At 63.0% G+C, this 57,671-nt stretch carries 47 protein-coding genes (2 of these 47 cut by a window edge); 34 read left to right on the forward strand and 13 right to left on the reverse strand.

Going from position 1 to position 57,671, the window contains the following annotated elements; genetic code table 11:
- On the forward strand, positions 1–1,990 hold the 3' portion of the coding sequence (locus tag DXT59_RS19340) for a molybdopterin-dependent oxidoreductase (RefSeq protein WP_116138475.1). The gene continues 836 nt to the left of window position 1, outside the view; 1,990 of the gene's 2,826 nt are visible here — the last part of the coding sequence; its start codon lies beyond the left edge, outside the window; the stop codon is at positions 1,988–1,990.
- 30 nt (positions 1,991–2,020) lie between these two features.
- Positions 2,021–3,298 carry an MFS transporter gene (locus tag DXT59_RS19345; protein ID WP_116138476.1) on the forward strand — a complete coding sequence of 426 codons (1,278 nt, stop codon included), beginning with the start codon at positions 2,021–2,023 and terminating at the stop codon, positions 3,296–3,298.
- 87 nt (positions 3,299–3,385) lie between these two features.
- Here the strand turns inward: DXT59_RS19345 and DXT59_RS19350 are convergent, their stop codons facing one another.
- A complete protein-coding gene (locus DXT59_RS19350) occupies positions 3,386–3,760 on the reverse strand; it encodes a BON domain-containing protein (protein ID WP_116138477.1) in 375 nt (124 codons plus the stop codon).
- Positions 3,761–3,946: 186 nt separating this feature from the next.
- Positions 3,947–4,363: an organic hydroperoxide resistance protein gene (locus tag DXT59_RS19355; RefSeq protein WP_116138478.1), complete on the reverse strand. Its 417-nt coding sequence runs from the start codon at positions 4,361–4,363 to the stop codon at positions 3,947–3,949.
- A gap of 248 nt (positions 4,364–4,611) precedes the next feature.
- Between DXT59_RS19355 and DXT59_RS19360 the strand changes: the two genes are divergently transcribed.
- The 3 genes from DXT59_RS19360 (at position 4,612) to DXT59_RS19370 (ending at position 7,170) form a co-directional block, all read left to right on the forward strand.
- On the forward strand, positions 4,612–4,986 hold the full coding sequence (locus DXT59_RS19360; protein ID WP_116138479.1) for a GFA family protein: 375 nt from the start codon (positions 4,612–4,614) through the stop codon (positions 4,984–4,986).
- A 124-nt stretch (positions 4,987–5,110) separates the two neighbouring features.
- Positions 5,111–5,854, forward strand: coding sequence for a response regulator (locus DXT59_RS19365; RefSeq protein WP_116138480.1), 744 nt, complete (start codon positions 5,111–5,113; stop codon positions 5,852–5,854).
- Entirely contained in the window at positions 5,851–7,170 is a 1,320-nt protein-coding gene (locus DXT59_RS19370) for an ATP-binding protein (protein WP_116138481.1), read from the forward strand. Before DXT59_RS19365 ends, DXT59_RS19370 begins: the two co-directional genes overlap by 4 nt.
- A gap of 104 nt (positions 7,171–7,274) precedes the next feature.
- Here DXT59_RS19370 and DXT59_RS19375 read toward each other — a convergent pair whose 3' ends face one another.
- Entirely contained in the window at positions 7,275–8,390 is a 1,116-nt protein-coding gene (locus DXT59_RS19375) for a succinylglutamate desuccinylase/aspartoacylase family protein (RefSeq protein WP_116138482.1), read from the reverse strand.
- Between the two features lie 476 nt (positions 8,391–8,866).
- On the opposite strand from DXT59_RS19375, the gene fliQ reads away from it, so the two are divergent.
- From fliQ to DXT59_RS19505, 26 genes are all read left to right on the forward strand, one after another.
- The gene (gene fliQ / locus DXT59_RS19380) at positions 8,867–9,133 is read left to right on the forward strand and encodes a flagellar biosynthesis protein FliQ (RefSeq protein ID WP_116138483.1); all 267 of its coding nucleotides are present in this window, start codon (positions 8,867–8,869) and stop codon (positions 9,131–9,133) included.
- A gap of 15 nt (positions 9,134–9,148) precedes the next feature.
- The gene (locus tag DXT59_RS19385) at positions 9,149–9,997 is read left to right on the forward strand and encodes a flagellar biosynthetic protein FliR (RefSeq protein WP_116138484.1); all 849 of its coding nucleotides are present in this window, start codon (positions 9,149–9,151) and stop codon (positions 9,995–9,997) included.
- Entirely contained in the window at positions 9,984–11,099 is a 1,116-nt protein-coding gene (locus tag DXT59_RS19390; protein WP_116138485.1) for an EscU/YscU/HrcU family type III secretion system export apparatus switch protein, read from the forward strand. The genes DXT59_RS19385 and DXT59_RS19390 overlap by 14 nt, the downstream gene beginning before the upstream one ends.
- Positions 11,096–13,174, forward strand: a complete 2,079-nt coding sequence (locus DXT59_RS19395; protein WP_116138486.1) for a flagellar biosynthesis protein FlhA — start codon at positions 11,096–11,098, stop codon at positions 13,172–13,174. Before DXT59_RS19390 ends, DXT59_RS19395 begins: the two co-directional genes overlap by 4 nt.
- Positions 13,175–13,246: 72 nt before the next feature.
- A complete protein-coding gene (locus DXT59_RS19400) occupies positions 13,247–14,026 on the forward strand; it encodes a flagellar hook-basal body protein (RefSeq protein ID WP_116138487.1) in 780 nt (259 codons plus the stop codon).
- Positions 14,027–14,056: 30 nt separating this feature from the next.
- Positions 14,057–14,869 carry a flagellar basal-body rod protein FlgG gene (flgG, locus tag DXT59_RS19405; RefSeq protein ID WP_116138488.1) on the forward strand — a complete coding sequence of 271 codons (813 nt, stop codon included), beginning with the start codon at positions 14,057–14,059 and terminating at the stop codon, positions 14,867–14,869.
- 13 nt (positions 14,870–14,882) lie between these two features.
- Positions 14,883–15,989, forward strand: a complete 1,107-nt coding sequence (locus tag DXT59_RS19410; RefSeq protein ID WP_116138489.1) for a flagella basal body P-ring formation protein FlgA — start codon at positions 14,883–14,885, stop codon at positions 15,987–15,989.
- Complete coding sequence (locus DXT59_RS19415) at positions 15,986–16,576, forward strand: flagellar basal body L-ring protein FlgH (RefSeq protein ID WP_116138490.1); 591 nt, start codon at positions 15,986–15,988, stop codon at positions 16,574–16,576. Before DXT59_RS19410 ends, DXT59_RS19415 begins: the two co-directional genes overlap by 4 nt.
- 44 nt (positions 16,577–16,620) lie before the next feature.
- The gene (locus DXT59_RS19420) at positions 16,621–17,748 is read left to right on the forward strand and encodes a flagellar basal body P-ring protein FlgI (protein WP_240324581.1); all 1,128 of its coding nucleotides are present in this window, start codon (positions 16,621–16,623) and stop codon (positions 17,746–17,748) included.
- Between the two features lie 23 nt (positions 17,749–17,771).
- On the forward strand, positions 17,772–18,152 hold the full coding sequence (locus tag DXT59_RS19425) for a flagellar basal body rod protein FlgB (protein WP_240324582.1): 381 nt from the start codon (positions 17,772–17,774) through the stop codon (positions 18,150–18,152).
- 26 nt (positions 18,153–18,178) lie between these two features.
- Positions 18,179–18,652 (forward strand): flagellar basal body rod protein FlgC, encoded by a 474-nt coding sequence (flgC, locus tag DXT59_RS19430; protein ID WP_116138491.1) that lies wholly within the window; start codon positions 18,179–18,181, stop codon positions 18,650–18,652.
- A complete protein-coding gene (fliE, locus tag DXT59_RS19435; protein WP_116138492.1) occupies positions 18,649–18,975 on the forward strand; it encodes a flagellar hook-basal body complex protein FliE in 327 nt (108 codons plus the stop codon). Before flgC ends, fliE begins: the two co-directional genes overlap by 4 nt.
- Positions 18,976–19,071: 96 nt before the next feature.
- Positions 19,072–20,643 carry a flagellar basal-body MS-ring/collar protein FliF gene (fliF, locus tag DXT59_RS19440; protein WP_116138493.1) on the forward strand — a complete coding sequence of 524 codons (1,572 nt, stop codon included), beginning with the start codon at positions 19,072–19,074 and terminating at the stop codon, positions 20,641–20,643.
- Complete coding sequence (locus DXT59_RS19445; protein ID WP_116138494.1) at positions 20,636–21,253, forward strand: hypothetical protein; 618 nt, start codon at positions 20,636–20,638, stop codon at positions 21,251–21,253. Before fliF ends, DXT59_RS19445 begins: the two co-directional genes overlap by 8 nt.
- Positions 21,250–22,095, forward strand: a complete 846-nt coding sequence (locus DXT59_RS19450) for a FliH/SctL family protein (protein WP_116138495.1) — start codon at positions 21,250–21,252, stop codon at positions 22,093–22,095. Before DXT59_RS19445 ends, DXT59_RS19450 begins: the two co-directional genes overlap by 4 nt.
- On the forward strand, positions 22,092–23,603 hold the full coding sequence (locus tag DXT59_RS19455) for a FliI/YscN family ATPase (protein WP_116138496.1): 1,512 nt from the start codon (positions 22,092–22,094) through the stop codon (positions 23,601–23,603). Before DXT59_RS19450 ends, DXT59_RS19455 begins: the two co-directional genes overlap by 4 nt.
- A complete protein-coding gene (locus DXT59_RS19460) occupies positions 23,600–24,088 on the forward strand; it encodes a hypothetical protein (RefSeq protein ID WP_162878154.1) in 489 nt (162 codons plus the stop codon). The genes DXT59_RS19455 and DXT59_RS19460 overlap by 4 nt, the downstream gene beginning before the upstream one ends.
- Entirely contained in the window at positions 24,078–25,028 is a 951-nt protein-coding gene (locus DXT59_RS19465; RefSeq protein ID WP_116138498.1) for a hypothetical protein, read from the forward strand. The genes DXT59_RS19460 and DXT59_RS19465 overlap by 11 nt, the downstream gene beginning before the upstream one ends.
- Positions 25,025–25,420 (forward strand): flagellar hook capping FlgD N-terminal domain-containing protein, encoded by a 396-nt coding sequence (locus DXT59_RS19470; RefSeq protein WP_116138499.1) that lies wholly within the window; start codon positions 25,025–25,027, stop codon positions 25,418–25,420. Before DXT59_RS19465 ends, DXT59_RS19470 begins: the two co-directional genes overlap by 4 nt.
- 10 nt (positions 25,421–25,430) lie before the next feature.
- Positions 25,431–26,615, forward strand: a complete 1,185-nt coding sequence (locus DXT59_RS19475) for a flagellar hook protein FlgE (RefSeq protein ID WP_116138500.1) — start codon at positions 25,431–25,433, stop codon at positions 26,613–26,615.
- Between the two features lie 37 nt (positions 26,616–26,652).
- On the forward strand, positions 26,653–27,567 hold the full coding sequence (locus tag DXT59_RS19480; protein WP_162878155.1) for a FliM/FliN family flagellar motor switch protein: 915 nt from the start codon (positions 26,653–26,655) through the stop codon (positions 27,565–27,567).
- Between the two features lie 50 nt (positions 27,568–27,617).
- A complete protein-coding gene (locus DXT59_RS19485) occupies positions 27,618–28,016 on the forward strand; it encodes a FliM/FliN family flagellar motor switch protein (protein ID WP_116138502.1) in 399 nt (132 codons plus the stop codon).
- A complete protein-coding gene (locus tag DXT59_RS19490) occupies positions 28,013–28,519 on the forward strand; it encodes a hypothetical protein (protein WP_116138503.1) in 507 nt (168 codons plus the stop codon). The genes DXT59_RS19485 and DXT59_RS19490 overlap by 4 nt, the downstream gene beginning before the upstream one ends.
- Positions 28,516–29,352 carry a flagellar type III secretion system pore protein FliP gene (gene fliP, locus DXT59_RS19495; RefSeq protein WP_240324583.1) on the forward strand — a complete coding sequence of 279 codons (837 nt, stop codon included), beginning with the start codon at positions 28,516–28,518 and terminating at the stop codon, positions 29,350–29,352. Before DXT59_RS19490 ends, fliP begins: the two co-directional genes overlap by 4 nt.
- Before the next feature lie 10 nt (positions 29,353–29,362).
- Entirely contained in the window at positions 29,363–30,220 is an 858-nt protein-coding gene (locus DXT59_RS19500; protein WP_116138504.1) for a sigma-70 family RNA polymerase sigma factor, read from the forward strand.
- On the forward strand, positions 30,114–31,394 hold the full coding sequence (locus DXT59_RS19505) for a tetratricopeptide repeat protein (protein ID WP_162878156.1): 1,281 nt from the start codon (positions 30,114–30,116) through the stop codon (positions 31,392–31,394). Before DXT59_RS19500 ends, DXT59_RS19505 begins: the two co-directional genes overlap by 107 nt.
- Positions 31,395–31,410: 16 nt before the next feature.
- Here the strand turns inward: DXT59_RS19505 and DXT59_RS19510 are convergent, their stop codons facing one another.
- The 7 genes from DXT59_RS19510 to DXT59_RS19540 all read right to left on the reverse strand — a co-directional run bounded on the left by DXT59_RS19510 (position 31,411) and on the right by DXT59_RS19540 (position 37,624).
- Positions 31,411–31,833, reverse strand: coding sequence for a hypothetical protein (locus DXT59_RS19510; RefSeq protein WP_116138506.1), 423 nt, complete (start codon positions 31,831–31,833; stop codon positions 31,411–31,413).
- Positions 31,834–32,421, reverse strand: coding sequence for a tetratricopeptide repeat protein (locus DXT59_RS19515; protein WP_116138507.1), 588 nt, complete (start codon positions 32,419–32,421; stop codon positions 31,834–31,836). It lies immediately after the preceding gene.
- Between the two features lie 46 nt (positions 32,422–32,467).
- A complete protein-coding gene (locus DXT59_RS19520; protein ID WP_116138508.1) occupies positions 32,468–33,616 on the reverse strand; it encodes a biotin/lipoyl attachment domain-containing protein in 1,149 nt (382 codons plus the stop codon).
- A 9-nt stretch (positions 33,617–33,625) separates the two neighbouring features.
- Positions 33,626–35,299: an outer membrane protein assembly factor BamB family protein gene (locus tag DXT59_RS19525; protein ID WP_116138509.1), complete on the reverse strand. Its 1,674-nt coding sequence runs from the start codon at positions 35,297–35,299 to the stop codon at positions 33,626–33,628.
- Between the two features lie 2 nt (positions 35,300–35,301).
- Positions 35,302–35,616 (reverse strand): hypothetical protein, encoded by a 315-nt coding sequence (locus DXT59_RS30720; RefSeq protein ID WP_162878157.1) that lies wholly within the window; start codon positions 35,614–35,616, stop codon positions 35,302–35,304.
- A gap of 10 nt (positions 35,617–35,626) precedes the next feature.
- Positions 35,627–36,670 (reverse strand): hypothetical protein, encoded by a 1,044-nt coding sequence (locus DXT59_RS19535; RefSeq protein WP_162878158.1) that lies wholly within the window; start codon positions 36,668–36,670, stop codon positions 35,627–35,629.
- A 213-nt stretch (positions 36,671–36,883) separates the two neighbouring features.
- The gene (locus tag DXT59_RS19540) at positions 36,884–37,624 is read right to left on the reverse strand and encodes a cupin-like domain-containing protein (protein WP_162878159.1); all 741 of its coding nucleotides are present in this window, start codon (positions 37,622–37,624) and stop codon (positions 36,884–36,886) included.
- Positions 37,625–37,893: 269 nt separating this feature from the next.
- Between DXT59_RS19540 and DXT59_RS19545 the strand changes: the two genes are divergently transcribed.
- The 3 genes from DXT59_RS19545 (at position 37,894) to DXT59_RS19555 (ending at position 55,891) form a co-directional block, all read left to right on the forward strand.
- Positions 37,894–55,023: an Ig-like domain repeat protein gene (locus DXT59_RS19545; protein WP_116138513.1), complete on the forward strand. Its 17,130-nt coding sequence runs from the start codon at positions 37,894–37,896 to the stop codon at positions 55,021–55,023.
- A 7-nt stretch (positions 55,024–55,030) separates the two neighbouring features.
- A complete protein-coding gene (locus DXT59_RS19550) occupies positions 55,031–55,342 on the forward strand; it encodes a trigger factor (protein WP_116138514.1) in 312 nt (103 codons plus the stop codon).
- A gap of 114 nt (positions 55,343–55,456) precedes the next feature.
- On the forward strand, positions 55,457–55,891 hold the full coding sequence (locus tag DXT59_RS19555; protein ID WP_116138515.1) for a hypothetical protein: 435 nt from the start codon (positions 55,457–55,459) through the stop codon (positions 55,889–55,891).
- A gap of 126 nt (positions 55,892–56,017) precedes the next feature.
- Here the strand turns inward: DXT59_RS19555 and DXT59_RS19560 are convergent, their stop codons facing one another.
- The 3 genes in view from DXT59_RS19560 to DXT59_RS19565 are tightly spaced (each overlapping or abutting the next) and all read right to left on the reverse strand, a layout consistent with a single transcriptional unit that may run on beyond the window.
- The gene (locus tag DXT59_RS19560) at positions 56,018–57,154 is read right to left on the reverse strand and encodes a type II toxin-antitoxin system HipA family toxin (RefSeq protein ID WP_240324584.1); all 1,137 of its coding nucleotides are present in this window, start codon (positions 57,152–57,154) and stop codon (positions 56,018–56,020) included.
- Positions 57,151–57,390: a hypothetical protein gene (locus DXT59_RS31230; RefSeq protein WP_240324585.1), complete on the reverse strand. Its 240-nt coding sequence runs from the start codon at positions 57,388–57,390 to the stop codon at positions 57,151–57,153. Before DXT59_RS31230 ends, DXT59_RS19560 begins: the two co-directional genes overlap by 4 nt.
- Positions 57,390–57,671: the 3' portion of a helix-turn-helix domain-containing protein gene (locus DXT59_RS19565; RefSeq protein WP_116138516.1), read on the reverse strand. It continues 60 nt past the right edge of the window; 282 of the gene's 342 nt are visible here — the last part of the coding sequence; its start codon lies beyond the right edge, outside the window; it ends in the stop codon at positions 57,390–57,392. Before DXT59_RS19565 ends, DXT59_RS31230 begins: the two co-directional genes overlap by 1 nt.

The following is a 57,671-nucleotide window of genomic DNA, read 5'->3' on the forward strand; positions in this document are numbered from 1 at the left end:
ATTGCCGGAACTCGAGGCGCGGCACTATCTGGAGGCCGTGGCCCTTGTCGTCGGCGAACGCGAGGCTGTGGCGGCGCTCGACATGACTCGCTTCCCCGTTACGTGGGAGCAGCGCGAAGCCGTATTCGCGGTTGACGAGGCGGCGCGGGCTGGGAGTCCACTGTTGCATGACCATCGTCCGGGCAATCTGTTGATCGAGGGTTTGGTGCGCAGAGGCGACACTGTGGACGCCATCGAGCGCGCGCGGTACGTCGTGCATTCCACCTTCGAATCGAGTTTCGTCGAACATGCCTATTTGGAGCCCGAAGCGGGATGGGCCCGGCGTGTGGGCGATACTGTCGAGATCCATTCTTCGACGCAGGCACCGCATCCGCACCGAGCCGACCTAGCTCGCATCCTCGGGCTCGCGCCGGAACAGGTTCGCGTCGTGGCGACGGCGGTCGGCGGCGGTTTCGGCGGCAAGCTCGATATGACGGTGCAGCCGTTGCTGGCTATCGCGGCTTGGCATCTCGACCAGCCTGTCGCGATGGCGCTGTCGCGGGAAGAGTCGATGGCGACGTCGACCAAGCGTCATCCCGGGCGCATGGTCTCGAGTATGGCCGCCGATGCGGGCGGACGGCTCTGCGCATTGACGTTCGAAGGTGACTTCAATACTGGGGCATACGCTTCCTGGGGTACGGCCGTCGCGAATCGGGTCCCTGTTCACGCCGGCGGACCTTATAGGATCGAACATTATTTCGCTCGTGCGCGCGCGATCCATACGCATATCACGCCGGCGGGGGCGTTTCGAGGGTTCGGCGTCCCGCAAACGACGATGTCGCAGGAGCAACTCGTCGATGAGTTAGCGCGCGAGGCCGGTTTCGATCCGCTCGAGTTTCGCGCGATGAATGCGTTGCGTCCAGGCGATACGCTGCCGACGGGGCAGATACTCGACGACAGCGTGGGCCTCGTCGCTTGCCTGGATGCGCTGCGTCCCAGATGGGGCGACATGCGCGAGCGCATTGCTGCGCTGAACGAAGCAGCGCCTAGGCACGTCCGCCATGGCGTAGGCCTGGCTGCATTCTTTTACGGCTGCGGCAACACGGCGCTGCCCAACCCTTCAACGGTGCGTTTCGGCATTTGCGCCGACGGGGCGATCGTCTTGCATCAAGGCGCGGTGGACGCCGGGCAAGGCGCGAACACGGTCATTCCGCAGATTGCAGCCGATGCGCTCGGCGTACCGGTGGACTGCCTCCGGTTCGAGGGACCGGATACGTTCGTAACACCCGATTGCGGGCGGACGTCGGCCTCGCGCCAGACATTCATTACGGGCCGTGCGGCGTTTTTGGCGGGCAGCACGCTGCGCCTTCGATTGCTCACGCATGCGGGCGCGGCGGCCGATGCGCGGATTGAGCCGAAGCCGGGCGGCATCGCCATTGACGGCCGTTTAGTCGATCTGCGATCGCTGCCGGTGGACGAACACGGTTATGTGCTTGCCGCGGAGGAAAGCTTCGATCCGCCTACCACCTCGCTCGATGCGGCGGGGCAGGGCAGCCCTTATGCCACCTATGCATTCGGCGCTCAGATCGCGCACGTCGTGGTCGATTGCGAGAGCGGGCGCGTCCGTGTGCTCGAGGTTGTTGCCGCACATGACGTCGGCAAAGCGGTGAATCCGACGCTGCTGGAGGGGCAAGTGCAAGGCGCCGTCGCGCAGGGCGTCGGTATGGCTTTGATGGAACAGTACCATCCCGGCCGGTATAACAATCTGCACGACTATTTGATTCCGACGGTGCATGACGTGCCGCGGGTGCAGTCGATTTTCGTGGAGGCCCCCACGTCGATCGGTCCATACGGGGCCAAAGGGATCGGCGAGCCGGCCCTCGTTCCGACGGCGGCCGCGATCTTAAACGCCATTTTCGACGCCGTGGGTGTCCGCATCCGGCAAGCACCGGCCACGCCCGATGTCGTTTTGCGGGCCATGGCCGAGCGCGGCGATGCTTGCCGCCGTTGACTGCTTCGCATTTTTTCAAAGCCCGAACCGATGACTTCAGCCAACCCTATCGAGCAAATCCCCTCGCGCACCATCTCCCGGCCGTCCTGGTACGCGCGGCTCGCGCCCGAGGGTAAGCGTGCTTTCAAGGCATCGTTCGCCGGATGGGCCACCGACGCGTTCGACTTCATGGTCTTCAGCTTCGTCCTTGCCTCGTTGATCGACCTGTGGGGGCTGGACCGCGGTAAAGCGGGGCTGCTTGGCACCGTGACGCTGATCTTCTCGTCGATCGGCGGATGGATCGCGGGCGTGCTAGCCGATCGATACGGCCGCGTACGCGTGTTGCAAGGAACGATTCTATGGTTTTCGTTCTGCACGCTAGCGATCGGATTCGCACAAAACTTCGAGCAGATTTTCTTTCTACGCGCGTTGCAAGGGCTCGGGTTCGGCGGCGAATGGGCCGTCGGGGCGGTGTTGATCGGAGAGGTTGTCGCACCCGAGCATCGCGGTAAAGCAGTGGGCCTCGTGCAAAGCGGCTGGGCGATCGGCTGGGGTGGCGCGGCGGTTCTTTACAGTGTTGCGTTTTCGTTTCTGCCTGAGTCGGTGGCATGGCGCAGTCTTTTCTGGGTCGGCGTCCTTCCCGCGTTGCTCGTGCTTTACATACGCCGGCATGTCCCGGAATCCGAAGTCTTCGCGCAAGGGAATGCGGCAAGGAAGCAAGACGCGAAGCGCATTTCCGTTTGGGCTATTTTCTCGCGGACGCTTTTGCGCAGGACGGTACTCGCCTCGCTGCTCTGTACCGGCATTCAAGGGGGCTTTTACGCGATGTCCACTTGGCTGCCTGCCTTCCTAAAGACCGAACGCCATCTTTCGGTACTCAATACGGGCGCGTATCTGTTGATGATCATCGTCGGCTCGTTTTGCGGCTATCTCGCGGGCGCCTACCTGTCCGACTACTGGGGGCGCCGGCGCAACTTCATGCTCTTTGCGGTGCTCTCGCTGGTATCGGTGTGGTTGTACTTGACGCTTCCGCTCTCCAACGCCCAGATGCTCTGGCTCGGGTTTCCGCTCGGCTTTTCGTCGTGCGGCATTTTTAGCGGCGTGGGGGCGTATTTGACCGAACTTTTTCCGTCCGAATTTCGCGCGAGCGGACAAAGCTTTACGTATAACTTCGGCCGCGGTATCGGTGCGTTGTTTCCGAGTTTAGTTGGTGTCTTGAGTCATTCGACGAGTCTTGCGATCGCGATCGCAATCTTCTCCGGGATGTCCTATGGCGTGGTGTTGCTGACAATGTTGATGCTGCCGGAGACCAAGGGCACGCAGCTTTGACCGAGCGACGCAGCCCTATGCGACGGTATCGGCAGCGACGAGCGCCGTCGCGAGTACCGAGCGCGACGCTCGTCGTCCCGCGGCGCTTCAGCTACCTTCCTCGCGAATCGTCAGTTTGCTGCTGACCGACGTGACGCCTTGGACTCTTCTCGCCGCATCGGAGGCCAACTGATCCTGCGATGCGTCGGAGATGACGCCCGAGAGAATGACCTCTCCGGTGTCGGCCATCGCAAAGACAGTAATGTCGCTATTTTGCAGCCCCTTCGTCAGTACGAGTTGTTTGTGGATTCGGCGAGCCAGTTCGTGATTGGCCGCGCGTGCCGCCTTTCTATTCCAGCTTGGCTGGTTGCTTTGCGCGCCGGAAGGGGCGCTGCCGTCCGCGGCCACGGCCGGCAGGGCGCCCGCGATAGCCGCGGCCATGACGGCCAGGGCGCCGATGAGGAATACAGACTTTGATTTCATGTCGGATACCTTTGAATGCGTTGCGTCGAATAGGTGAACGGCGATGCGCGCAGGTCGCTGTAATCGCACACCGCACTGCGAGGATAGGGGCCTTGCGCCACCGTCGCTATCCGGCGTTCGGCTCGCTGGACCATGCTGTCGTCGCATACGGACATACGTTCGTATGCGACGTGCGCATGGACCGCTTTAGATCAGATTGATTTGCACATCGATATTGCCGCGCGTAGCCTTCGAGTACGGACACGTTTCATGTGCCTTGTCGACGAGCGTGCGCGCCATTTTCGAATCGAGCCCCGGCAAATGAACGTTCAGGCGGGCCTGTAGCGCATATCCGCCGTCGATCATCCCTAGATCGACTTCGGCATCGACCGAGAGCGCGTCGGGCAGAGTGATATTCAATCCCTTCGCCGCGAGCCCCATGGCGCCGATGAAGCAGGCCGACCATCCCGCCGCGAATAGCTGCTCGGGGTTAGTCCCGTCGCCGGCCGCGCCCGGGGAGGACAAGCGAATGTCCAGCCGTCCGTCGGAACTGCGGGACGTGCCGTTGCGGCCGCCCGAGGAGGTATGCGTTTTTCCCGTGTAGATAATCTTGTCGAGTTTCATATTGTTGCTCCGTGGTAGGTGGCGATAAACCGCCGAGGGTTTATCGATGCGCCGGACACGTTTTCCGGCAAGCACGAGAGTAGCGATGGGATCGACGTAGAAACACCATACGTAAGGATGAGTCCGATGAGTGCCGGTGCGTATTGCAATGTTTCTTGTCCGTATCGCGAGCAGATACATTGGGATACATGACCGATGAGGCTTTGAGGTATAAACCCGTTATCGCCGATACTCGTGGAGGAGTCGAGATGAATGCCGATGTATGGAAAGGGTCTTGCCACTGCGGGACCGTGAGGTTCGAGGTTAGGACGCCGTTATCGCCCGCGAATCGGTGCAACTGCAGCTTGTGCCGCCGCAAGGGTGTCTTGATGACGCCGCCGCTGCCCGCGGCTGACTTGACCGTCGTTGCGGGCCGCGAGGCGTTGACGCTTTATCAGTTCAATAGCGGCGTGGCGAAGCACTATTTCTGCAAGCATTGCGGCATCCATCCGTTTCATCAGACGCTCAGGGACAGCAAGCTTTGGCGCGTGAACATCAATTGCCTGGAGGGCGTCGATCCGCATGCGCTCGAGTACTCGGTTTTAGATGGGGCGAGCCTGCCCGTGGCTCAGCCAAGCGTATGAAAAGGCTCGCCGCTATCCTCGCGTTCGCCTTCGGCGCGCTGGCCGCCGAACTCGCGCACCCGCTCGAGTGCTCCCTCATCGTGTCAAGCAAGACGACGCTTAGACGCCGAGAGGCAGGACGCTCATGAAGGACACGGTCGATCACATCCTCGTCGTCGACGACGATCGCGGGATCCGCGAATTGGTTGGCGCCTACCTCGAAAAGAATGGCATGCGCGTGTCGCTGGCCGCTAACGGCCGGGAGATGCGGGCGGCGTTGCAGTTCGCCGTACCCGATCTCATCGTGCTCGACTTGATGATGCCGGGGGACGACGGACTCGTGCTGTGCCGGGAACTGCGCGCAGGTAAGTTTCGCACCGTGCCTGTGGTCATGCTGACCGCGCGCGGCGACGAGACGGACCGAATCGTCGGGCTCGAGATGGGTGCGGACGATTACCTCGCGAAGCCGTTCGCCGTGCGCGAACTCTTCGCTCGCATTCGTTCGGTGTTGCGGCGCGCGCGGATGTTGCCGCCCGGCATGCAGGTTACCGAGGCGGCGCAGATGCTGGCCTTCGGCGACTGGCGGCTCGATACGACGGCGCGGCACTTGTTGGACGAGCAAGGCATGATGGTCGCGCTGAGCGGTGCGGAGTATCGGTTGCTGCGCGTGTTCGTCGATCATCCGCAACGCGTCCTGACGCGCGATCAACTGCTCAATTTGACCCAGGGGCGGCAGGCCGATTCGTTCGACCGGTCGATCGATCTGCTCGTGAGCCGGCTGCGTCAGCGCTTGCGCGACGGCGCGCGCGAGCCGCGTTACATCAAGACCTTGCGCAACGAAGGTTACGTGTTCTCAGCCGCGGTGACCGTGGTCGAGGCCTCGCCATGAGGCTCGGCTCGCGCTGGCATTGGCCGCGCAGTTTGTTCGCGCGGCTCGCGTTGATATTTTGCGTGGGGCTCGCGCTCGCGCAGGCCGTTTCGTTTTGGGTCACGATGACCGAGCGCGACGAGGCGACGGTGAACCTCATGACCGGCTACGTCGAACGCGAGGTCGCCAGCTCGGTGGCGCTGCTCGATCATTTGCCGCCCGATGAGCGCACGCGATGGCTGCCGCGGTTGGCCCGGCGCACCTACCAATTTATCCTAGGCCCCGGCGAGCCCGGTACGCCGATCGATGCACGCCTGTCCGAACGTTTCGCAAGGTCGATCACGGATGGCTTGGCGCGGAACTACACGGTCACGACCAACGCGATCGCCGGCAGCAGCGAACATTTTCAGGCCCATTTGACGCTCACGGACGGCACGCCGCTGACGATCGATTTCCGTCCGGTGTCGAGCATTCCGCTTTCGCGTTGGCTGCCACTCGTCCTCGTGCTCCAATTCTCGTTGTTGATCGCTTTTTGTTGGCTAGTGGTTCGACTCGCGACGCGGCCGCTCAAACAGTTGGCGCAAGCGGCCGATTTGCTCGGTCCCGATCTAAAGGGGGCGCGCGTGCCCGAAACCGGCCCTTCGGAGGTCGTGCGCGCGGCGCGTGCCTTCAACGCCATGCAAGATCGAATCGCGATGTATACCGCGGAGCGGGTGCAAATTCTTGCTGCGATTTCGCACGACCTGCAGACGCCGATTACGCGCATGCGGCTTCGTGTCGACGTCATGGACGACAGCGACGAAACCGAAAAACTGCGTCAGGATTTGTTCGAGATGGAAAACCTCGTGAAAGAAGGCGTCACGTATGCGCGCAGCTTACATGGCGCCAGCGAGGCCCCTTGCCGGGTGGATCTCGACGCGCTGCTCGATTCGCTCGTGTGCGATTACACCGATGCGGGCAAGGACGTGGCGCTCGCCGAACATGTTGCGATCGCAATCATGGCCCGCCCGCGCGCGTTGCGTCGTGTCATCGGCAACCTCGTCGATAACGCGCTGAAGTTCGGCGGAGCCGCGACCATCGAGGCGGCGCCGACGAGCGACGGCGGTGCAATCGTTTGGGTACGCGATGACGGCCCCGGCATTCCCGAGGCCTTGCTCGAAACCGTATTCGAGCCGTTCTACCGCATCGAAACCTCACGCAACCGCAGTACGGGCGGAACCGGCCTTGGGCTTGCGATCTGCCGGCAGCTCGCGCAGTCGATGAATGCCGTGCTGACGTTGCGCAATCGCAACGGCGGGGGATTGGAGGCGATGTTGATGCTTAAAGGAGCCGGCTGAGAATCGCTAGAACGCTTATGGCCGGAATCGTGATACACGTGCCGGCCCGCTCATCTGGCTTTGAATCGGCGAGCCGTTGCCCGGCGAAACACGCGCCGAGACGACTAGGCCGAGAGCAACGATCCGCTGCGATAGGGCGTCGCGCCGGCGATGCGCGCAACCTCCATCCCCGCCGTCGCGAAGCGGGTTCGATGGCGCGCGTATAAGACGCCGGACGTCCCGGCCCTGACCGTCTCGACGCGATCGGTCAAAGGATCGACGATATCGGCCACTTTTTGTCCTTTCTCTATCCAGATGCCGGCCGGCGTGCGAAATACCAGCACGCCGGAGATCGGAGCATGCAGCGGTTCGGTGCCGGCGAGCGGGGTGGCGGGGAACGCCAGTGGCGGCATATGCGCCGGCGTGCCTTCGATCAGGCCGCGGTGCGTCAAAAATTCGACGATGGCTTGCGAGTCGTGCTCGGCATGGGCGTAGGAGACGTCGGCCTGGCCTCTCAACTCGACCGTGACCGAGATCGAGCCGTTGGGGATCGGGAACCGCCCGCCGAAGCGCGCGCGCAACTCCGACCAGCAGAAGCTGTGGATTTCGTCGAAGGGATTGCCGATCGAGTTCAGCGCCAATAGCGAGGCCTTCGCGTCGAGGTAGCGGGCAAGCGGCTCGACGTCGGACCACAACTCCGGGTTCGTGTACAGGTGCATCGCGCCTTCGAAATCGCAGTGCAGATCGAGCACGATATCGGCGTCGTAGGCCAAGCGCTGCAAGGCGAGGCGCTGCGATTCGAGCTCCGTGCGTGGCGTTTGGCGATCCAGCGCCTCGCGCATCACTTGCCGCACCGCGCGCAGGTTCGCCTCGGCGTCGCCTGTCAGCCGTGCTTCGATGCTCGGCATGACGAGGGCCGCCAGATCATGGAAGTTGCGATTGAAGTTCGTGGCCGTATTCGTCTCGAAGCGGCCGATCATTTGTCCGAGTACGTGCTGGCTGAGGCCGATCGGGTTCGGCACCGGCACGACGACGATTTCGGCGCGCAGCTTGCCCGCCGCTTCGAGCGCGGCGAGCTTGCGGCGTAGTTCCCAAGCCACCAGCATCCCCGGCAGCTCGTCGGCATGTAGGGACGATTGCACATACACCTTGCGTCCCCCTTCGGGGCCGTAGTGAAAGCTCGTCAAAGCGCGCTCGGTGCCGAGCGAGGGGGATATGAGCGGATGAATCTTCTTTTGCATGGCGATTTTCTGCGCCGCTCCTCTGGGGAGCCGCGCGACGAGTCGGCGATGTTCGATTGTACGTCGGCGGGGGCGGGATGCGTTTTGCTTGCATGTGGCGATGGTGGGGGGAGGGATAGATTGAGAGATAGCAGCGAAAACGGACCGATACCCGTCCCTAATTACTGAAAATTACGTAAGGTTTCCATATATTTCCATAATCTAACTAGAGCCTTTCATGTATCTTTCTATTTAGAAAGAGAAATGTTAAATATTGTTAATTCAAAGGCAAGACATAGTGATTTCATTAGTCCTATGTTTAGATTCCTGGTCGTTGAGGCGTGGACGATGGGCCATGTCGAAGACGTACTGCTGGATCAAAAATGCAACGGATGAGATGACCGAGCGATTGCATGCGGTGTGGTCGAATCCAAAGCGCTTAGCAGTACTAACGAGCTAATAGAACAAAATTAGAGATTGACCGAACGGGGGCTGTAATGAATCCGGACATTGCCTTGCATATGCTCGGGGAGACGTTTTGGACCGCTTTGCTGGTGTGCGCGCCTGTGCTGGGTTGCGTCTTATTGGTGGGGCTGGTCGTCAGCATCTTTCAAGTCGTCACGCAAATTCAAGATACGTCGCTGACATTCATTCCGAAGCTCGTCACAGCATTGATCGTGCTTACGACGCTCGGCGCGTGGATGTTGCGCGAAATGGCACAATTTTCGTCCCGCCTGTGGACGAGCATTCCTCATCTGTTTTAAGCACGCGCGGAAATCATGCTCAACGCTTTGTCCGCAGGGGGACTGAGTGCCGATTGGCTCGTCACCGTGGCGTTGCTTTCTATCCGCATCGGCGCGGTATTGCTGTTTTCCCCTTTATTGGCAGCGGTGAATGTGCCGGGGCCTGTGCGCTTGTTGATCGTCTTCGGTTTGTCGATGGGATTGGCCCCTGCGGCGGTAGGTACGGGTGCCGTTGCCGCTGATGCATCGGTGCTGCGTGCGACCGATGCCGCGCACGGCAATCGCGTATTCGGCTTGATTCTGTCCGAAATGGCATTTGGAGCGGCGCTCGCGGTTGCCGTCCATCTGGCGTTCGCCGTGTTTTCACTCGCGGGCAGGATATTGGATATCCAAATCGGCTTCGGCCTCGCCCAAGTTTTCGATCCGAGCACCAACGCGGTCGTGCCGGTGTTAACGACGATCTTCAACCAAGCTGCCGTTATCGTGTTCTTCATGGTCGACGGGCATCACATGCTGCTGCGAGGCATCGCGTACAGCCTGCAGCGGTTTCCGCTTGGCGCGCCCTGGTCGGTGGATATCGCGGCGGGCCCCATCCTCGCTCAGGCGGCCCAGATGCTCGACCTTGCCTTCTCGCTGGTAGCGCCGATCGTCTTTTGCATTCTGATCGTCGAGTTCGCGCTCGCATTGCTTTCGCGCAGTGTCCCGCAGATGCATATGCTCACCATGGGGCTACCCGTGAAGATCTTGATCGGACTAGCCGTCTTGTCCTTCTGGATTGCCGGCAACGGTGCCGCGATGCTGCGAATTTACGGGACGCTCTATCACTCGTGGGACGAGTGGTTCGGTGCGGTCGGCGCGGAGGGGGGCCTGCATGGCCGACGCTGAGCAAAATCGTAGCGAAGCGGCTACGCCTCATAAGCTGAAGAAAGCGCGCGAGCAAGGTCAGGTGGCGAAAAGCCGTGACCTGTCGCTGTCTGTCGTGTTGATCGCGACGATGCTTTACGCGTCCTCGCAGGCGTGGTCGGTGTGGCGCACGGTATTCGGGTTCGCGCGCGCTTTGATGGTCGAGGCCGGCTCCGGTGCGCTGGATCCGGCATTGCTCGAAGCACTCGTGGGCCGGATGATCCACGTTTGCCTGGTTGCCGCAACCCCGTTCTTGGTCGTCGTCGTGATTGCCGCCGTGATCGGCAATGTGCTGCAAGTGGGACCGCTCTTTGCCCCCGCGACGCTCGAGCCGAAGTTCGAGCGATTGAATCCGGTCGAAGGGTTCAAACGCCTATTCACGATTCAGTCGATATACCAGGCGCTCAGGCTGCTCGTGAAGCTAGCGTTCCTTGGTATCGCGGTCTTCTTTGCCATCAAGTCGCTGCTGCCCCAGTTCTATTCGTTGGGGGGATTGGGTGCTGTACGCCAGGCGAAGATCCTGCTCGACGATCTATCGTCATTGGGACTGAAGATCGGCGCGGTATTCATGCTGCTCGCGATGTTCGATTGGTTGCTCGCGCGGCGACGGTTCGCGAAGCGCATGCGGATGAGCCGGCGGGAAGTCAAAGACGAGGTGAAGCAGCGCGAAGGCGATCCCCGCATTCGCGCTCGCTTGCGCGAACTCAGGCGCGATGTACTCAAGCGCAGTCTCGCCGTGAGCCGTACGCGTCACGCCGACGTGGTCATCACGAATCCCGTTCATTTAGCGGTCGCATTGCGCTATGTCGAAGGCGAAATGCAGGCACCGCAGATGGTCGCGAAAGGGCGCGGGCTCATGGCGGCCGTTATGCGGAGCATCGCCGCGCGCCATGGCATTCCCATCGTGCCCAATGCGCCGCTCGCACGAGCGCTTTACCGGGAGACGGAGCCGGGACGGCACATTCCCCCCGCGATGTACCCCACCGTAGCGAAGATCATCGTGTGGGTTTTTGCGCGGCGACGCTCGTCGCCCGTTAGGGGCGCGGCGGCTACCGCGGGTACGGCGCAAGGGAGCCGGCGATGAACGCGCTGAAGCGAATCCTCGGTGGACATACCGACATCGCGATGGTCGTCCTCGTCCTCGGCGTGCTGGTCGTCCTCTTCGCGCCGATTCCGTCGAGCGTACTCGACTTTCTGATTCTAACGAACGTCAGCTTTGCATTGCTGGTTCTGCTGTTGACGTTTTATATGGCGCGGCCCGTCGAGTTCTCGACGTTTCCGTCGCTACTACTCATCGCCACGCTGTTTCGGTTGTCGTTGAACGTGGCGGCGACTCGGCTCATTCTTTCCTCCGGAAGCGCGGGAAAGGTCATTTCGGCAATCGGCGCGTTCGTGGTAGGCGGAAACTACGTCATCGGGTTGATCGTCTTTTTGATCCTCATCGTCGTGCAATACGTGGTGGTGACCAACGGGGCCCAGCGGGTGTCGGAGGTCGCCGCGCGTTTTACGCTGGACAGCATGCCGGGTCAGCAGATGAGTATCGATGCGGACTTGAACATGGGGTTTATCGATCAGGCAGAAGCCCAGCGCCGGCGCAAGAACCTCGAGAAGGAAGCCGCGTTCTACGGTGCGATGGACGGGGCGAGCAAGTTCGTCAAAGGCGATGCGATCGCCGGCATCTTGATCATGCTCATCGATATCGTCGGCGGGCTCGTGATCGGGGTGATGCAGCAGGGGATGCCCTGGAGCGATGCGTTGCAGACGTATACCCTGCTGACGATCGGCGATGGCATCGTCACCCAGGTTCCCGCACTCGTGATTGCGGTGGGAACCGGCATTATCGTGACGCGCTCGGCCTCGGACGAAAACTTGAGCGCCGAGGTCGTTCGTCAGATCACGTCGTTTCCGAAGACGCTGGTGCTCGTTGCCGGCGCGTTAGGCGGGCTCATTCTGCTGCCGGGCATCCCGTCGTTGCCGGCGGCGCTGCTCGCGGCAATTGCGCTGAGCGCCGCGGTCATGCTCTATCGCTCGGCACGCAGACGCGAGCAGGCATCGTCGTCCGTGGATAAGGAGGAACTGCTCGGCGCGCGCGAGGGCGCGGCCAACGAAGCGGATCCCTATGCCCACCTCGCCGTGGAGCCGATCGAGGTTCATCTCGGCGCGTACTGGGCCCATCAGGCCGATCAACCGGATAGCTTCCTCAACGAGCGGATCACCGCATTCCGGAATCAACACGCGCTCGAACTGGGTCAAGTATTGCCGGCCGTGCGATTCAAGGCAAACGGCAAGCTCGCGCCCGATCGGTACGAGATCCTGCTCGACGGCGTGCCGCGAGCGCGGGGAGAGGCGCGGATCGAACGGCTCCTGGCGATCCATCCTTCGGGCGACGTGCGATCGATTCCGGGCGAGCCGACGCGCGACCCGACTTACGGTTTGCCCGCTATCTGGATCGAGGAAACGCAACGCGAGGCGGCGCTCGCGGCGAAGTTCACGCTCGTCGACGGCGGGACGGTCTTGATCACGCACCTGTGCGAAATATTGCGTCTCGAGTCCGCGACATTGCTTACGCGCATCGAGACCGAACGCTTGCTCGCGCGCGTGCGTAGCGCGCAACCCGGCCTCGTCGAAGAGCTCGTCCCGACGGTCTTGGCACTGAGTGACATTCAGAAGGTGCTGCAAAGCTTGCTGCGTGAAAAGGTGCCCATCCGAAACGTCGAGGCGATCGTCGAAACGCTCGTCGATGCCGCGCGTTACACGAAAGATGTCGGCCAACTGACGGAGCTGGTTCGGCGCAGGCTGAGCCATGCGATTTGCCATGGGCTCGTCGGCGACACCAACGCATTGCATGTGCTGACGCTCGATCCCTCGGTCGAAGGCGAGATCCTCAGCGGTCTGCTGGCCGCGAAAGATGCGGCGGACGGTGCGCCGCAGCCGTTCGTGCTCGATCCGCGCCTATCGGAGCAATTGATGACGCGTCTCGTGCAGCAAGCGGAGCGCATGATGAAAGGCAACCTTCAACCGGTGCTGCTGTGCGCGCCGGACTTAAGGCGTCACCTGCGGGCGTTGTCGGAGCGCGTGGTGCCGCATTTGCGCGTGCTGTCGATGGCGGAAATTCCGCGGAACGTGGAATTGAAATCCTGGGGCATCGTGAAGCTGTAGTGAGCGTGCCGCGCTGCGGCGATAGCGGGCGCGTGACGACGTACTTTTGTTTCGACAACAGGCAAGACGGACATGGACGACATATTTGCAATCGCATCGATCGGCATGCAGCAGGACCTGGCCAAGGTGGACCGCGTTGCCACGAATATGGCGAACGTATCGACGCCCGCCTACCGCCGCGAAGTCCTCGGCGCCGCCCCATTCGTCGAGCTCGCGCGGCTCTCAGCCCGCAGTGGGCAGGCGGGCGCGTCTTCGCCGGCAGAGGCCTCATTCGATCAGGCAAGCATGAGGGTCTTGCTCGATACGCGGCCCGGTACGCTGAAGGTGACCGGCGAACCGCTCGATGTCGCCCTTACGTCGGAGGGGTTCTTCGAAATCCAGACCGCGAACGGCACCGCCTATACGCGGCAGGGAAACTTTACCGTTGATAGTCGCGGGCGGCTCGTTACGGCACAGGGCGATCCGGTGATGGGTCGCGGGGGCGAGATCTATCTGAACACGACGACGCCCGTGATCGATGCGCAAGGCAACATCACCGAGCCGGCCGCGCCCGGCCAATCGAGCGGTGCGCAGCATGCGCCGGTCGCACAGTTGAAGGTCGTCACGTTCGACGATGAGCAGTCGCTCGCGCGGATCGGCGACGGCCTGTACGCCGCGGGAAGCGGCTTGAAAGTGGTTGCCGACGCCGCGGCGATTCATCAGGGTGCGCTCGAAAATTCGAACGTCAACGCGATGCGGGAAATGATGCAGCTCATGCAGTCGACGCGTCATTTCGAGTCGATGCAGAAAGTCGTCCAGAACTACGACGGATTGCTGGAAACCGCCATTCACAAGCTTGGCGATTTGTCGTGAAGCCATGACCAGAACGGGGATGAATAAACCATGTTAGACGCTCTTTACGTCGCCGCGACAGGCATGCAGGCGCAGCAGCTCGATGTCGATACGATTGCGAACAATCTCGCCAATCTCAACACGACGGCGTTCAAAAAATCTCGCATCAGCTTCACCGATCTCGTCAGGCTCGAGCGCGTGCGGCAAGCGCACGTGGTGGGGCTCGGCGGCGGCGATGGACCCGATGAGACGGGGCCCCTGGCAGCGGTGCCGAGAATGGGCGCGGGCGTCGGCATCGCCAGCGTCGCGAAGCTTTTCGATGCCGGGGCGATCACGCAGACGAACTCGCAATGGGACGTCGCGATCAACGGGGACGGCTTTCTATCGGTGGCCATGCCCGACGGGTCGACGGCCTATACGCGGGGCGGGACCTTGAAGGTCAATGCCGACGGGTTGCTCGCCGTCGAGAGCGGGCAACCGCTCAAGCCGGGCATCGCCATACCGGCGAATGCGACCGCGGTGAGCATCGGAAGCGACGGCAGTGTGTCGGCCGCGATCGCTGGTCAAAGCGCGCCGGCGAAGCTCGGCCAGTTGCAACTCGTGCGCTTCGCCAATCCGGCTGCGTTGCTTGCCCAAAGCGGTGGGCTATATAGCGAGAGCGACGGGTCGGGCGAGGCCATCTCCGGCGATGCGGGGCGGGACGGTATCGGGACGTTGCGGCAGGGGGCGCTGGAGGGATCGAACGTGCAGATGGTCGACGAGATGGTCAACCTGATGGTTGCGCAGCGTGCTTACGAGGCGAGCGTGAAGGTGGCTCAAGCTTCCGACGAACTGCTCGGCCTCGTGAACAATCTGCGCAAGTGAACCGTGAACCGACATGATGCTTGAGATCGTGCGGTCGGATCGGGGTGCTGCCACGCGCGTACGCGCGCGCTGCGGTGTGCTCGCGCTGTGGGCGCTGTTCTCGCTGCACGGCCCCGCGCAGGCGGAGCCTATCGATGTAGTTCGGATCGAATTGCGCGGCGACGTCGAAGTGTCTCATCGCCATGTGACGCTCGGCGATGTGGCGGGGATTCGCGACGGCAACGATGCAAGGGGCCGTCGCCTTGCCGCGTTGCCGATCGGCTCGGTTCCGCTTTCCGGCATCCCTGTGGCCGTGACGCGTGCGATGTTGGGCGCATGGATCGAACGGAACATCGGCCTTCGCAGTGAACAGATCGAATGGAACGGCGTTGCATCGGTTCGCGTGCATTTGGCCATGACGCGCGTTTCGGGGGAGTCGATCGCACAGCGCGCCCAGGCCGCGCTGCGCTCGGAGCTCGACGAACGCGGGATGCATTGCGCGATTTCCCTCACGCATGCGCCGGCCGACATCGATGTTCCGGCCGGTGCGCTGACGATGAACGTGCGTCAGATCGCGGCGCCCGCTAGCGAGGATGCGGCGGGCGAACGCTTCGTCTCGAAGCATCAATCCGCATGGGTAGATCTCGCTGTGGACGGTGTCTTCGTGCGCACGGTTCCGATCGATTTCGACGTAAGCGTCGTCGCTCCGGCCTACGTTGCCGTCCACGATCTTCGCGTCGGCCAGATTCTCGATCCGGCGGCGCCCGATCCCGCCGAGGTCAAAGTCGAGCCGCGCGAGTGGAGCGGACGGGCGACGCCGCCGCTGCGCGTCGTATCGACGGGGGACTTGGAGCACGGCAGCGAGGCCGTGACCGCGCAAAGCGATTCGCTGATGCGGTTGCGCCGTCCGGTGCCGGCGGGCCGCGTGCTGTCGAAGACCGATGTCGAGCCGCTGCCGAAGGTGGCCCGCGGCGACTATGCGACGTTGCGCGAAGTCGATGGGCCGATCGCGCTCGAAAGGCGTGTCGAAGTGATGGAGGACGGTCAAGTGGGCGATACCGTGCGCGTTAAGCCGACCGGTGCGTCAGACGCAGTCCTCGCACGCGTGACGGGTCCCCATATGGTGGAGGTGCGTCAATGATTCGTTGCCGGCCGTTATTTTTGTTCGCACTGGGCACGCTGGTCGCGCTCGTCTCGCTGCGCGCGTCGGCGGAAAGCCTTTATCGCGAGGATGCCTACAACGCGCTGATCAGCGATGCGAAGGCGCATCGAGTCGGCGATCTTTTGACGATTAACGTCTATGAGCAATCGTCGGCGTCGACGAGTACCGATACGTCGACACAACGAACGAATGGGCTCAACGGTGCGATTTCGGTTCTGTCGAGCGGCCGCCAACTGGGCGGCTCGCTTTCACAAGGCGGCACATTCGATGGCGGTGGCACGACGCAGCGTGCCAACAAGCTGCTTGCGACGCTCAGCGTCAACGTCAAGGAGGTGTTACCCAACGGCGATCTCCTCGTGGCCGGGGAGCAGATTCTCAAGGTGAACAACGAGCAGCACAAAGTCAATTTGACGGGCCGCGTGAGGCCGCAGGACATATCGAGCGACAACGTCGTTCTATCGCCGCGTCTTGCCGATGCGCATATCGATTACCTCGGCGAAGGCGATCTATCGGAGCGCCAGAAACGCGGCTGGTGGCGCTGGGTGCTGGATTGGCTGGGGCTATGATGAATCGAGTACTCGCACATTTGATTGCCGGCTCGGGGCGGAACTTGGCTCGTCGTGCCGGCGTAGCGTTAGCCGTTGCGTTCGGCCTTGCCCTGGCGACGGCGGCGCTCGCAGCCGAGGGCACGACGCGCGTGAAGGACCTCGGCAAGCTGCGCGGCTGGCGCGAAAACGCGCTGGTCGGCTACGGGATCGTTACCGGTCTCGCGGGCACAGGCGATTCGCCGACGAATGCGACGACGCGCCAGGCGCTTTCGAACGTATTCGAGAAGTTCAATCTGTCGATCCCGGCGTCGCAGGTTCAGAGCCGCAATGTGGCTGTCGTCATGGTATCGGCGCAGATGCCGCCATTTGCCCGTGCCGGTGACTCACTCGACGTAACCGTATCGTCGGCCGGCGACGCGCGTAGCTTGGTGGGCGGCACGCTGCTGGTCGCGCCGTTGCAAGCGGCTAACGGCCGCACGTATGCCCTTGCGCAAGGGCCGATCGACGTGGGCGGATATCGGTACGACGCCAACGGCAACGTCGTACAAAAAAATCATCCGACCGTCGGCTCGATTCCGAACGGCGCAACAGTGGAAGTGGGCGTGACGGCTCAAACGCTGTCGCCCGATCAAACCATCACGTTCGATTTGACCGACCCGGACTACACGACGGCTAGCCGGATCGCCACCGCGATCAACGCGAAGCTCGGCGCAAGTCTCGCGCGTGCGCGCGATGCGGAGGGCGTCGAGATCTCGGTGCCCAGCGATCAACGCGACCAACTGGTGTCGTTCGTGTCGCGCATCGAGGCGGTCGGCGTGGAGCCCGATCGGCGAGCGCGCGTCGTGATCGATGAGCGCACAGGCACAGTCGTGGCGGGCGGCGACGTGCGAATCGCTCCTGTGGCGATTTCGCAAGGCGACTTGAAGATCTCGATCTCCACCTATAACAGCGTCTCGCAGCCGATCGGCCTTTGGGGCGGTAATTCGGGCGTTCGCACGGCGCTTGTCAGCAATTCGACGATCGACGTGAACGAGCAACTGGGTCCCGGCTACGTGCCGCCGCGCAGCAACACGGTTGCCGATCTGGTGCAGTCGCTGGCGAGGCTCAAGACCAATACGCGCGACGTGATTTCGATCTTGCGGGCAATCAAGGCCGCGGGCGCGTTGCACGCCGAGCTCGTGGTGCAGTGAGCGATATCGATCAAACGGAGAACATGGTGACTGAAGGAATGGAAGCGATCACGAGCGCGGCGCTGGGATTGGCGCTCGATGCCGCGAGTCTGCGACAGCAGGTCATTGCCGCAAACATTGCGAATGCGCAAACCGATGGGTACGTGCCGCTCGACGTGGATTTCGATCGGCAATTGGCCGATGCGCGACGCACATGGGCGAACTCCGGGAGCGTCGATGCCGCGTCGTTGCGCGATGTGGCGCCGCGGCTCGTGCGCGCCGCGGCGCCGGACGCCGCGCACGCCGGGCTCGATATGCAGGTTGCGGCATTGGCGCAGAACGGCGTCCATTTTCAGACGCTGTTGAAGGCGTTGTCGAAACATTATGCGTTGCTGGAAGAAGCCGTCAGCGACGGTAAGAAGTGACTTCGAACTTCGAGAGGAGAGGGTCGATGGACTATCAGCAGGTATTTGCGATCAGCGCGGCGGGCATGTCGGTCGAGCACACGCGGGTCGACGTGGCGGCGTTGAATCTCGCCAACGCCAACACGACGCAAGGCAGCGGTGGCGTCCGTTATCAGCCGTTGCGAGTGGTCGCGACGAGTCTACCCGCGTCGAATTCGGCCGGTTCGTTTTCGGCTCGATTCGATGCCGAGATGGCGCGCGCGCAGATCGGCGGCGGCATGCCGTTTAGTATGCCGACGGCGGTCATCGTGCCCGGCGACGCGTCGCCTCGCCGTGTCTACGAACCCGACAATCCGTTCGCCGACAACAAAGGCTTTATCGAATATCCAGGCGTCAATCCGGCGCAAGAGATGATCGGCATGATGGGCGCGATGCGTGCATACGAGGCAAACGTCGCCGCGATGAACATGGAGAAGACGCTCGTGCTGCGGACCCTCGACCTGGGCGGGAATCAATCATGAGCGGCGTCGATGCGATCACGGCCGCGGCGTCCGCTTCGATATCGCAGGCGCCGAGCATCGGTATCGATACGGGTGCAATAGCGGCGCCCGCATCGGTTCCGTCCGCGTCATTCGGACAATTCGTCGGTGAAGGGATGGCGCAGGTCAACCAGGCGCTGCTCGCGTCGCAAAGCGATCTGCAATCGCTGGCCTTGGGAAATGCGCAAAACCTGCATCAGGTCATGATGCGTCTCGAAGAAACGCGGCTGTCGTTCCAACTGATGATGCAGGTTCGCTCGCGCGTCCTCGAAGCGTATCAAGACGTCATGAAGATGCAGGTTTAGCGCTGCACGGAAACGAAGCAAGGTTCGGACAAGGCCGGGGCGAGGTAGCGGTGTTCCGCACGGCCGTGAGCAATACTTGGTGGGGAGCGTGACTTGATGCAGCAATGGTGGAACAGACTGGGGGAATCGGTCGGTGGCGGCGCGCGTGCCGGCTTGGTCGCGGCGACGATTACCGTCGCCCTGCTGATGGGAGGCAGTGCTTATTGGTTCTTGCGCCCCACGCCGCAGGTCCTGTTCGGTGACTTATCGCCGCAAGACACGGCCGCCATGACGGCGGAGCTGGACCGGATGAAGGTGCCTTATACGCTCGCCGAGTCCGACAACGATGGCGGCACGAAGATCCTCGTCGACGGCGCGGACGTCTACAAGACGCGGATCAAGTTGATGGGCAAGGACATTCCGCTTCACGGCGCGGTCGGATTCGAGCTGTTCAACGGCAGCGATTTCGGCATGACGGAGTTCGCGCAGAAGATCAACTATCAGCGCGCATTGCAAGGCGAGCTGACGCGCACCATCTTGTCGTTGGCCGAAGTGCGCGACGTGCGCGTATTGCTCGCATTTCCGGAGCAAAGCGTATTTCGTCAGCCGACCGGTAGCGCGAAGGCGTCGGTGACGCTGACGCTCAAGCCTGGACGCGAACTCGGCGCGGAGCAAGTGGCCGGTATTCAACGGCTGGTCGCGGCGTCGGTGCCCGGTGTGCTCGCGCAGAACGTGACGATCGTGGATCAGAGCGGCGTGGCGCTGACGAAATCGCCGATCGACGCCGATGGCGGCACGGCAGGCTCCGCAGTGCTTGAGCTGAAGAAGGATGCCGATCGCTATTTTTCGCGCAAGGTCAATGACGTGTTGAACCGAGCGCTCGGTGCGGGGCGTGCGCTGGCGAGCGTCGACGTGACGCTCGATATGGAGCGCACGCAGAGCAGTCTGGACGAGCCCGTGTCGCCGGTCGGTCGAACGGGCGTGTCGGCGGGCGTGGTCGTGAGGGAGCACGAGACGAATCGGGGCGTGCCGCTACCGGATACCAATCGCGCGGGGGGCGAAGGTCCCGACGCTGAGGGGAGCGATCAGCGCGACGTTGAATATGCGATCGGGCATCGTGTCGAACAAGTGGTTAGTCAACCGGGATCGATTCGGCGTATTCAAGTCGCCGTAGTGGTGAATACGCCGCTTGCAGCCGATCAGCTCGACCATTTGCAGAAAGTGGTCGCCGCGAGCGTCGGCGCATCCGCCGAGCGTGGAGACGCGGTCGTGATTCAGACGCTGGATGCGGCGTTGCCTGTCACGGCGGCGTCGAGCGTGACGGCCCCGATTGGCGCGCAGACGCATGCGGTCGCCGAGGGTCATGCCGCGGAGGAGAGGGCGACGGCACCGCGCGGCGTGGGCGGTGGCCGCATCGTGCAAGCACTGACGGGAAGTCTGGTTATCGCCGTGGCGCTGTTGTTGTTCGCGGTGACCCGTCGTCGACGGCGGCCCGATAGGGCTCCGCTCGACGGCAGGCATCTCACCGATGAGCAGCGCGCGGCGGCGCTTGCCCAGTTGCAACATTGGCTGCGCAGCGGCCCTTCGGATCTTCGGCCTGCCGGTGGGCTGCCGGTTACGGCACGCATGGCGGGTAGCGCGCAACAGCCGCAGGCCAGCGTCGGCAGCGTGGGAGCCAGGCATGGATGACGATGTCCGCAAAGCCGCGTTGCTGCTGCACACATTGTCCGACGCGGATCGCAACTGGATGTTCGAACAACTGCCCGCTCAGCAGCGCCGCCGGTTGCTCGATCTCGTCGACGAATTGCGTGAATTGGGCATACCCGGTTCGCCCGCGCTGCTCGATGCAATGAAAGACGATTCGGCTGCCGAGCGTCCGCCCGCTCCCTTGCCCGATACCGATAGCTGGGAGGGCTGGTGCGCCGTGATCGAGCGCGCCGGGCCCTCTGCTGTATGGCCGATGTTGCGCACCGAGCCGGAGCCGTTGATTGCGCGCGTCTTGGCATTGCGCGACTGGAGTTGGGCGCCGGCCATTGCGCAATGGCTCGATCCGTTGCAGCGCACGACGGTGCGGGCGTTGCTCGAGCGGGGCGGCGGATCGGACTATCGCGAAGCGCAAAAAATGAACGAGTATCTGCTGTCTCGTTTGAGCGAGCGCATTCGTGCATTGCGTACCGATACGCGTGCACCGGGAAAACCCGTTGCGCCTGTCGGGTCCGGTGCGGCGGACAAGCCGGTGCGTAGGCCGGTTGGTTGGCAGTGGCCGCGCCTCGGCCGCGACCGGGAGTCGATCCGATGAATGCGACGAAGCAGGGTGTCCTGCGCGGTATCGCCGTTGCGCACGACGCGCATGTATTGCTTCGCCCCGGCGAACCGATTCGGCGCGGCGCCGAGACGACCGCGGCCGGCGCGGCCCCCGCACGTGACGGCGCGACGCCGCCGGCCGGCGCGCAGGCATCGAACGCGAGCGAGCAGCGCGAGGACCGACACGCGAGCGGCGTGGCCGACGGCTATCGCGAAGGCTTCCACGCCGGTTTTCAGCAAGGCCTCGACGAAGGCCGGGCGAGCGGATTGCAGCAGGGGCTGGATGAAGGCAGGGCGCAAGGGCTGGCTCGCGCCCGGGAGGAAGCGCAAGCGCGCGAACAAGCGGCACGCACCGCTCACGCTCAGCAGGCGGACCGCTTCGGGCAACTATTAGCGGAGGTCGTTGGCGGCCTGCAAAATCGATTGACGGTCTATGCGCGGCAGTCCGAGGAAGACATGATCGCGCTTTGCCATCGCGCGTTGTGTCGCGTATTCGGCGAAGCGGCGACGCATCGGGAAAGCGCTGCGCTGTCCGTACGTCAAGCGCTCGCCGAATATTGCAGTGTCGATGTGGCCGATACGCTCGCAGCGCTGTTGACGGTGCGCGTGCATCCCGCGGATGCCGAGCATCTCCAAGCGGACCTCGAACTGGCGGAGGCGGTCCGGCGTCACGGCGTGCAGCGCGTGACGTGGGTCGGCGATGAGCAGGTGGTGCTCGGCGGTTGTTTCGTCGATTCAGTGCACGGCAGGCTCGATGCGCGGCTCGAAACGCAACTGGCCGCGCTGACTGCGATGCTGTCGCGTAGCGCGACGCCTCCCGCCGGGGAGGACGCATGAACGCCGGTCGTGTGAATCGAACGATCGGCGGCGCGCATGGCGCCGGCTCGGCCATTGCCAGGGCAGCGGCCGAGCTGCGTAGCGCACCGCTCACCATGCGCATGGGCATCATAAGAGGCGTGCACGGATTGGCGGTGCAAGCCTCCGGCCCGCGTGCGCGGATCGGCGAACTCTGCGCGATCGTTCCACCCGGCGTCGCGCCGCCGCTCGACGTCCAGGCACTGTTGATCGACTCGCCGGCCGGGGCCGATGCTACCGCTGCGGCTCGCAAGCCGACCATAGCCGAAGTGATCGGCATTCAATCGTCGCACGTGATGTTGATGCCGTACGGCGACGTGCGCGGCGTCGAAGTAGGCAGTACCGTCGTCGCGCTCGGCGAGCGTTCGGAGATCGGCGTCGGCAGCGAATTGCTCGGGCGTGTCATCGATGGTTTCGGGCAGCCGCTGGACGGCCTGCCCCCGCCCGCTACGCGAGCATCGCGTGCCGTCCACGGACAGCCGATCAATCCGATGGACCGGCCGCCTATCGATACCGTCCTCGAAACCGGCGTGCGCGTGATCGATGGCCTGTTGACGGTGGGTCGCGGGCAGCGGGTGGGCATCTTCGCCGGCAGCGGCGTCGGCAAAAGCACGCTGCTCGGCATGATCGCGCGCCATGTGCAAGCGGACGTCAACGTCATCGCGCTGATCGGCGAACGGGGCCGCGAGGTTCGCGATTTCATCGAGCGGCAGTTGGGCAGCGATGGCTTGCGTCGCTCGGTCGTCGTCGTCGCGACGGCCGATCAACCTGCGCTCGCGCGGATTCGCGCCGCGCATGCCGCCTTCGCGATCGCGGAATCGTTTCGCGATGCCGGCCTGCAGGTCGTGCTGACGGTCGATTCGATCACGCGCCTTGCGATGGCGCGTCGCGAGGTGGGGCTCTCGGCGGGCGAGCCGCCGACGGCACGAGGCTATCCGCCTTCGGTATTCGCGGAACTGCCGCGTCTTTGCGAGCGATGCGGAACGGCATCGTCGGGCGGGACGATGACTGCGCTGTTGACGGTGCTCGTCGAGGGGGACGATTTCAACGAGCCCGTTTCCGATACCTTGCGCGCGGTGCTCGACGGCCATATCGTCCTGTCGCGCGATATCGCCAACGCGGGCCGCTACCCGGCAGTCGACGTGCTGAAAAGCGCGAGCCGGCTGCTGACCGAACTGACGAGCCCCGCGGAGCGCGAACTGATTCGCGAGTCCGTCCGCTTGCTGGAGCTGCTCGAACGCAATCGCCAGATGGTCGAACTGGGCGCCTATGAACGAGGTACGAATCCGACGCTCGACGCGGCGCTCGGCGTTCAAACGGAGCTCGATGCGTGGTTGCGTCAGGACAACGGCGGTGATACCAGGCAGCAGGCGCTCGATGCTTTGCGCGCCATCTTGACGCCGCGCGAACGCGAGGCACCCGACGCGGCCGACAAAGGCCGTGCTTTCGCGATACGCGGTGCGGCGTCGCCCGCGAGGATCGTGTCATGAGCGTCGATCTCAGAGGTTTTCGCTATCGATTGGAGCCGGCTCGACGCCTGGCGGATTGGCGGCTCACAGGGATGAGCGCGCGCCTGGGCGAGCTGCAACGGTCCATCGACGAGGTAACGAGGCGCATTGCAGATCTCGATGCCGCGTATGACGCCCAAGCACGATGGCTCGCAGATGGACTGGCGGCCGGATGCGATCCCTCGCGTTATGCGGCGGGCTTGCAGTGGATCTCCCGGTTGCATCGCGAGCGCAGTACGGCGCAGGCGACGAAAGACGAATGGTTGGCTCAGCGTCGCCGGCTTCGGAGCGAGCTGGCAATGCAGCAGGCGCGAGTCGATGCATTCGACGCCCATCGAGAGGCATGCCAGAACGCTTACGCTACCGGGGAAGCGTCTCGCCAAGCCGCGGAGGCCGACCGCGATTGGCTCGCGCGCTTGGCGCCGCCGGTATCGAGTGCTGATCGAGGAGGGCCGTATGGAAACTGACCGCGTACAGTTGCCGATCGCAGCCGATGCGACGACGCGCGAAGGGGCCGTAGGCGCGCGCCGGCTTGCGGCCGCACCGACCGGAAGTCAGACGCTCGCTTGGCAACGCGAGTTGGCGCAGGCGCAGACCGGCGGATTCTCCGGGTGGTTTTCGCCGGTCGATCCGCCATTGCGTCAACCGGACGGCGTGCCGCTGCATCAGGCGTCCGCCGCGACTGCTGCGGCAGGGACGAACGGCGCTCGTGTTCCGCGTACGGACCAAGACGTCGTGGCGTCCTCGCGTCCGCCGTTGACGCGCGCTGGCCTTGGCGGTTCGGAAGGTGCCGATACCGCGAGCTTCGTACAGCGCACCGGTTCGATGGCCTATGGTGTGACGCCGCTTGCCGCAGCCGTGGCGTTGCCTGCTGCTGGATACGAAGGCACGCAACCGCCTGTTGTTGCGTGGCCGGCGTCGTCGGTCGGTGCGGCGCCGTCGGCGCACGACGATGCTTCGCCCACGTCGTCGTTGCCGGTGTGGCTGTCGATGGCTTTGCAGGCTCCGGTCGCGAGTGTTTCCTCCTCGTCCGGCACGCTGCGCGGCAGCCTACGCCTAGCCACCGCCGACGACGGCGCAGAGGTGGAGCGGGAGCCGATACGGTCGCCGTTGTCATCGCCGGACGCATCGCGCGGCACATCCGCATCGGCCGAGCCCATGCGGGTCTATGCCGAATGGAACGAGGACAGCGTGCGGGTATGGCTCGGCGCCGATTCCGACCGCCTCGACGCTATTTCCCGCATCGCTCGGGTGTTGCGCGATCAGCTCAAGCAGCAGGGCGTTCGCTTGTCCTCCTTGGTTTGCAACGGCACCGACATTTCGCTGCACGACACAGCCGCCGCAGCGGTATCCATTGGATCTCCCTCATCGATTGATTCGCCTCGTTCTGAACAGGAGGAACTATGACGATTAGCGCAACGAGCGGCGTAGGCAGCGCCGGTGCCAATAGCACGCTGTCCTTGCAAGATTTTTTGCAAGTCTTGATGACGCAATTGACGTATCAGGACCCCCTCAAGCCGATGGACAACGAACAGTTCATGGCGCAGATCGCACAGTTCACGACGCTCGAGGAAACGCAGCAAATGAATGCGAGTATCCAGACGCTCGTAAGCAACCAGGCGGTGCAGCAGACGGTGGGGCTCATCGGTCACACCGTCAATTTCACGACGCAGTCCGGACCGCTATCGGGTACCGTGCAGAGCATCGATCTCTCGGGCTCGACGCCGCAGCTCAGCATCAAGACGAGCACCGGTGTCGTGACAGGTGTGAGCATCGGCCAGTTGACTTCGGTCCAGTGAGGACGATGCGATGATCGATTCCATCAACATCGCCGAATCGGGCTTGCTCGGCTTCGAGGCCGGGCTTCGTACGATCTCCAACAACACGGCAAACCTGAACACGCCCGGATTCAAAGGCTCGTCGACCCAGTTCACCGATTTGTTCTATGCCGACAGCAGTCTCGAAAGCGACGGCTCGCCGGGCGTGGGCGAATTCGGATACGGCCTCGATACGCTGGGCACCACGCTGAACTTCACGCCGGGACAACAAACCAGCACGGGCGACCCGCTCGACGTCGCGGAAAACGGCCAAGGCTACTTCGTGTTGCAGAACGCCGCCGGCGAGTTGCATTACACGCGAGACGGCGAATTCAAGTTCGATTCGACCGGTACCCTGGTATCGGCGAGCACGGGCGAGACCGTCATGGGCCTCGACGGCAACGGCAATCTCGTTCCCATCTCGCTGACCAACCTCGGGACGCATGCACCGAAGGCGACGACGACGGTCGCGTTCAGCGGCAATCTGTCGTCGACCACCACGGCCGATACGGTCAATAACGTAACCGTGATCGACGCCGCCGGCACGACGCATACGTTGAGTCTCGCGCTGGCGGCGGTGAGCGGCCAGGCCGGCACATGGAATGTGACTTTGATGGATGGAACGACCAAAGCAGGTACCGGCACGATCTCATTCAGCGGCGGGAGCATCGTGTCGAGCAGCGGCAAAGTCGCCGTCACCTATACGCCGTCGGGCGGGCAGGCGATGCCGTTGACGCTCGACTTTTCCAGCAACGTAACGTCGTTCGACTCGGGCACGAGTTCGACGCTCGCATTCTCGCATCAGGACGGTTTCGCCTCCGGCAGTTTGACCGGTCAATCATTCGATTCGACCGGCACGCTGATTCTGGCGTACGCGAACGGGCAGACCGCGAAGGGACCGCAACTCGCGCTAGCCCAGTTCGATTCTCCCGATCAGGTGAAGGCGATCGGCGGTAACGAATTCGCCGCGCTGGGTTCGAGTGGTTGGACGATCGGCGCCGCGGGAACAGGCCAGTTCGGCACGGTGGCCGGCGGCGAGATCGAGGGCTCCAACGTCGATCTGTCGTCCGAATTCAGCAACCTCGTCGTCATGCAGCGTGGCTATCAAGCGTGCTCGCAGGTCATTTCGACGGCGAGCGACATGCTCAGCACGTTGTTCGGCATTTGGGGGAAATAGCGTGAAAGAGACCGACGCGCGCGGCCGAATACCGACCATGCCACCCCTTTGCGGGGAACTCTTGCCCGCTGAGCGCGCGAGACGCGACGCTCGGCCCGTGCGCGCACTGCGCGATGCGGCGCAGGTCGCGCTCGCGGCCGCGGCCGACGCATTGCTCGCGCGCTGGTGCCGCGACTGGGGCTTGGCCGAGCAGGCGCCGTCCGATGAGCCCACCGTCTGCCGTCATTCTTGGGAGGCGTCGGCGCTCGCCCCGATCGGAGACGCGGTATGGCATCGGGTCACCGTCGATGAAGCCGCCGGTTCGATTTGGTGGAGCTGGCAAGCGCAGGAGTCGAGGCAGGCGATAGCGGCCGTGCCGGCCGATTCGCTCGATGCCGTACAAGCGGTGTTGTTCGGCGGACGCGGGGCAGCCGGGGGACTGGCGAACGACGCGGCCGCCGCCGCATGGGCCGATTGGTGCGATCGTCTGGCGCGCCAATGCGGTGCGACATGTTCGACGAACGCGGGCGGTGCCGGGCCCGATGAAGCACAAGCGCTGCCGGAGCTCTTTTCGCAGCGTTGGACGGGCGCGGTATTGCTGCGACGGGCTATCCGCGATCGGATTCTGTGGCTCGCGCTCGATGTCGCAGCCGCCGAGGGCTGGCTTCACACGGAAGGTTTCGACGCGGCAGCCGGCGTTTCAGGTACCGCCTCGCCGCTAACGCCGTTTGCGGCCGCGCTGCGCGATGTCCCCGTCAATGTTCACGTCGAGCTGCGGCCGGTCGACGTCGCGCTCGGCGATTTGATGGGGCTCGCGCTAGGCGATGTGATTTGTACCCGGCATGCGATCGATGCGCCGCTACAGATCTGCCTGACTGCGATCGACGGCGGCGCGAGTGCATCGCTTTGCCATGCGCACCTGGGGATGCGCGACGGCGCACGCGCGGTCGTCCTCGTGAAGCATACGGCGTGAGCCGATTCGTACTTTTGGATTTTTGCCTTTTCTTCGATTCGATATAAACCATGCGTAGTCAGCCCACCAGCTTGATGACCGAGCCCACGCTCGATATGACCGGAGCGACCGATTTGCCCGCCCAAGCGAGCCTCGTGCAATTGACGGAATTGCCGCGGGACGATCGCGACGGCGCCCCGTTGCCGCTCGATACTACCCACGCGGGCATGGCCGACAATCCCCTCATGCATATCAAAGCGGCGGTGACAGTCTGCGTCGGTACCGCGGAGTTGAAAGTGGGTGAGTTGATGAGCGCGCGCGAGGAGCAAGTCGTGCGCCTCGACCAGTCCGTCGAGAGTCCGGTGGACCTGCTCGTCGGCGGGCAAGTCATCGCACGCGGCACACTCGTCGTTATCGACGGCTGCTTCGGCGTGCGCTTGACGGAACTGCCTCGCCCGCTCAAGCCATGACGCGGCATACGCTCGCGCGGTGGGCCTTGCGCGCCGCATGGACAGTCTGGGTCGCGGCATGGATGACGGCGAGTCTCGGTGTTCAGGCTGCCGAGCCGACCGCCCATCCGGGGCAACCGGCATTAGTTGCGCCGGCGCGCACCGCTTGGCGAAGCGACACGGGTCTTCCGGATCGTTCGCATGTGATTCGCGCGACTGCGGCCGTCGTTCTAACGCTCGCGGCGGCGACCGTTTGGCTGGCATCGAGAAAGCGCCGCGGCCGCACGGCAGGCTCAGGATGGGCGCGCTTGTCTCGCCTACGCGCCGGAGCGAACGACAGGCCGGGCGACCAAGCGGTCGTGCGGCAGTCGATGCGGCTGGGCGGAGCAGCGACGCTGCATGTCGTCGGATGGAATGGACGGGAATGGCTAATAGGCTGCTCGGCAGCGGGTCTGACGGTGGTGGCGGAGCAGTCCGAGCGACCTGATCGCGAGACCGCACTGCCCAGCGGAGGGCAACGATGAAGGCCGCTTCGTTCTCCGCCCTGCGCGCGTGCGGGATGGTGCTGCTCGTCATGCTGGCACTCGCCGTGATCGCGTCGCCGCGCGTGCGCGCGGAACCGGGACATGCGGGCGTCGCGATGCAATGGAGCCCCGCCGACGAAATGATGCGTTCGGCGCTACCGCACAACACGGCTGCGCGTACGGCGGGCCGAGCGCCGGTGCAGGAGGCGACGGCCCAGCCGATCCGTATCGTGCTCGGGTTGACGATACTCGCGATCGTGCCGGCGTTGTTGATCTGCACGACGTCGTTCTTGCGCATCATTATCGTGCTGTCGATGCTGCGGCACGCGCTCGGCATGCAGGAAACTCCGCCGAACAGCGCGCTGATCGGGTTGGCGCTTTTCTTAACGCTGTTCACGATGTCGCCGGTATTGCAAGAAGTCGATCACGATGCGTTCCAGCCGTTCATGCAGGGTTCGCTATCGATGGAAGATGCCTACCGCAAAGGCGTGGCGCCCATGCGGGCCTACATGATCCGCCAGACGCGCGAGCAAGACGTCGCGTTGATGATCGAACTGTCCAAAGCCCCGCCGCCGGCATCGATCGACGAGGTGGGAAACGTTCAGCTCGTACCCGCCTACATGTTGTCCGAACTGCGCGCCGCCTTTCAAATCGGTTTCGTCATCTTTTTGCCGTTCGTGTTGATCGACCTCGTCGTCGCCTGCATCTTGATGGCGCTCGGCATGATGATGATGCCGCCGACGACGATCAGCCTGCCGCTCAAGATCTTGATGTTCGTGTTGATCGACGGATGGAGCTTGCTGCTGAAGGCACTCATCGGATCTTTCCACTGAGCGGCCGAGCATGCCTTCCGTCCATTTGGCTCCCTATGGCGCATCGGCGCTCGGCGGTCTTGCCGCCGACGCGGGGGAAGGTCCGCCGAAGGCGGGCGATCGCAACGAGGTGGCCGTTGCCCAACTATGGCGGCAGCACATCGAGCACCGCGACGCGGATGCGCGCGAGGCGCTGATCATCATGCACTTGCCTTATGCCCGAGCGGTTGCGGCGGGGTTATATGGCAAGCATGTCAATCACGAAGCCGAGTTCGACGAGTATATGCAGTGGGCAACGCTCGGTTTGATCGAAGCGCTGGACCGCTACGACCCAGGGCGCGGCGCGCAGTTTACGACTTATGCCTACGTGCGCATACAAGGCGCTATTCGCGATGGGCTCGAACACATTAGCGACCGGCAGGAACAGTTGAGCCTGCATCGCCGGCTGCTTGCCGAGCGAGCGGCTGCGGTGGAGCGCAGCGTCAGTGCCGAAGTCGGAGACGGTGCACAGCCATTCGATCGGCTCGCACGCGTCAGTGTCGGTTTAATGCTGACCTTCTTTCTCGACGGCACGGGCATGATCCATGACGAGGAGGGAACGTTGCCCGACGCGTGCTACGGTACGGTGGTTCTAAAGCAATCGCGTAAGCAAGTGCAGGAATTGATCGGCTATCTCACACCGCGCGAACAGTCGGTGGTGAAATTGCATTATCTGCAGGGGTTGACTTACAGCGAAATCGGGACCGTGCTGGACCTCACGCGCGGACGGATTTCGCAACTGCATGAGCAAGCCCTTACAAGGCTGCGAAAGTTATTCGCAGGACGTGAGGCGGCGAGCGCGCCGGGGAGCGGGGACGCTGCATCTCGCCCGGGCGACGACGTTCAATGATGTAACGATCGATGAGGAAGGTATGCAGGCAGTGGGCGATGTGGAACGGTTGGCGCGGTTGACGTCTTACCTAGCCGGGGATCCCGACAACGATGCGCTGAGACAAGAGGTCTTCGACCTCGCGCTGGCGTGCGGCCGCCGGGATGTCGCCGGCGAGCAGATTGGCTGGGCAACCTCGCGCGATGCGGCAAATGCGCCGTGGCGGCATCGCCATGCATTGCTCGAACTTGCTCGAGATCGCTGGGCGCAGGCTGAAGCGCTGCTGCATGAATTGGTGGAGGAAGGGCACTCGGCGCCTGCCGTCGTATTCAATCTAGCAGTCGCCGAATTCGGTCAGAATAAGTTCGACGCGGCGATCGAACGGTTGCGGCCATTGCTCGTTCATTCGGAACCGCTGTTGCGCGATGCGTTGCAATTGACGCTTCAATGCCTACATCGCTTGCATTTGCTCGATGAGGCGGTGGCCCTGCTGGAGCGCTTCGACGCCGACGCCGGTGCGGGGAGCCTGGGTGTCGGCAGCTTGATCGCGCTGGATCTGGGCGACCTCGACCGAGTGGAGCGGTTCGCCCAACGGGCACTGGCGCGCGATCCGGCGCAGCACGAGGCTTTGGTTGCGCTCGGGAGCCTGCTCGTCGCGCGCCGGGAGGCCGCCGATGCACTGCAGCATCTCGAACTGGCGGCGCGCTTGCATCCCGCTGACGGGCGGACCCTGTCCGCGCTCGGAATGGCGCAGTTGTTGACGGAACGTCTGCAGGCCGCGCGCGAGACATTTTCAGAGGCGGTGCAGCGGATGCCCTCGCATATCGGAACGTGGCATGGATTGGCATGGTCCTGCGTGCTGCAGCGGGATCTGATAGGCGCGCGCGATGCATTCGATCATGCGCTTGCACTCAACCGGGGCTTTGGCGAGAGTCATGGCGGCTTGGCCGTAGTCGACGCGCTGCAGGGGGATCGCGCCGCGGCGCAGTTGGGTATCGAGCGAGCACTGCGTCTCGACCCGCTCGGTTTGTCGGCGCGCTACGCCCAGGCCGTGCTAAGCGGGGATGCCGCCGACCCGGAACGCTTCGCAAGACTAGCGCGGCGCGTATTGGGGGCGAGACACGACGTGCAAGGGCGCGTGCTATCGGACATGGTTCTCGTCCATGCTCCCGGTGATAGCGCTGCTCGGCCGTAACCCGGCGGCCCCTGCTTTAGGCGCGCTCGAATGCATCGAGCAACGTGACGAGGGACTTGCCGTTTGCCGCGCACTCCAACAGCGTGTCGGCGGCCGCGTCGATGTCGTCCCGAATCGATTCCATCTGCTCCATAGTCCGGATGATTTGATCGACCAAGGTCGGAAAATTCGCGTCGCTTGCCGCTTCCTCTCCAAGCCGTCCGATCAGGCCATACTCGATGTACAGGCGAAAGGCCTGACGTCGCTTTTGGGGGTGATCGCGGTCGATGGCTTGAATGCGTTGCGCCAGACGCGCGCCGAGTCGTTCGCGCTTTGCGGCGCCGGCGTCGCCGATCGGTTCCTGGCGCGATTTCGCTACGGCCGTCTTCGTTTGAGCGGCCGGAACGGACTGGCTCTGGATCGTCTGGAACAGCCGGTCGAGCGGAGAGATCGGGCTCATTTAGCGCTGCGTATACGACGCAATCAGCAGATGCATCGACGCATCGTCCTCGACGGCCGGCTCGCCGGTCGGCGCTTGCGTGGTCCCGCTGCCCGGCCCCTCCGGAAGCGGCCCATGCACATCCAATTGAACGAGCTTTTCAAGCAGCGCAGTCATATCGGCGTTCAACGGCGCATTGTCTTTATGCGTTGAAAGTCCTTGCCGGATCCAAGCTTCGGCTTGCCCCCGATCGCCGTGCGCGATCGCCAGCATGCCGCGGGCGAAAGCCGCGAGTGGATGTTGCGTCGCCACGAGCGGCTCCCAAATCGCTCGTGCCGCGTCCGCTAGGCCGGCCGTCATATACATCAAACCGAACTGAAAGCGCGCGATGGCTAGATGAGGCGCGCGCGAGAGACACGCCAAGAATTCGGTCTCGGCCGCGGGGAAGTCGCCGGTCGCCGCGAAATTGGCGGCGCGCAAATAGTGCGGCTCCGGCGCGTGAGGCCGTGCTTCGCCGGCGGTTGCCAGCAGCGCTTGAGCGTCGCCCCAGCGCGCCTCCCGGCTGGCCGCTACCGCTTGTTCCAGCAGGGCGTCGAACGTCGTGTCCATAGCGCGTATGTTCCTATTGCCAAGGCTGCGGTTGCGTGAGCGAGCGTCACTCGGCCGGGGCGCGCTCTTTACGAAGCGTCTTCGCCAATGCATCGAGTTCGAGCCCGACCGCACGAACGTCCGACAGCGTTTTGACCGCTTCTATCCGGGCGAGTAACTGATCTTTTCGTACCTCCGTGCCGATCAGAACCTGTTGCGCTTCATCAGCTGCACCGAGCATGAGGCGAGCTGCGTCCTCGACACTGAGGTTACGGGCGCTAGCATAACTCTCGATGAGCTTCAGATCTTGCTGCCTAGCTTGCTTGCCGCCATTGAGTATCTGATGCGCGAGCGTCGTCTTGTATTGCGTGAGCAGGTCGTTGCCTGCGTAGTCGCCGAGTACATGCGCACGCCGGTCATTGACGATCTGCCGAAGCCTGCTTTGCAGACGGACGATTTCGTTGGCGCGTTGCGTGCTGGCCAACGGCGCGTGCCAGTCGCTCGGATCCATCGGGGGCGAGACGCTCGCCGTGTTGATCGGTGCTTGCCAGCGTTCGCTGAGTAGGTTGCGGCGCAACTCGATCAACTCGTCTTGCGTCGCCGCGCTTCGAATTGCTCGGGCATAGTGCTCTCTCACCACTTCCGTATGCGTGAGCGACTGCAGCATGTCGCGATCGAGGCGCACAATCAATTCGGCCGCCTCGTCCAGCGTGACACCTTGCGTCGTGGCGACCGACCGTAACAACTCGAAATCGTTCGCCTCGTCCGACCCACCGGGCGCCGACACCGCCTGTCGGTAGCGGCGTGCTTCGTCGAGTTTTCGTTGACGCAGGAGATCGCCCATGGAGCAGGTCGGCGCCCATCGCTCACGCGCCTGATCGATTTTCTGCCTCAGCAAGGTCAGTAACGCGCGGCGATTGCTTTCGAGCAGTGCCTCATGAGGCTCCCGCGCGGTGGGTTCGCGGGCATCGGCGAATGTGCCGCCGTTGAAGCGCCAACCCCAGCAATTCGCGAGCGTCATACCCTCGGGCAAGTCACCGAGGTAATGCGTGACGAAATACCAGTCTCCCTCGGATACGGGCGTGTAATTCGGATCGTCGGTGAAGTAGACGATGCGATTGGACTTGACCTGTGTGACGATGAACCAGCCGGATGCGGCGGAGGCGGTGAGCTCCGCGCTGAGGTGATCGGGTGCTGATTGAGGGACGGAATTCATGATGAAGCGTCAATCGTAGTAGGGGTGAATGCGGAAGACCTTGAAGCCGGCGTCGTTGCTGGCACACGCCAGCAACGGCATGCCGTCGACGTGACCTATCGCGGGTGCCTGACGGAACGTGCCGCCGATCTGGCCTTCCCAGACCTTGATTTCTCGCGCCGGATCGAACACGGCGAGATGTCCCTGCCGAGACAGAACGATCAGATATTTACCGTATGCCCGCGGCGCCCAGACGCCGGGGCTGCGCAATCGGCTCAGCCATCGAATCTCGAAGGTCTCGACGTCGAATGCGGTTAGATGCCAGCGATTGTCGAGCACATAGACCGTGCCGTCGGCAACGTGCAGGAACTGATGAATGAGCCCGGGGCCGTGGCGGCGCGTACGTATACATTCGCCGGTTTCGAGGTCGAAGCTTTGGAGCTGTCCTTCCTCCGTCGCGACGAGCACCCTTGCACCGCTCACGGCGGGCTTGCCTCTGACCATGCCCAGTGTCGACGTTTTCCATCGCACGTGCCCGGAATCCGCATCGACGCAGACGAGCGACCGATCGTTACACGTCGCGATGACGGCGTTGGCCTGCGCGGCGTAATGCGGTGTCGCGGGCGGCCAATATCCGTGTTCATATCGCCAGATCACGCGGCCGCTTTTCCAGTCGAGCGAATACAAATGCCCGATCGGGGAGCCGGCGTTGTATTGCTCCGTGTTGATGAAAAGGCGCTCGTTTTGAAGATCCACCTCCGGCGTCGCATGCACATGCGAATCCGGACGCCAACGCCAAACGATTTCGCCGTCGCTTGCGTCGAGCCGCGTAATGGTCCCGTCGTAGCACCCGTAGACGACGCTTCGATCGACCACTTGCAACTGTTGAACGATGCCTTTATACGGCTGCTGCAGACTCGGGCGAGTCCATACCGTTTCGCCGGTCAGCGCGTCGAAGCGCCATATCTGTGCGCGGTCGTCGGCACCGAAGATGCCGCCGTCGGCGATGGCTGGGCTCGACTTGAACGGCGGCGTCGAGCCGTGATTGAACTCGAAACGCCACCACAACGGCTGATCCACGAAAGCAGGGGCGCTGCCGCGCATCCGCGGCGGGCGGGCGTCGTGGCAATCGCGCGACAGGCCGATATCGTGGCGCTTGAAAATTGAGGCGACCGGAAACCGGCTCACGGACAACTGCCGCGAACCGGACGGGCTCCAACTATCGAAGAGCACGGCGAGTCCACATAGATGGAGATCGCGCCGATCGGCCTTCAACGCCTCGTCGACGAGCTGAACCGCCGTGCCTTTTCCGAGGAAATCATCGACGATCACTGCGCGCGCGCCGGGCGGGCAGGGGGCGCCCTCGACCCATCGCTTGCGATAGTAGGTCTTGCGCTGGTCCCGCACCATGAGCAGGGTGAGATCGATCCCGTCGGTCTGCAGGGCGGCGAGCGCGACTGCGTACAGCAGGGGCGCGCCGCCGAAGCCGGGGCCGATCAGCACTTCCGGACGCATCGGACGAATCAATTCCCACAGCAGCCGGCCGGCGGCATGGGCTTGTCCCGTGTGCGACAGCAGATCCTTGAAATCGAACGTGACGTCCTTGCCGAGGAGCAGCACCTGGCTGTAGATGGCGCGCCGCAGTTGCTCGCGATCAGCGGCCAGGGACGCCGGCCGCGAGCGCGTGATTTCAGGAGCGAGCATCGTCAACCGCCATCGCCACCGCCGTCGCCGCCGCCGCCATCGCCACCACCCCCTTCGCCGCCTTCGCCTTCCCCTTCCCCTTCGCCGGAGCCTTCGCTGCTCTCGCTACTTTCACTGCTTTCGCTACTCTCACTGGATTCGCCGGTACCCTCACCGCCACCGCCGTCACCACCGGATCCGCCGAAGTAATACATCGTCTTCTCGACGACGGGATCACCGATCGGCAGTGCGCTGACCGGGGCGATGGAAAAAATCGGCGCCGCATGGAGGAATAACGTCGGGAAGCTGACGTTGTCCAGATCGATATCGGGTGGCATGGTGCTCCTCTCAATTGAGAAAGTTGGGCTGTGTTTGAGGTACCGGTCGGCGCACTGCTGATGCCGAGGATGCGCGGCTCGCCGCGGTTGCCCCAAGGCTCGCGACGATGGCGGGATAGGCCAGCGGGTGCACGGCTGGGTGACTGTTCATTTCGAGCCACCAAAAGTGTTGCCCGTCATAGATCGCGTCTGCTGTGAATAGCGTGCCGGGACGCAAGTCTTCGGGAATTGCCGTATAGAGGAGCCGGCCGGCTTCGCGCAATTCGTCCCACCGTGGATTGACGTTCGTGCGCATGTCGAGCACTAGCCTCCCGCGCGGAGACATGAGCGTTGATCCATAGCGGAACTCCACGATCTGACGCTCGCCCGGTTCGGGAACGTCGTCGAGCGACCGGCCGAAATACGCCAGTACGACGGCCGCGCGTTCGAGCAGATGCGAGAGTTCCGAGGGTTCGCATTTCTGCATCAAGTTGGCGCGATCCTCGATCAACCTGCGAAACGATGAGCGCCCATTGCCGGTCACGCGCGGCATCGTATCGCGTTCGGCTGCCATCGGCGCCCCATTCCAGTACCAGACCTTGAAAATCTCGCCGTCGACGAACTGCTCGTAATAGTCGCGTCGCGACGAATCGATAAGGCATTGTGCGCAAGTGCGAAACGGCCCTTGAATCTGCGCGCCGAACGACGATGCCGCACGCTTGACGACGACATCGGTCATGTCGCTGTCCGTCGAAATCGAGTAAGCCGGAACGCGCAACCCGGCGTGGTGAGCCCATTGTTTGAATATCAGCTTGTCGTTCGCGGCCGGCCAGCGCTTGCTCCGATCAGGCAGCCAACCGGCGAAATGCGTGACTTCGTCGATCAGGGTGGAGGTGTATTGCGCAACGCCGTTCACGCTGGCGAGGAATTGCGGTTGCAGGACCCAAAAGTACTCGCCTCGACGCAGCAGCGCTTGCATGCTCTCGCCGGCGATGATGAGTTCGAACCCCGCATCGAGCGCCGCCTGACGCAACCACCTGACATGATCGAAGAAATTGTTTTTGGATGCGGCCAAGGAAACTCCTGATCGTGGGGAACCGGCGCCCTTGCTGAGGAGCGCGGGAGCACTAAACGAGGCGCAATGCAGCGGTCTCGATCGAACAAGGCATGTGCCGGTCGAACCGCTCCGGCGCGACTCGGCAGACGCTGTCGATCTAGGCATGACAAGTAGTCGTGCGCCCTCTTCGAAATGTTTAGGGCTGCCGAAATTTTTTTTCGACCTGGCCGCTTATGTCTGGGCTTGCACGAGTTCCTCGCTTTCGCAGACGGCCGGCACCCCTTTCGCCCACATATTCGACGACAGCGAGAAGGTCATCGCGCGGACGTGGTGAAACCAGCCGGCCGGTAAATACAGCAAATCCCCGGCATTGAGCATGCACTGACAGCCTTTGACGGCTCTTGCACGCGGAAACCTAGAGAAGTCGGGCGCCTCCGGGTTGAACTTCGAGCCGAACAACACCGGGTTGGATTCCCACAAATAAAGGTTTTCCGCATAGTGCGGCGGGAACAGCATGATGCGCTTCGTTCCCCAAACCTGGGCGAGCAGGTTGTCGTCATAGTCGCAATGCAACGGCGTAACCGTGCCCGCGGGTCCGATCCAGATCTTCAAGTCTTTGAAGTGCTTGAAATATCGCGGCCACCGGCATAAGGCGTCGAGCTCCGGAAGCTTTTGATTGCCCAGATAAGGCGGTAAGCCCGAGGTGCCGCCGCGCAATAGCGCGAAATACTCGGCGAGCGACAACTCGATGCTTTCGCGCTTCTTCGAGAACGCGGCGCTCACATAGTCGCCCACCCGGGCGCGGACCCGCAGCCCGCCGTAGCGCTCGGCCAGCGTATCCGGGGTGAGCGCATAGAGCGGCCAGCCGGGGACGATACCGGCAATGATGAACGGGACGCTCGCCGCGGCGAATGCGGCAAACACATTCGGCTCGAGCGGACTTACGCGCGGCACTGACGAAATGTCGCCCATGAGGCGACTCGCGATTTCGATCCGGCGACGAATGTCTTCCATTGCCAATAGGGCCAGTCGGGTCAAGCGGGACGAGGATAGCAATAAACAGGTATTCGCGCGTTTGCCGCGAAATGTTTAGGGCAGGCGATAAAAAAATATTTCGCGATAGCCCTAAACAATTTGCCCTGCCGACGAGATGACTTGAGCAACTACGCAACGATTCCAGGCTAGGGAGTGTTTCCCGCTGGGAAGTTGGTGACGGACAACATATCCAAACGGAACACGACATGGTCGCGATCGTCAGCGGAAATAACCTGGGTCTCAATCTCGGTTCGCTCGCACTCCTAGGCTCAAACGGCAAGATCGGTAACGCCGTGCAAGGTCGAAGCGGCGAGCGCGCGTACGTGAACGTCGCAAACGGCAACCTCGTTTTGCAAGACAACGACGCGTTGCTGATGGGGCTCGGACTCGATCTCGGCGATATCCGAACGTACAACAGCCAAGGTGCCGCCAACTTCACCAACGGCGACGGCTGGCAGGGCGGTCTGTACAAATCGGTGACGGCAAGTGACGGCGTCCTGCGGCGCACCGATAGCGACGGTTCGGTTTCGACCTATGTGTGGAGTGCCGCAACGCAGGCCTACGTCCAATCCGACAGTGCGGGCGGCGCGCTCAACACGATTCGCGAGAATTCCGACGGCAGTTGGCAGTGGACCAACGGCAGCACGGGCGCGAACGAAACCTATCAGGGCAGCGGCGCAGGCTTGCTGCTCTCGTCGAGCGATACGAGCGGCAACGCGCTGACGTACCGCTACAACGCGCAAAACCAACTGGTGCAGGTGACGGACGCCGACGGAGAATCGTTGAATTTCTCCTATGTCGGCCAGAACCTGACGTCGCTCAGTCTCACGCTGCAGTCCGGGCAAACCGAGCATCTGGTCGACTACACCTACGACGGTCTCAATCGCCTTACCTCGGTCTCCGTGAGCCTGAACCCCGATGGGACGGTCCCGGCGGGCTCCGATACCTTGCCCCGCTATGTGACGACGTATGGTTACGACGGAAACAGCGATCGTGTCACGAGCGTGCAGCAAAGCGACGGTACCAGCCTGTCGATTGCGTACGTGCAGGCAGGCGGCGCTTACCGGGTTGCATCGGTGACGGACGGCGACGGCGACACCACGCAGTATTCATACAACGTCGATGCAGGCGTAACGACGGTCACGGATCCCACCGGTAGTGTCAGTACCTACCGCTACGATCAAGATGGCCGCTTGACCCAAGCGTCGATGGGCGTGACGGCAGGCAATCCGAACGGTTTGACGCGGTTGTCGTATACGTATGACGCGCTAGGTAACGTTACGAGCGTGACGGACGGCACAGGCAACACCGTCAGGTATACCTACGATGCCAACGGCAACCAGACCGGGCAGGTAGACGGCGCGGGCGACACGCTTACCCGAACCTACAACGCGCAAAACCAACTGCAGACCGAAACGGTCTACGCCGTCGCGGCAGGTTCCGGCACGCCGGCCGGTGAACCGGCGGTCACGCGCTACGTGTATGACGCGGACGGCCACAATCTGCTGCGCTATGTCGTTACGCCCGACGGCCGCGTGACCGAGTACCGGTACGACGCCAACGGTCAGCGCATCGCGACGATCCAGTACACGCAGCACACGTACGACACCTCGGCTCTCGCCGCCGATGCAGTGCCGACCGAAGCGCAGATGCAGGCCTGGGGTGCCCAGCAGGATCAAACCACGCTCGAGCGCGCGGACTATGCGTACGATTTCCGCGGCCAATTGCAGAGCGCGACCACTTACGGCGCGGTCGATTCGAATGGCAACGGTGTCGCCGCCGAGGCGTCGACGACCCGCTACATCTACAGTCAATCCGGCGAGTTGCTGCAGTCGATTTCCCCGGATGGGCGAACGATAACGCAGAACGTCTACGACGGTCTGGGCCGGGTCGTATCGCAAACGACGCGTTCGGTAGACGGCGCCACGTCCGTTACCACCTTGACGCAGTACGACGACGCGGGCGGCCGCACGACGGTTACGCAGGCGAACGGGCTCGCAACCGTATCCACGTACGATTCGGCGGGTAGGCTCGTCAGCGTCATCCAGAACGATGCGGCGGGTAACCGGTTGGGGACGACGCGGTATACGTACGACGCGGACGGTCGCTTGTTGATGGCGACGGGTCCTACGGGCACGAGCACGTGGTCGCTATACGATAACGCCGGCCGCAAGGTCGCCGACATCGATCCGACGGGGCAACTGACCGAGTACGTCTACAATCCCGACAATCAAGTCACCGAGACGATCGTCTATGCCACGGCGATCGATGTAACCGCGCTCGTCGGCGCGAACGGGACGCCCAAGGCGGTCACGCTCGATCAAATTCGTCCCGTATCGTCGGCGCAGGACGAGAAGTCGTGGGATCTGTATGACGCCGCTGGGCGCCTCGCATGGCAGGTGGACGGACGCGGCAACGTGACCCGGACCGTCTATGACGGAGAATCTCGCGTCGTATCGGTCACGCGACTGGCTACGCCGATCGATACGCGTACGCTTGGCAACGGCGTTGGCGTAACGCTGGATCTCGGCGGCCGCACGACGACGACCACATTGACCGAGGTCACGCCCGGCGGCGCGCAAAACGGTTACGTACTGCGCGCGACGGTGCAGGGCAGCGACCCGAGCGGAACGGTCAATTTTTTCTCGGGGCAAACGTACCTCGGCAGCGGCAATGTGGTGGATGGCGTCGCCACGCTTGCCGTCGCCGGTTTGCCGGGCGGCGGCGCGTTGACGGCGGCCTATAGCGGCGACGCGAACAACTTGAGCAGCGCGTCGAGCGGAGTCACGGTTACGGTGGCGCCTCCCGGTGCGCCCACGCCGGTTGCGAGCGCGACCGTGCTGACAGTATCGCGCCCCACAGCGTCGACTTCGCAAGGCGTCGTGCTGACCGCGCTTGTGCTGGGACAGGATCCGAGCGGTACCGTGTCGTTCTACGACGGCACTACGCTGCTGGGGACGGCCACGGTCGAGAACGGCGTTGCGTCGCTGGCGCTGGCCGGTTTGCCCGCGGGAGACAACGCGCTGACGGCGACCTACGGCGGCGATTCGGCCAATGCGGCAAGCACGTCGACAGCGGTCGACGAGACAGTCGCAGCGGTGGTAACGCCGACGACCGTGACGCTGAGCGCATCGCCGTCTTCTTCGACGATGACGCAGCCGGTTACGCTGACGGCGACGGTTACGGGCAGCACGCCGGGCGGAACGGTGAGCTTCTTCAGCGGCCAAACGCTCGTGGGCTCGGCGCAAGTCGTCGGCGGCCAGGCGACGTTGACGCTGACGACGCTGCCGATCGGTACCGACGAGCTGACCGCGGTCTATTCCGGCGACACGGCAAACGCCGGCAGTGTGTCGGGCCAGGTCGCCCAGGTCGTTACGGGCCAAAACCCGGGCGTGGCGCTGCGTTTGTCGAGCTATTCGCCGAGCGCGGGGCAAGCGCTGACGCTCACGGCCCATGTGGGCGTGCAGCTTTTCAATCCGAACGACGCGCCGCCAACCGGGACGGTAACGTTCTACAACGGCAACACGGTGCTGGGCACCGTGGCAGTCACGGCGGACGGTGCGGGGTTCGAGAGCGGCACGGCGACGCTGAACGTGGCAGGATTGCCTGCCGGGCAACTGCAGTTGCGCGCGGTGTACAGCGGCGATGCGTCATACGTCAGCAGTCAAGATCAATGGCAAATCACGGTTACTCCGGTCTCGACTTCGCTGTCGCTGGGCACGTCGCAGAGCGGGGGCTCCACGACGCTGATGGCGACGTTGGGCGGCGGCTATCAGCCGAGCGGGCTCGTCACGTTCTTGAGCGGTACGACGGTGCTCGGCATGGCGCAAGTGACCAACGGCCAAGCGAGCCTCACGCTCGCGAATGTGCCGGCCGGAACCTACGCCGTGAGCGCCACGTACACCGGTGACGCGAACAATAGCAGCAGTGTGGCGAGCGTCAATCCGTCCGGAAAGGCCCTGTCGGCTCCTTCGCACGGCGGTAGCTCGACGACGGTTTCGTTGAGCGCGTCGCCGTCGTCGGTAACGACGTTCCAGCCGGTCACGCTGACGGCGACGGTCACGGGCAGCACGCCGGGCGGAACGGTGAGCTTCTTCAACGGCCAGACGCTCGTGGGCTCGGCGCAAGTCGTCGGCGGTCAAGCGACGTTGACGCTGACGACGCTGCCGATCGGTACCGACCAATTAACCGCGGTCTATTCGGGCGATACGGCAAACGCCGGCAGTGTGTCGGGCCAGGTCGCCCAGGTGGTGACGGGCCAGAACCCGGGCGTGGCGCTGCGCTTGTCGAGCTATTCGCCGAGCGCGGGGCAAGCGCTGACGCTTACGGCCCATGTGGGCGTGCAGCTTTTCAATCCGAACGACGCGCCTCCGACCGGGACGGTAACGTTCTACAACGGCAACACGGTGCTGGGTACCGTGGCAGTCACGGCGGACGGTGCGGGGTTCGAGAGCGGCACGGCGACGCTGAACGTGGCCGGGTTGCCCGCCGGGCAGCTTCAGTTGCGTGCGGTCTACAGCGGCGATAGCGCGTACGTCAGCAGTCAAGATCAATGGCAGATCACAACTGCCCCGGCTACGACCTCGCTGGCGCTGAGCACGTCGCAAAGCGCAAGCGCGACGACGCTCACCGCGACATTGAGCGGCGGATACCAGGCGAGCGGGATCGTCACGTTCTTGAGCGGTACGACGGTGCTCGGCACGGCGCAAGTGACGAACGGCCAAGCGAGCCTCGCGCTCGCGAATGTGCCGGCCGGAACCTACGCCGTGAGCGCCACGTACACCGGCGATGCGAACAATAGCAGCAGCGTGGCGAGCGTCAATCCGGCCGGAAAGGCCCTGTCGGCTCCTTCGCACGGCGGTAGCTCGACGACGGTTTCGTTGAGCGCGTCGCCGTCGTCGGTAACGACCTTCCAGCCGGTCACGCTGACGGCGACGGTCACGGGCAGCACGCCGGGCGGAACGGTGAGCTTCTTCAACGGCCAGACGCTCGTGGGCTCGGCGCAAGTCGTCGGCGGTCAAGCGACGTTGACGCTGACGACGCTGCCGATCGGTACCGACCAATTAACCGCGGTCTATTCGGGTGATACGAAAAACGCCGGCAGTGTGTCGGGCCAGGTCGCCCAGGTCGTGACGGGCCAAGACCCCGGCGTGGCGCTGCGCTTCTCGAACTATTCGCCGAACGCGGGTCAACCGCTGACGCTCATTGCCCATGTGGGCGTGCAGCTTTTCAATTCGAACGACGCGCCGCCAACCGGAACGGTGACGTTCTACAACGGCAACACGGTGCTGGGCACCGTGGCGGTCACGGCGGACGGCCCGGGGTTCGAGACCGGCACGGCGACGCTGAACGTGGCCGGGTTGCCCGCCGGCCAGCTTCAGTTGCGTGCGGTCTACAGCGGCGATAGCGCGTACGTCAGCAGTCAAGATCAATGGCAATTCACAGTCGCGCAGGCGCCGACTACACTTTCGCTGAGCACGTCGCCGAGCGGCAGCGCGACGACGCTGACCGCCACATTGAGCGGAGGCTACGAGGCGACCGGGATCGTCACGTTCTTGAACGGCACGACGGTGCTGGGCACAGCGCAACTGGTCAACGGTCAGGCTAGCTTGACGCTCGCGACGCTGCCGAGCGACACGAGCGAATTGACCGCGTCTTATTCGGGCGATTCGCAAAACACCAGCAGCGTGTCGCCCGTCGGCGGACAGGCCGGCAGCACGGGCGGCACCGGCTCGACGCCGAGCGCGCCGGCGGCAGCGACGTTGTCCATCGCGCCCACCGGTACGATGGCCGCCAATGCGCCCCTCACGTTCCAAGTAAACGGCAACGATCCTACCGGGAGCGTCAGCTTGTTCGAAGGCACGACCTATCTCGGCAGCGCACCGGTAGTCAACGGCGTTGCCACGTTCACGGGGATCGACGTACCCGTCGGCGACGTCAATCTGGCGGCTAGCTATTCCGGCGATGCCGCCAATACCACGGCCGTCGTTCAGTTTCAGCGGACGGTGACGACCGCCGTCTCGACGACCACGATTCGCGTCATCGGCGAGGAGAGCACCTCGCCGCTGTTTCTCGAGGCCAATGTCGCGGGCGACAATCCCAGCGGCACGATGACGTTCTACAGCGGCTCGACGGTGCTGGGCACGGTCGAGGTCGTCAATGGCGTTGCCGCCATCGCGGTTTCCGCCGCGTCCGTGAATGCCGGCGCGGTGACCGCGGTCTATTCGGGCGACGGCAACAATGTGGGCAGTACGTCCTCGCCGCTGTCGTTGCAAGCGAGCGTCGTCCTCGCACCGATTCCGCCGACGGCGGACGGTCAATCGGTGACGCTCAGTGCTCAAGTCACGGGCAACGATCCGACGGGACAAATCGCGTTCGTCAGCGGCACGACGGTGCTCGGCATCGCGCAAGTCATCAACGGCACGGCGACGCTGGTCGTTCCGGCGTTGAATCTTCCTGTCGGCACGCAAGAAGTCACGGCCTATTATTCCGGCGATGCGATGAATGGCGCGAGCTCCTCGGCGCAGTCGATGTCGGTCGAATTGGGCACGAGAACCGTCGTCGTCGCCACGGCGGACGCGGATCGGACGGTCACCCGGATCTACGACCGGGACGGCCTTGTCACGGCGACGATCGACGGCGACGGCTATCTGACCCGGCACATCTACAACGCGGCCGGTCAGCAAACGCAAACGATCGGTTATGCGAACGCCGTTCCGGGATTCGGCGACGCCGCCGCGTTCGCCTCGGCGGTGGCGAACGCGCAAGCTACGGGCTCGCTGGACGGGCTCTTGCCGGCATCGAGTCCCAACGACGTCTCGACCTACGACCTCTACAACGCACGTGGCCAACTCGTCGGGCAGGTGGACGGCGACGGATACCTAACGGAGTCCGTCTACGATGCCGACGGTCGCGTGACGCAAACGATCCGCTACGCGACCGCGGTCGGCGTTCAGCTCGGCGCGAGTTCGACGCTTGCGGACGTGCGGCCGGCCAGCAGCCCCAAAGATCAGAGCACGTCGACCACATGGGATGCATTAGGGCGTGTCAGTACGCAGACGAACGCCGAAGGCACGGTCACGAGCTACACGTACGACAGCATGGGCAACGTGATCGAGGCGACGACCGCGCTCGGCACGGCCGACCAGCGGACGGTCATGACGCGCTACGATGCCCAAGGGCATGTGATCGGCGAGCTCTCGGGCGACGGCGCGGCGCTGATTACAGGCGACCAGACCCAGGCGCAGATCGACGCGATTTGGAATCGGTACGCCGTCACTTACACGTATGACGCGGCCGGACGCCGCCTCAGCGCGACGGATGCGAACGGCAACCGCGCGGTCTACTTCTACGACGACGCCGGCCGCCTGCGCTTCACAGTGAACGCGACGGGGGCCGTCACCGAGGATAGCTACGATGCGCTCGGACACCTAACGGCAAAGACGCAGTACGCGAGCGCATTGAGTGGGGCGGCATTGTCGGGGTTGCAGGGCGGGTTGCTCAGTTCGGCATCGAATCAGGCGGCGGTAACCGCGTTGCAAAGCGCACGCGATGCGAGCCGGCAAGCGAATAGCGTGACGCAGTATGCCTACGATAACGACGGCGAGCTGATTCAAGCGACCGATGCGATGGGCGGCGTCACGGCGACGAGCTACGACGCATTCGGCGATGCGGTGCGGACGACCGAGACCCTCTCGGCGGGCCGCACGGTGACGTCCACGGCCAGTTTCGACAATCGCGGCCTGCGCACCGAGACGGTTTCCGACGCGGGAGCAATCGCAGCGACGGCGACGGTGCAATACGATGCGTTCGGGCGGGTAGTTTCGTCGACAGATGCTAACGGCAACGTCACGCGTTCGAGCTACGACGGCCTCGGCCGCGTCATCGCCACGACGGACGCGGCCGGCTCGGCGCGCGCGAGTACGTACGATGCTTTCGGCCGTGTCTTGACGCAGACGGACGCCCTCGGCAATACAACGACCTACACCTACGACGCAGCCGCGCGCAGCATGACGACGACGACGCCCGAAGGCGTCTCCGTGACGGTCACGCACAATCGCGAGGGGCAGACGGTAAACGTCGCCGACGGCAACGGCAACACGACGGCTTATACGTACGACGCCGACGGCAACCCGTTGTCGACGACCACCCCGCTCACGACCACGACGAAGCGCTATGACGCGGGCGACCGTCTAATCAGCAGCACCGATGCGAACGGCATTGTCACGCAATACACCTACGACGCCGCGAATCGGCTGCTCTCGCGCACGGTCGATCCGGGCGGGCTTGCGCTGACGACGCAATACGCGTACGACGCTAAGGGCGAGCAGATCAGCGTGACGGATCCGAACGGCATCGTCACGCAAAGCACCTACGACCTCAAGGGCGAACTGCTGACGCAAACCGTCGATCCGGGCGGCCTCGCACTGACGACGCAATATAGCTACGACCAAGCCGGGCATGCCGTGACGGTGACGAGCCCCGGCGGCGCCGTGACGCAGTACACCTACGACGACCTCGGTCGCCGTGTGATGACGCAAGTCGATCCGTCGGGACTCAACTTGACCACCCGGTACGCGTACGACGCGAACGGCAACATGGTCAGCAGCACGGACGGCGACGGCAACGTTACACGCTACACCTACGATGCCGACAATCGCGTCGTCTACACGGTGAACGGTGCCGGCAACGTCCAGTTGACCCAGTACGACGCCGACGGACGCGTGGCCCAAACGATCGCCTATGCGACGCCGATCGATCCGAGCCGATTGAGCGCCGCGCCGGATTCGGCCCAGATCGCGGCCCTCGTGCAGCCCCAGCCTGGACTCGATGTTACGCGGACCGACGTCTACGATGACGACGGCAATCTGACCTATACGGTCGACGGCGTAGGCGACGTCACGCACTTCGTCTATGACAACGACGGCAACGCGATCCAGCGTATTCAGTACGCGAACCGCGTCTCCGGCTATGCGGGCGGCGTGCCGCAGGTCGTGGCGGATCCCGCCCACGATACGGACGTTCGCACGGTCTATGACGCATTGAACCGTGCCGTCTTCACGATCGACGGCACCGGTGCGGTCACGCAGCAGGTTTACGACGGCAACGGCAACGTGCTCTCGAAGATCGCCTATGCGAGCCCGGTTCCTGCCGGTACGCCCGCGACGGCGTCCGCGCTGAGCGCCGCCGTTGCGAGCATCGCGGATCCCGCGCACGACAAAAGCGTGCGGCAGGTTTTCGATGCCGCGAATCGCGTGATATGGAGCGTCGACGGTGTCGGGGCGGTCACGCATTACGCCTATGACAGCGACGGCAACGTGACGAGCAAGATCGCGTATGCCACTGCGCTGCCGGCCGGTGCTGATCCGTCCAAGGTCGCGAAGAGCGCGAGCGATCAAGAAACGGATTGGGTATACGACGACGCCAATCGGGTCATCTATCAACTCGAGGTGACCGATCACGCCGACGACGTGATCGCGGGCTCCTCGGGCATGAGGGCGGTGACGTCGTATCAATACGATGCGAACGGAAACCGTATTCGCACGGTCTCCTTTGCCACGCCGCTGCTCGGTTCGGTGCAGCCGAACGCGCAGAGTATCTACGCGAACCTTGCGATCGCGCCGGCGCTCGACCGTGTTCAGACTGCCGCATACGATGCGGCGGGCAGGCTCGTTTACGCCCAAGACGCGCTGGGCGCGATCACGCACTACACCTATGACGGTGCGAGCCGCTTAACTTCGACGACGCAATATGCGCAGGCCGCTGCCGTCGACGAATCGTTCAACGGTACGTCGGACGGCGTGCGCGGATTTCAGACCACGACGCCGAATGCCGCGGCCTTTGCGCAACTGGCGACAGCGACGCCGGGGCAAGACCGGACGACGCAATATGCCTACGACGGCGCGGGGCGCCAGATCTATCAGATCGACGCGCTCGGTTATGTCACTCAGACGAATTACGACGGCGTCGGCCGCGCGGTGGGTTCGACGCGCTATGCCAATGCCGTGCAGCTCAACGCGCAGGGCAACCCGGCGCTCGTCGCGGCGGCGATCGTCGCGGATCCGTCGGCCGACGAAGCCACGAGCGCCACATTCGACGCGGCCGGCAATATGGTCGCCTCGACCGATGCGCTTGGGCATACGCAGCAATACGCCTACAACGGCATCGGCGCGAAGATCGCCTACACCAACCAGAACGGCGCGACCTGGACCTACGGCTACGATGCGGCTGGACGGGTGGTGAGCGAAATTGCGCCGGCGGTCGACGTGACCACGGTCGCGCAAGACGCGAACGGCAACCTCGTTCAGACGGGGACCTCGGCGGTCAATGTCGTCACGGTCATGAGTTACGACGCGCTCGGCAACCTGACTTCTCGAACCGAAGCGGCGGGCACCGCGCAGGCTCGGACGACGCAATACGTATACGACGCGCTCGGTCGGCAGATCAAAACGATCTATTCGCCCGTCGGCGTCTATAACGCGAGCGCCGACGCGCTCAACGTCAACGGCGAGGGCGGCGCGGCCACCCGGACCGAGACGACTCAAACGCTGTACAGCGAAGTTGTCTACGACACGCTCGGTAATGCCGTGGCCGATCGCGACGTGGCAGGGAACTACACGTACAAGGTCTACGATAGAACCGGGCAGCTTCGCTATGACGTCGATGCGCTAGGCTACGTCACGGCCTATCAACGCGACGTCTTCGGCGACCAAATCGCATTGACCCGATACACGAGCAGCGTTTCCACGGCAGCTTGGGACAATACGCCGCCTACCGATGCCGCTATGGCCGGTTTGGTCGGCTCGATCGGCAGCACCACCGATCGGACTATCACGACCGAATACGACAAACTCGGTCGCGCGGTCCAGGTCACGCAACCCGCCGTTTGGAACGACTACGGTGGCGGCCGAGCCGGAATGGCGAGCGAGGTGACGAAGACCGTCTACAACGCATTCGGCAATGTCGTGCAGACGGCCGCTTTGACGGTGGCGAATCGCTGGGTTACGACGACCTACTACTACGACCTGCGCGGGCAACAGGTGGCTAGCGTCGATGCGCTCGGCTACGTTACGACGCAGCGTTTCGACGCCGCCGGCAATAAGATCGCGCAAACGCAATATGCGAACGCGACGACCGGCAGGTCCACTACCGGATATGCGACGCCCATTGCCGCTAGCCAGGATCGCACGACGACCTACGGCTACGATCAGGCCAATCGCCAAGTCAGCCAGACACAGGTCGGCGTGACCTACAGCACAGCGCCGGACGGCAACAGTGGCGTTGGTAACTTGACGACAACCTATGGGTACGACGCCGTCGGCAACCTCACGCGCACGACGGATGCGCTCGGCAACAGTACCTATACCTACTACGATGCGCTCGGCAGGACGATTGCCACGGCTGCGCCTGCCGTATCCGATACGACGAGCGGGCACGTCCTCATTCCGTTGACGACGTACGGCTTTGATGCGTTGGGCAATGTCGTCGTCAAGACGCAATTTGCGAACGGTGCCGCATCGGCCGATCAATCGGGCTATGCCGTTGCGGCCGGCAGCGCGGCCGATCGCACGACACTCACCGAATACGACAACCATGGCGATGCGCTAGAGACGACAGATGCCGACGGCAACAGCCATTTCATGTCATACGACGCGGCTGGCCGGTTAGCGAAAGATTGGCAGGCGGTGCTTGGAAACGATGGCGTGGTGCATACGCTCTACACCGTTTTCCAATACGATGCGCTCGGCCGGCAGACGGCGATTATCACGCCGAACTCGACGAGCGTCGTGTCGGGAGGCGGCATTGCGACCGAGAGCCAAGCACAGGCGGGATCGTTGACCACGGCCATGGTCTACAACGCATTCGGCGAGATGGTTCGGCGCGGCAGCTACGCGACGGGTTCCGCCCCGCAGTACCAGGAGAGCTTCGAATACGATAACGCGGGGCGGCTGTGGCGGACCAATAGCGGCGGCACGGTCCACGTCATGCTGTACACCCTGCAGGGCTACAAGACGGCGGACATTACGAGCGCCGGCAGCGAAGGCGGTTCGGGAGCCGGCGTCGATCTGAGCCAGGTAGCGTCGGCGCAGGCCGTCGACCAAATGGGCTCGAACGGACTGCGTCGCACGTCGATGCGGCTCGATCTGTTGGGCCGTGTGATTTCGCAGACGCTGCCTTTACGGCAGGACAGCACCGATGCGCAGCCGTATGCGCCTATCGTCAACCAGACCTACGATCGCTGGGGCAACGTTCTGAGCCAGAGCGATGCGCGCAACAGTGCGTGGATCACGTATTACAGCTACAACTGGAACAACCAGGTCGTCCAGCGGATTCAGCCCGATGGGAACGGACAGGAAAGCGGCAGCAGCCCGGTCACGCAAATCTACTACGACGCACTTGGCCGGCAGGTCGCGATCCGCGATGCGAACGGCAACGTCAACGGCCAGGTTTGGGACGCGGACGGCAAGCTGCAGAGCGAATTGCACGCCGATGGCGGCGTCGTGGCGCACAAGTACGACGCATTCGGCGACGAGGATAGGCTGATCGATGCCGACGGCGACGTAACCGACTACGGTTACGACCATATGGGCCGCAACACGCGAATCACGAATGTTGGTGTCAGCGTCTACGTCAGCAACGGGCAAAGCGTTTCCGGCGGCGTTCAAAACCTGACGACGCATTCGACGTACGATGCGGCGGGCCGCAAGCTGACGCAGACCGACGGCACGGGGGCCGTCACGCGCTACACGTACGATCTGCTCGGCAACCAAATCGCGACGACCGATGCCGACGGTTATACGAGCCGTGCCGCCTACAACGCGCAAGGCAAGCAGATCGGATCGCAGGATGCGAACGGTGCGCTCGCGACGTGGAGCTATGACTATTTCGGTGAGCTGACCGGCCACACCGACATCGGCGGTGCAAGCTATACCTTCACCTATGACAACGCGCGCCAACTGCTGTCGCAGACCAACACGCGCGGCCAAAATCTTTCGTATCGATACGACGCGGCGGGGCAGCTCGTTCAGATCAACGATGCGGCGCTGAACCAGCAAACCTACTACAGCTATAACGCAACGGGCCAGCACGTGCTGGAGCAAACCGTGCAGGCCGGCGTGACGTACCAAGACCAGACGCTCGGCTACGACACGCTGGGGCGTTTGAGCATCGTCAATGCGATGAACGGCGTGAGCGTGCAGACCGACTACGACAAAGTCGGCAACAAGATGCACCAGCACGTCACGTATGACTCCTTGCAGGCCCATACGGTCATCGACTATACGAACGTGCAAAGCGTCGACGAGTCCGGCAATCCCATCTTCCAGCAAGTGCAGACCGGTACTCAGCAGGTGCAGACCGGAACGCAGCAGGTACAGACGGGTACGCAGACGGTCCAGATCGGGACGCAACAAGTGCAGACCGGCACGCAACAAGTGCAGACGGGTACCGACGAATCGGGCGCACCGATCTACACGACCGAGCCGGTCTATACGACGGTGCCCGTGTACGGCACGGTACCGGTTTATACGACCGTGCCGGTGTACACGACGGAGCCCGTCTATACGGAAGAGCCGGTCTACCACCAAGTCGCGATCGGCAGTCACCTCGAATACAACACGATCGGCCACGCGCAGGACCTGTTCTTCGCGTACGACAGCATGAACCGGCAGATCCTCGTCGACGGGGCCGCCGACAACAACGCGAACAACCTCGCGAACGTCACGGCGGGACAAGGCCACATTCTGTCGTACGACCACAACGGGAATCGAATTGAAGACCGGTCGTGGGGGACGCAGGTCACCCCGGAGTACGTGCAGAACTACGACGAGTCGGGCACGGCGCTCGGCGCGCCGCAACTCGTCGGTTATCAGTCGCAGACGGGCATTCAGACGACTTGGTACAACTACGACAAGATGAACCGCTTGTCGACGGTCGCAACGGGCGCGTACGGGCGTGTACAAACCGGTGTGCAACAGACCGGTGTCGACGAATCGGGGCATCCGATTTATCAAGCCGTGTACACCACGGAGGCGTTGGGACAGGCGCAAGCGATCGTGCTCGACACGCGATTGTACGATGGCGCCAGCCGCGTCGTGCAGTCGGGGCCGGGCGGCAGCCTGCCGGCCGGCTACGTGAAGGCGCTGACGGACGGGAACTTGAACCTGTCCGGGGCGACGACGACCGTGAGCCAGTACGACGCGGGTGGCCGATTACTTTCGCAGGCGGTCACGAACGAGGCCGATCCGGGATCGAGCACGACGACGAGGTACACGGAATACGACGCCGTCGGCAACCTTGAGGCATACCAAACGACGCAAGGCGTGAACGGCGACACGATCGTCACGAACACGACGATCACGCTGGGCCGAGACGACGGTTATGTCGAGACGCTGCAGAGTTCGGTCAGCACGAACGAGAGCTCGGGCAACCAGACGAGCGGGACCTCGACGGAGAGCTATGACGCGAACGGCCGCTTGGTGTCGGTGGTGGATTCGGCGACGAGCAGTAATAGCCGCACCCTCGTGAACGATGCGCAGGGACACGTGCTCGATAAAAATCAGCAGGGGCAATTGCACGAACTCGTCGTGAACGGCCAGGTGATCGGGATTTACGGGCAGACGGTCGACCAGCAAAACCCGACGCAGGCCGACGGCTCGCCGAACTACGACGCGGTAGGGAATTTCGATCTCGCTTACGAGCCCGTGACCAACAGCTATCCGGCGGCGACGACGGGACAATATCCGGTGCAGGCGGGCGATACGCTACAAAGCATTGCGCTCGCTGCATACGGCGACAGCAGTCTTTGGTATCTGATCGCCGATGCGAACGGATTGAAAGGCAATGAGGACCTGAAGGTCGGGCAGGTGCTCAATATTCCGACGCGTGTCGGGGACGTGCACAACACCTCCGAAACGTACGCACCGTATGACGCGAGCCGGATCGTGGGATCGACGGCGCCGCAGTTGCCGGTACCTGCGGGGAATCAGGATAGCGGGGGCGGCGGCTGCGGGCCGATCGGCGAAATCATCATGGCGGTGGTGGCCGTGGTGGTGACGGTCGTGACATATGGCGCGGCAGCGCCTGAAATGGGTTCGTTGCTCGGCGGCGAGGTGGCGGGGGATGTCGCGGCCGGCGCCATTGCCGGGGCGGCCGGTTCGGTGGCGAGCCAGGCCGTGGGCAATGCGATTGGAGCGGAAAACGGCTTCAATTGGGGCGCCGTTGGGATGGGCGCGATCGGCGGCGCGGTGACCGGGGGCCTCGATGCTAGCGGGCTGTCCGGCGCCGTGGGCGGTGGTGTGACGGGCCAAGTCGTGGATGCGACGGCCGGCAGCATTGCCTCGCAAGGTGCCGATGTCGCTCTCGGCCTCCAGAAGCACTTCGATTGGGCCGCGGTGGCGGCCGCGGCGGTCGGTGCTGGGGCGACCGGTGGCGCGGATGTGGAGATGAATTACAACCCCGCTCAGCACTTCGATTTCGGCGAGAGCTTTGTGGCCGCCGCAGCGGGGTCGGTGGCATCGGGGGTGACGGAGGGCGTCCTGAACGGGGGCCGCATTTCGGTGGGGCAGATCGCGGCCGATGCGTTCGGCAATGCGCTGGGGCAAAGCCTGGGGCAGGCGTATTTGGCAGCGAATCGGAACAACGGAGGCAATCCGCTTGCCGCGCGCACGCAGAACCAGATCAACGTGGGCAATGCGGGCGACGCCGTGTTATATGGCCCATTGGGCAGTACGGGTCAATGGGGGCCGCCGATATCGAGTTCGGGCAGCATGAGCACGCTGTTCGGGGTGACGCCGCAAAGCGACGCACCGGGTATGCTCACGTTGTACGGCGGAACGCCGCAATTCTCCTACACCGCTTCGGCCGCGCCCTCCTATAGCGATCAAAGCGTCACGATCGCCAAGGGCGACACCGTTGAAGCGTTGGCGCGAGCAAATTACGGCGATAACTGGCGTGCCGGGGTTGCGGCCATTATCAACGCCAACGGCTTGCAGCCGAACATGCTCGGCAGTCCGATCTTGTCGGTCGGCAGCGACCTGACGATTCCCGATCTTCAGCGATATTCCGATCAGGGCGTATCGCTCGATAAGTTGGCTAGCCTCGGCGGAGGCATCATCGCCGGCAACCAACACAACATCGATGCCTACAACGCATGGCAGCAGCAACAGGCGCAGTTGGCGGCTCAAGCCCAGTTGGCGGCGGCCAGCGGCGCGGGCAACAGTTGGAGCGAAGCCGACGTCAACTACGCGTACCGGTTGATGACTCAATCGTCGACGGGAGCGGTAGCCGCATCGCCTACTGCGACGCCGAATCCGCAATCGAGCTGGTCATTCCCCGACCCGCAAACCGAGGCCGATATCAACCTTGCTTCAAGTCAACAAACCGCGGGCTTGTTGACCGGCCTAGCCGTATCGGGATTCCGCGCCGTGAATTCGGCAGTGAACCTGGTAGCCGATTCGCTCATAGTCACGGCCAACCAGATGACGTTCGGTGCGCTGGGTAATACGTCATTCGTCCAGGAGGCGCAACAGCAACTGGGTCAGGTCGCGGATGCGCTATTGCATCCGATTGATACGGCCAAAGCGATCTATCAGGGCGAATCTGCAACGTGGAATGCGGGCATCGCGAGTCTGCAGCGGGGCGACAATTTCGGTTTCGGGTACAACGTGGGTCAGGTGGCCGGCGACGTTGGTCAGTTTGCCATTCCGGCTCTCGACGCGGGTAAGGCGGGCCTTGTCGCGACAGCGAACTGGCTCGCCCCGGTTGCGTACGACATGTCATTGCAGCTCGGGTACAAGTCGGGGCTGGTATCATTCGCGGTGCCACCTTCAACGGTGGCTGTTGGCGATGCAGCCGGTTTGGCTGAAGCTGCCGCGTCGGCGAGTGTCTCGATTGGAAACTCGGGTTATCGCTCTATTGGTGAATTCACCGATGCGGTTACGACGAAGTATCAGGCGCTCTACGACCAAGGTTACGCCATAGCTCGCGACAACGCGTCGCAAGGTTTGATTTCTAATACCGCGCGCGCGATCGGTAGCGACGCAGACACGTTCGCTCGTGTGGGGCTCAGGGATTGGTTGACAAACGTTGAGGGGATTGCCGAAGGGCCCGGAGAGATCATTCAGGTGAATCGACGACTTTATGACCCATCGGGCTCGGGAGCTTATCGGGTTCCCGATGTATATATTCCTGGGTCGCAGACGATTTTGGATGGTTCCATAAGTTTCAAGACAGGTGCAACGTCCCAGATCATTGATTTTGGAAAATTTAGTGGCGGGGCAAAGACTACTATCATCGCTCCATCGGGCTTGCCCTGGGGCTCGTACAGCATTCCGTGAGGTAAACATGGCTCGATTTCCATTTAGCGACCTACATAGCTTCAAGGATTACGTTGTCTTTGTAAGAATGTGTGCGCCGAATCAATTCCCGGTGCGCGAAGGTGTTCGTCCTGAAGATCAGTGGACATTGGAACTCGCCTTTAGGGGGCTGCGAGAAGGTTTATTGCTTGCAATAGAAGAGAAAGGGCAACGCGAGGAGTTTGATCAATGCGAAAAACTGGTGGATGAGGCCTATGTTCATTACCAGGATGGGCGGCGGAAAGATGGATTTATGCTGCTGGACCAAATGCATAAGATTCTGCGGAAGATTCGTACATAATAGGTGCAAAAGGAGAGTGCGAGCGCTTCTTGACTGCCTAGATTGTTAGTGTCTCGCAAGGATCGCGAGCCGCAACGATGGTCGAATTGTGCGTAATGCGAAAACGGCTTTGAGATGAAAAGATTAACCTGGATAGGTATTGCATTTTTTCTGCTCGTCAGCGCCGTCGCTATGGCCGGGAGTGGCGCGGAAAATTCGCTGTTTGTTAGCTGGGATGACGAAGTCGACCAGAATTTGGCAAGAAAGATGAGTGAAATGAATAAAAATATGCCTATCATGGTGGGCAGGCATGAGCGAGTGGATAAAGTGTTGATAATGAAGCATACGGTGGTTTACACGTATACGCTCGTTGACGTAAATCCACAGCTTGTGAATGTAGGGAAATTTACAGAAGCTTTGCGTCCTAAGTTGATCAATGCCGTATGCACAACGCCGCTGATGAAAGATTTTCGCGATAATCAAATCGCTGTGAGCTATGACTATCACTGGGAGGACGGCTCGGAAGTTACGATGATTACGGTCGCTCCGGAGGATTGTGCTCGTCATTGAGCCTTACGACGCTGAAATACACGGGGGCACCGATCAGCACGACGGCAAAGTCAGCACTCGTCGTGGCGGGCCTTAAATGGCTTTCCCGCGCAGCTTCCATCAATCAGGAGCGAGCCCCCCCACTTCTCAAGCCCCCTTCCGGATTTCCTTGACTAGGTCCGTCTGGGCGATGTCCTCCAACTTCCGGAATGCGCCTTCCAGTTTGCTCAACAGATGACCGTTTGCGCCGCATGCCTCGAAGCATGTCCGCCATTCGCGCAATTCAGTCCATATCCGCCGGATGATGTCGATGGCACGCGCCCGCTCTGGGACGAACGCAGCGAAGTAACTCAGCGCGTTATCCAACGTAGCAAGCTTGCCCTGTGCCCCGACCTCCAGGTGGAGTTGACGTTCATAGGCGACTCCCGGCCGCGGCACCACGTCATACAAGGGGCTCAACGTCCAGCCGCCCGAGCGGGGGTCTCGCACGAAGGCGTGGTTTCTCAGATGGTCATCGTCGTTGCTAACAAAGATGTTGAACACCATGCGAGCAAACAGCTCTTCACAATTGGTTGCGATGAAATCGGTATGGACATACTTGCGGATGGCCGCGGCCAGGTCATGATAGCCCTTCGTGCGCGACTCGGATTCAGAGCAGGCGACCAGCGTCAAGCCGCTGACGAGAGGGAGCCGTCCTTCGACCAAACCATCCCCCGGCCGGCTGTCGTGCATGACAATGCTTGCATCCGGGAGCGAGCCTGGCAGCATCCAGTACCGGTCGAAGCGGCGGATGAGCATGACCGGCCTTTGCGCAACCATGATGTAGCGCACTTCCGGAACGGTCAGGCCACAGCGGCGGGCGAGTTCGAGCGTGCACATCTCCGCTCGGGCAACATCGAAAGCATCGCCTTTGGCGGGAAATTTTGCTAACCATAGGGCACCGTGCTCATCGCGCACCGACGCTTTCGGACGCGCACCGCCGGCAGACGGACCTGCTCCGAGAAATGGCTCCAAGTTCGCCGGCACGGGCATTCCGCTTTCCACGGCTTCAGCGGCCTGCAATACGTATTCGAGCGACTGCAGGTTGCTGGCTGAAGGCGAATCGGGGGTCTTGATATCCCCCCTGACATCCAGTGCGCCAACGCGGTCGCCTCCCGCGGCCAGCAAGTATTCTGCTTCTGGCAGGGAGTTGGCTGGGACCTTGCGACGAGCCTCGATAACCCGTCGGCCCCAGGCATCCGGCGCAGCATCTCGAATGCCGCCGAATTCGCCCAGTCCGTTCACCGGAAAAAGCGCCCGGCCTCTGATTGCCTCGCGGTCTGCCAAGCCCAAACTGACGGGTCTACTTCGATTGACTCGGCGCGCGCAAGATAACCCAAGCCGTAGGCAAAGCCGGAGGTGAGTTCTCGATTCTGCTGATTGGCGCCGACTGATTCTGTGAGCGTCAGAAGTCCCGCCGGGGAAAATCCGCGGGTAGGCAACCAAGCAAAAACAGCGAGCTTGGAGTTCTTGGTCGCCATCAGAAATCCAACTCGTCGAGCTCGGCCTTACTTAGCGGCCGCACGCGCTGGGTGAGTTCGCGCGCCCTGAGCGCTGCCAGCGACGGGTCGGATTCCTGCAGCAAGCTTAAGAGCGTGACGCCAGGGGCGATGGCCTCCAGGTAACGCAGAATTTGTGCTTGCGTACGGCTCAGGTCGCCTTTTTCGATCAGCGCGGCCGTCGAGCGCGCCAGTCCGGCGCGCGCCGCGGCGTCGGCTTGACGCAGACGTCGTGCTTTCCTCAGCCGAGCCAGCTTTTCGCC

This window comes from Trinickia diaoshuihuensis, assembly GCF_003390925.1.
Classification (GTDB): Bacteria; Pseudomonadota; Gammaproteobacteria; order Burkholderiales; family Burkholderiaceae; genus Trinickia; species Trinickia diaoshuihuensis.

Bases quoted from the DNA above. Each gene is read 5' to 3' on its own strand.
- DXT59_RS19485 (WP_116138502.1), top strand. From the start codon at position 27,618: ATGCGTAGTCAGCCCACCAGCTTGATGACCGAGCCCACGCTCGATATG.
- DXT59_RS19520 (WP_116138508.1), bottom strand. From the start codon at position 33,616: ATGAATTCCGTCCCTCAATCAGCACCCGATCACCTCAGCGCGGAGCTC.
- DXT59_RS19465 (WP_116138498.1), top strand. From the start codon at position 24,078: ATGGAAACTGACCGCGTACAGTTGCCGATCGCAGCCGATGCGACGACG.
- DXT59_RS19385 (WP_116138484.1), top strand. From the start codon at position 9,149: ATGCTCAACGCTTTGTCCGCAGGGGGACTGAGTGCCGATTGGCTCGTC.
- DXT59_RS19540 (WP_162878159.1), bottom strand. From the start codon at position 37,624: ATGGGCGACATTTCGTCAGTGCCGCGCGTAAGTCCGCTCGAGCCGAAT.
- DXT59_RS19470 (WP_116138499.1), top strand. From the start codon at position 25,025: ATGACGATTAGCGCAACGAGCGGCGTAGGCAGCGCCGGTGCCAATAGC.
- DXT59_RS19480 (WP_162878155.1), top strand. From the start codon at position 26,653: ATGCCACCCCTTTGCGGGGAACTCTTGCCCGCTGAGCGCGCGAGACGC.
- DXT59_RS19515 (WP_116138507.1), bottom strand. From the start codon at position 32,421: ATGGACACGACGTTCGACGCCCTGCTGGAACAAGCGGTAGCGGCCAGC.
- DXT59_RS19355 (WP_116138478.1), bottom strand. From the start codon at position 4,363: ATGAAACTCGACAAGATTATCTACACGGGAAAAACGCATACCTCCTCG.
- fliF (WP_116138493.1), top strand. From the start codon at position 19,072: ATGCAGCAATGGTGGAACAGACTGGGGGAATCGGTCGGTGGCGGCGCG.
- DXT59_RS19475 (WP_116138500.1), top strand. From the start codon at position 25,431: ATGATCGATTCCATCAACATCGCCGAATCGGGCTTGCTCGGCTTCGAG.
- DXT59_RS19415 (WP_116138490.1), top strand. From the start codon at position 15,986: ATGATTCGTTGCCGGCCGTTATTTTTGTTCGCACTGGGCACGCTGGTC.
- DXT59_RS19400 (WP_116138487.1), top strand. From the start codon at position 13,247: ATGGACGACATATTTGCAATCGCATCGATCGGCATGCAGCAGGACCTG.
- flgC (WP_116138491.1), top strand. From the start codon at position 18,179: ATGGACTATCAGCAGGTATTTGCGATCAGCGCGGCGGGCATGTCGGTC.
- DXT59_RS19395 (WP_116138486.1), top strand. From the start codon at position 11,096: ATGAACGCGCTGAAGCGAATCCTCGGTGGACATACCGACATCGCGATG.
- DXT59_RS19425 (WP_240324582.1), top strand. From the start codon at position 17,772: ATGGTGACTGAAGGAATGGAAGCGATCACGAGCGCGGCGCTGGGATTG.
- DXT59_RS19450 (WP_116138495.1), top strand. From the start codon at position 21,250: ATGAATGCGACGAAGCAGGGTGTCCTGCGCGGTATCGCCGTTGCGCAC.
- fliQ (WP_116138483.1), top strand. From the start codon at position 8,867: ATGAATCCGGACATTGCCTTGCATATGCTCGGGGAGACGTTTTGGACC.
- fliE (WP_116138492.1), top strand. From the start codon at position 18,649: ATGAGCGGCGTCGATGCGATCACGGCCGCGGCGTCCGCTTCGATATCG.
- DXT59_RS19525 (WP_116138509.1), bottom strand. From the start codon at position 35,299: ATGCTCGCTCCTGAAATCACGCGCTCGCGGCCGGCGTCCCTGGCCGCT.
- DXT59_RS19370 (WP_116138481.1), top strand. From the start codon at position 5,851: ATGAGGCTCGGCTCGCGCTGGCATTGGCCGCGCAGTTTGTTCGCGCGG.
- DXT59_RS19410 (WP_116138489.1), top strand. From the start codon at position 14,883: ATGATGCTTGAGATCGTGCGGTCGGATCGGGGTGCTGCCACGCGCGTA.
- DXT59_RS19445 (WP_116138494.1), top strand. From the start codon at position 20,636: ATGGATGACGATGTCCGCAAAGCCGCGTTGCTGCTGCACACATTGTCC.
- flgG (WP_116138488.1), top strand. From the start codon at position 14,057: ATGTTAGACGCTCTTTACGTCGCCGCGACAGGCATGCAGGCGCAGCAG.
- DXT59_RS19545 (WP_116138513.1), top strand. From the start codon at position 37,894: ATGGTCGCGATCGTCAGCGGAAATAACCTGGGTCTCAATCTCGGTTCG.
- DXT59_RS19490 (WP_116138503.1), top strand. From the start codon at position 28,013: ATGACGCGGCATACGCTCGCGCGGTGGGCCTTGCGCGCCGCATGGACA.
- DXT59_RS19350 (WP_116138477.1), bottom strand. From the start codon at position 3,760: ATGAAATCAAAGTCTGTATTCCTCATCGGCGCCCTGGCCGTCATGGCC.
- DXT59_RS19375 (WP_116138482.1), bottom strand. From the start codon at position 8,390: ATGCAAAAGAAGATTCATCCGCTCATATCCCCCTCGCTCGGCACCGAG.
- DXT59_RS31230 (WP_240324585.1), bottom strand. From the start codon at position 57,390: ATGGCGACCAAGAACTCCAAGCTCGCTGTTTTTGCTTGGTTGCCTACC.
- DXT59_RS30720 (WP_162878157.1), bottom strand. From the start codon at position 35,616: ATGCCACCCGATATCGATCTGGACAACGTCAGCTTCCCGACGTTATTC.
- DXT59_RS19460 (WP_162878154.1), top strand. From the start codon at position 23,600: ATGAGCGTCGATCTCAGAGGTTTTCGCTATCGATTGGAGCCGGCTCGA.
- DXT59_RS19555 (WP_116138515.1), top strand. From the start codon at position 55,457: ATGAAAAGATTAACCTGGATAGGTATTGCATTTTTTCTGCTCGTCAGC.
- DXT59_RS19345 (WP_116138476.1), top strand. From the start codon at position 2,021: ATGACTTCAGCCAACCCTATCGAGCAAATCCCCTCGCGCACCATCTCC.
- DXT59_RS19505 (WP_162878156.1), top strand. From the start codon at position 30,114: ATGAGCAAGCCCTTACAAGGCTGCGAAAGTTATTCGCAGGACGTGAGG.
- DXT59_RS19510 (WP_116138506.1), bottom strand. From the start codon at position 31,833: ATGAGCCCGATCTCTCCGCTCGACCGGCTGTTCCAGACGATCCAGAGC.
- DXT59_RS19360 (WP_116138479.1), top strand. From the start codon at position 4,612: ATGAATGCCGATGTATGGAAAGGGTCTTGCCACTGCGGGACCGTGAGG.
- DXT59_RS19500 (WP_116138504.1), top strand. From the start codon at position 29,363: ATGCCTTCCGTCCATTTGGCTCCCTATGGCGCATCGGCGCTCGGCGGT.
- DXT59_RS19550 (WP_116138514.1), top strand. From the start codon at position 55,031: ATGGCTCGATTTCCATTTAGCGACCTACATAGCTTCAAGGATTACGTT.
- fliP (WP_240324583.1), top strand. From the start codon at position 28,516: ATGAAGGCCGCTTCGTTCTCCGCCCTGCGCGCGTGCGGGATGGTGCTG.
- DXT59_RS19365 (WP_116138480.1), top strand. From the start codon at position 5,111: ATGAAGGACACGGTCGATCACATCCTCGTCGTCGACGACGATCGCGGG.
- DXT59_RS19455 (WP_116138496.1), top strand. From the start codon at position 22,092: ATGAACGCCGGTCGTGTGAATCGAACGATCGGCGGCGCGCATGGCGCC.
- DXT59_RS19390 (WP_116138485.1), top strand. From the start codon at position 9,984: ATGGCCGACGCTGAGCAAAATCGTAGCGAAGCGGCTACGCCTCATAAG.